Annotated in this window: 43 protein-coding genes and 1 tRNA gene (2 of these 44 only partly in view); 27 read left to right on the top strand and 17 right to left on the bottom strand. The window is 60.7% G+C overall.

Going from position 1 to position 57671, the window contains the following annotated elements; translation table 11 throughout:
* The 3 genes from WC811_RS00490 to WC811_RS00480 form a co-directional block, all read left to right on the top strand.
* Positions 1–224 carry the 3' portion of a hypothetical protein gene (locus WC811_RS00490; protein ID WP_372639773.1) on the top strand. Its footprint begins 121 nt before the window's first position, so 224 of the gene's 345 nt are visible here — the last part of the coding sequence; its start codon lies off the left edge, out of view; it ends in the stop codon at positions 222–224.
* A gap of 72 nt (positions 225–296) precedes the next feature.
* A tRNA-Leu gene (locus WC811_RS00485) sits at positions 297–381 on the top strand.
* A gap of 241 nt (positions 382–622) precedes the next feature.
* Positions 623–862: a hypothetical protein gene (locus WC811_RS00480; RefSeq protein WP_372639771.1), complete on the top strand. Its 240-nt coding sequence runs from the start codon at positions 623–625 to the stop codon at positions 860–862.
* 132 nt (positions 863–994) lie between these two features.
* Here the strand turns inward: WC811_RS00480 and WC811_RS00475 are convergent, their stop codons facing one another.
* Entirely contained in the window at positions 995–1864 is an 870-nt protein-coding gene (locus tag WC811_RS00475; protein WP_372639769.1) for a MurR/RpiR family transcriptional regulator, read from the bottom strand.
* Between the two features lie 307 nt (positions 1865–2171).
* On the opposite strand from WC811_RS00475, the gene WC811_RS00470 reads away from it, so the two are divergent.
* The 4 genes from WC811_RS00470 to WC811_RS00455 all read left to right on the top strand — a co-directional run bounded on the left by WC811_RS00470 (position 2172) and on the right by WC811_RS00455 (position 7004).
* Positions 2172–3764 (top strand): APC family permease, encoded by a 1593-nt coding sequence (locus WC811_RS00470; RefSeq protein WP_372639767.1) that lies wholly within the window; start codon positions 2172–2174, stop codon positions 3762–3764.
* An 87-nt stretch (positions 3765–3851) separates the two neighbouring features.
* Entirely contained in the window at positions 3852–5303 is a 1452-nt protein-coding gene (locus WC811_RS00465) for a glutamine synthetase family protein (protein WP_372639765.1), read from the top strand.
* Positions 5304–5348: 45 nt separating this feature from the next.
* Positions 5349–6287, top strand: coding sequence for a carbon-nitrogen hydrolase family protein (locus tag WC811_RS00460; RefSeq protein ID WP_372639763.1), 939 nt, complete (start codon positions 5349–5351; stop codon positions 6285–6287).
* 48 nt (positions 6288–6335) lie between these two features.
* Positions 6336–7004 (top strand): type 1 glutamine amidotransferase, encoded by a 669-nt coding sequence (locus tag WC811_RS00455; RefSeq protein WP_372639761.1) that lies wholly within the window; start codon positions 6336–6338, stop codon positions 7002–7004.
* 133 nt (positions 7005–7137) lie between these two features.
* Here WC811_RS00455 and WC811_RS00450 read toward each other — a convergent pair whose 3' ends face one another.
* From WC811_RS00450 to WC811_RS00410, 9 genes are all read right to left on the bottom strand, one after another.
* On the bottom strand, positions 7138–8664 hold the full coding sequence (locus WC811_RS00450; RefSeq protein WP_372639759.1) for a hypothetical protein: 1527 nt from the start codon (positions 8662–8664) through the stop codon (positions 7138–7140).
* Positions 8665–8896: 232 nt separating this feature from the next.
* A complete protein-coding gene (locus WC811_RS00445; RefSeq protein ID WP_372639757.1) occupies positions 8897–10201 on the bottom strand; it encodes an MFS transporter in 1305 nt (434 codons plus the stop codon).
* A 101-nt stretch (positions 10202–10302) separates the two neighbouring features.
* On the bottom strand, positions 10303–10647 hold the full coding sequence (locus tag WC811_RS00440) for a cupin domain-containing protein (RefSeq protein ID WP_372639754.1): 345 nt from the start codon (positions 10645–10647) through the stop codon (positions 10303–10305).
* Between the two features lie 28 nt (positions 10648–10675).
* A complete protein-coding gene (locus tag WC811_RS00435; RefSeq protein WP_372639752.1) occupies positions 10676–11974 on the bottom strand; it encodes a glycosyltransferase in 1299 nt (432 codons plus the stop codon).
* A gap of 101 nt (positions 11975–12075) precedes the next feature.
* A complete protein-coding gene (locus WC811_RS00430) occupies positions 12076–12864 on the bottom strand; it encodes a sulfite exporter TauE/SafE family protein (protein WP_372639750.1) in 789 nt (262 codons plus the stop codon).
* A complete protein-coding gene (locus tag WC811_RS00425; RefSeq protein WP_372639748.1) occupies positions 12864–14531 on the bottom strand; it encodes a TIGR01244 family sulfur transferase in 1668 nt (555 codons plus the stop codon). Before WC811_RS00425 ends, WC811_RS00430 begins: the two co-directional genes overlap by 1 nt.
* A gap of 37 nt (positions 14532–14568) precedes the next feature.
* Positions 14569–15462: an MBL fold metallo-hydrolase gene (locus WC811_RS00420; RefSeq protein WP_372639746.1), complete on the bottom strand. Its 894-nt coding sequence runs from the start codon at positions 15460–15462 to the stop codon at positions 14569–14571.
* Between the two features lie 36 nt (positions 15463–15498).
* Positions 15499–15711 carry a DUF2892 domain-containing protein gene (locus WC811_RS00415; RefSeq protein WP_372639744.1) on the bottom strand — a complete coding sequence of 71 codons (213 nt, stop codon included), beginning with the start codon at positions 15709–15711 and terminating at the stop codon, positions 15499–15501.
* A gap of 82 nt (positions 15712–15793) precedes the next feature.
* Positions 15794–16459 carry a Crp/Fnr family transcriptional regulator gene (locus tag WC811_RS00410; RefSeq protein WP_372639742.1) on the bottom strand — a complete coding sequence of 222 codons (666 nt, stop codon included), beginning with the start codon at positions 16457–16459 and terminating at the stop codon, positions 15794–15796.
* 284 nt (positions 16460–16743) lie between these two features.
* Here WC811_RS00410 and WC811_RS00405 point away from each other — a divergent pair, with 284 nt between their 5' ends.
* Positions 16744–17196 carry a hypothetical protein gene (locus tag WC811_RS00405; RefSeq protein ID WP_372639740.1) on the top strand — a complete coding sequence of 151 codons (453 nt, stop codon included), beginning with the start codon at positions 16744–16746 and terminating at the stop codon, positions 17194–17196.
* Positions 17197–17257: 61 nt separating this feature from the next.
* On the opposite strand, the gene WC811_RS00400 is transcribed toward WC811_RS00405, so the two are convergent.
* Both WC811_RS00400 and WC811_RS00395 read right to left on the bottom strand, forming a co-directional pair.
* Positions 17258–19582, bottom strand: a complete 2325-nt coding sequence (locus WC811_RS00400) for a TonB-dependent receptor (RefSeq protein ID WP_372639738.1) — start codon at positions 19580–19582, stop codon at positions 17258–17260.
* Positions 19583–19819: 237 nt separating this feature from the next.
* On the bottom strand, positions 19820–20578 hold the full coding sequence (locus WC811_RS00395) for a phosphatase PAP2 family protein (protein WP_372639736.1): 759 nt from the start codon (positions 20576–20578) through the stop codon (positions 19820–19822).
* Positions 20579–20873: 295 nt separating this feature from the next.
* Between WC811_RS00395 and WC811_RS00390 the strand changes: the two genes are divergently transcribed.
* From WC811_RS00390 to WC811_RS00380, 3 genes are read left to right on the top strand one after another with little or no spacing between them, the layout of a single operon-like run.
* Positions 20874–21947 (top strand): HlyD family secretion protein, encoded by a 1074-nt coding sequence (locus WC811_RS00390; protein ID WP_372639734.1) that lies wholly within the window; start codon positions 20874–20876, stop codon positions 21945–21947.
* The gene (locus tag WC811_RS00385; RefSeq protein WP_372639731.1) at positions 21944–24301 is read left to right on the top strand and encodes an ABC transporter permease; all 2358 of its coding nucleotides are present in this window, start codon (positions 21944–21946) and stop codon (positions 24299–24301) included. Before WC811_RS00390 ends, WC811_RS00385 begins: the two co-directional genes overlap by 4 nt.
* A complete protein-coding gene (locus tag WC811_RS00380) occupies positions 24301–25284 on the top strand; it encodes an HlyD family secretion protein (RefSeq protein ID WP_372639729.1) in 984 nt (327 codons plus the stop codon). The genes WC811_RS00385 and WC811_RS00380 overlap by 1 nt, the downstream gene beginning before the upstream one ends.
* 11 nt (positions 25285–25295) lie before the next feature.
* Here WC811_RS00380 and WC811_RS00375 read toward each other — a convergent pair whose 3' ends face one another.
* Positions 25296–25493: a hypothetical protein gene (locus tag WC811_RS00375; protein WP_372639727.1), complete on the bottom strand. Its 198-nt coding sequence runs from the start codon at positions 25491–25493 to the stop codon at positions 25296–25298.
* A gap of 244 nt (positions 25494–25737) precedes the next feature.
* Between WC811_RS00375 and WC811_RS00370 the strand changes: the two genes are divergently transcribed.
* Positions 25738–26580, top strand: coding sequence for a lytic transglycosylase domain-containing protein (locus tag WC811_RS00370; protein WP_372639725.1), 843 nt, complete (start codon positions 25738–25740; stop codon positions 26578–26580).
* 26 nt (positions 26581–26606) lie between these two features.
* On the opposite strand, the gene fabF is transcribed toward WC811_RS00370, so the two are convergent.
* A complete protein-coding gene (gene fabF / locus WC811_RS00365; protein WP_372641714.1) occupies positions 26607–27878 on the bottom strand; it encodes a beta-ketoacyl-ACP synthase II in 1272 nt (423 codons plus the stop codon).
* 400 nt (positions 27879–28278) lie between these two features.
* On the opposite strand from fabF, the gene WC811_RS00360 reads away from it, so the two are divergent.
* The 4 genes from WC811_RS00360 (at position 28279) to WC811_RS00345 (ending at position 31083) form a co-directional block, all read left to right on the top strand.
* Complete coding sequence (locus WC811_RS00360) at positions 28279–29208, top strand: hypothetical protein (protein ID WP_372639723.1); 930 nt, start codon at positions 28279–28281, stop codon at positions 29206–29208.
* A gap of 21 nt (positions 29209–29229) precedes the next feature.
* Positions 29230–29592 carry a lysozyme inhibitor LprI family protein gene (locus WC811_RS00355; RefSeq protein ID WP_372639721.1) on the top strand — a complete coding sequence of 121 codons (363 nt, stop codon included), beginning with the start codon at positions 29230–29232 and terminating at the stop codon, positions 29590–29592.
* A 112-nt stretch (positions 29593–29704) separates the two neighbouring features.
* Positions 29705–30013 (top strand): hypothetical protein, encoded by a 309-nt coding sequence (locus WC811_RS00350; RefSeq protein ID WP_372639718.1) that lies wholly within the window; start codon positions 29705–29707, stop codon positions 30011–30013.
* A gap of 194 nt (positions 30014–30207) precedes the next feature.
* Positions 30208–31083, top strand: a complete 876-nt coding sequence (locus tag WC811_RS00345) for an aldo/keto reductase (protein WP_372639716.1) — start codon at positions 30208–30210, stop codon at positions 31081–31083.
* Here the strand turns inward: WC811_RS00345 and WC811_RS00340 are convergent.
* Positions 31055–33064, bottom strand: a complete 2010-nt coding sequence (locus WC811_RS00340; protein ID WP_372639714.1) for a DHA2 family efflux MFS transporter permease subunit — start codon at positions 33062–33064, stop codon at positions 31055–31057. The two genes, WC811_RS00345 and WC811_RS00340, sit on opposite strands and share 29 nt — an antisense overlap.
* A gap of 338 nt (positions 33065–33402) precedes the next feature.
* Between WC811_RS00340 and WC811_RS00335 the strand changes: the two genes are divergently transcribed.
* The gene (locus tag WC811_RS00335; RefSeq protein ID WP_372639712.1) at positions 33403–34494 is read left to right on the top strand and encodes a D-alanyl-D-alanine carboxypeptidase family protein; all 1092 of its coding nucleotides are present in this window, start codon (positions 33403–33405) and stop codon (positions 34492–34494) included.
* A 45-nt stretch (positions 34495–34539) separates the two neighbouring features.
* On the opposite strand, the gene WC811_RS00330 is transcribed toward WC811_RS00335, so the two are convergent.
* Positions 34540–34884 (bottom strand): hypothetical protein, encoded by a 345-nt coding sequence (locus tag WC811_RS00330; protein WP_372639710.1) that lies wholly within the window; start codon positions 34882–34884, stop codon positions 34540–34542.
* Positions 34885–35050: 166 nt separating this feature from the next.
* On the opposite strand from WC811_RS00330, the gene WC811_RS00325 reads away from it, so the two are divergent.
* Positions 35051–35296, top strand: a complete 246-nt coding sequence (locus WC811_RS00325) for a hypothetical protein (RefSeq protein WP_372639708.1) — start codon at positions 35051–35053, stop codon at positions 35294–35296.
* A gap of 77 nt (positions 35297–35373) precedes the next feature.
* On the opposite strand, the gene WC811_RS00320 is transcribed toward WC811_RS00325, so the two are convergent.
* Positions 35374–36078: a CAP domain-containing protein gene (locus tag WC811_RS00320; protein ID WP_372639706.1), complete on the bottom strand. Its 705-nt coding sequence runs from the start codon at positions 36076–36078 to the stop codon at positions 35374–35376.
* Between the two features lie 318 nt (positions 36079–36396).
* Here WC811_RS00320 and WC811_RS00315 point away from each other — a divergent pair, with 318 nt between their 5' ends.
* The 9 genes from WC811_RS00315 to WC811_RS00275 form a co-directional block, all read left to right on the top strand.
* Positions 36397–37560 carry a hypothetical protein gene (locus WC811_RS00315; protein WP_372639703.1) on the top strand — a complete coding sequence of 388 codons (1164 nt, stop codon included), beginning with the start codon at positions 36397–36399 and terminating at the stop codon, positions 37558–37560.
* A 17-nt stretch (positions 37561–37577) separates the two neighbouring features.
* Entirely contained in the window at positions 37578–40946 is a 3369-nt protein-coding gene (locus tag WC811_RS00310) for an ATP-binding protein (RefSeq protein WP_372639701.1), read from the top strand.
* Between the two features lie 717 nt (positions 40947–41663).
* Positions 41664–44171 (top strand): transglycosylase domain-containing protein, encoded by a 2508-nt coding sequence (locus tag WC811_RS00305; protein WP_372639699.1) that lies wholly within the window; start codon positions 41664–41666, stop codon positions 44169–44171.
* 172 nt (positions 44172–44343) lie between these two features.
* On the top strand, positions 44344–46794 hold the full coding sequence (locus tag WC811_RS00300; RefSeq protein ID WP_372639697.1) for a hypothetical protein: 2451 nt from the start codon (positions 44344–44346) through the stop codon (positions 46792–46794).
* A 158-nt stretch (positions 46795–46952) separates the two neighbouring features.
* Positions 46953–47528, top strand: coding sequence for a hypothetical protein (locus WC811_RS00295; RefSeq protein WP_372639695.1), 576 nt, complete (start codon positions 46953–46955; stop codon positions 47526–47528).
* A gap of 406 nt (positions 47529–47934) precedes the next feature.
* The gene (locus tag WC811_RS00290; protein WP_372639693.1) at positions 47935–53286 is read left to right on the top strand and encodes an alpha-2-macroglobulin; all 5352 of its coding nucleotides are present in this window, start codon (positions 47935–47937) and stop codon (positions 53284–53286) included.
* A 24-nt stretch (positions 53287–53310) separates the two neighbouring features.
* Positions 53311–55584, top strand: a complete 2274-nt coding sequence (gene pbpC / locus WC811_RS00285) for a penicillin-binding protein 1C (RefSeq protein WP_372639691.1) — start codon at positions 53311–53313, stop codon at positions 55582–55584.
* A 253-nt stretch (positions 55585–55837) separates the two neighbouring features.
* Positions 55838–56941, top strand: coding sequence for a poly(3-hydroxybutyrate) depolymerase (locus tag WC811_RS00280; RefSeq protein ID WP_372639689.1), 1104 nt, complete (start codon positions 55838–55840; stop codon positions 56939–56941).
* Positions 56942–57026: 85 nt separating this feature from the next.
* Positions 57027–57671, top strand: the 5' portion of a protein-coding gene (locus WC811_RS00275; RefSeq protein WP_372639687.1) for a hypothetical protein. Its footprint extends 303 nt past the window's final position; only the first 645 of its 948 coding nucleotides appear in the window; its start codon is at positions 57027–57029; its stop codon lies beyond the right edge, outside the window.

Raw genomic sequence — 57671 nt, 5'->3', positions numbered from 1 at the left:
ACCTGAAGGTCGACAACAAAGACGTTGGCGGCACTGTGACCGATCTCGAACCGTTGGTATCCAAGCAGGATTCCGCCGACGGCGAGAACGTCATCGTCCGCCTGGCGGACGGTCAGCTTATCCGCGTGCTCGCCTATAAATCTCGCGGGCTCAAGATCGGCGACAAAATCGACGTCGTAGAGCACCACCACGCCACGGGCCGGGTGACGCATACCCTGCGATAACCTGCTTTGACCGCGTTGACGCGACGTCCACAGTCATTATAAGTCCCCGCTTCGCCCTTTTCAGGGTGGCTTGCCCCAGTGGCGGAACGGTAGACGCGGTAGACTCAAAATCTGCTATCCATCGGGTGTGGGGGTTCGAATCCCTCCTGGGGCACCATCAGTATTTTCCTAAATTAAATTAATGATTTAAATTATCACATTGGTGATGCGCATGCCTTGTCCGCCAGCCGGTGATGTGGCGGCCACGATCCTATTGATGTTGATCACCTTGGGCTGATCGCGAGCTTGCGCGAATTGCACGACTGACATGAAAAATCGATCCCAATGGCGAATTGAAAACCGATCTAACTGCCACTACCCTTGGGAACGTCGCGGACCGCGAGTGGATGAGGAAATTCGTGCAAGAGCCCCCCGATGATAAGAACGTAGCCGCCCCGGATGACACCCCAGATGATTTGAGTGTCATTTTAGGGTTTGCGGGGATGCTGTCCGGCGGCGGCAACGTGGATGAGGTGTCACGCCTCGCAACCGATCATGGCTGGCTCGACGCGAGTGGTCAGCTCACCGTGGCCGGAGAGCAGCTTGCGCGCGCGCTCCTGCAACAAAGCGGAACGCGATCCGCATTTCGGGCATGGTGAGTCCGGGCTGACCGTTGTTGTCCCGTACCTGACGTGCGCGGTTCGGCAGAAAAAATCCCAATTGCGGCCGTCTCCGGCAGAAACATCGGTCGAAATAGTTACACGTCCGCACAGGCCGCAGCGCAAATTATTCTATCGGGTGTCCAGTCTCCGCCGGATGGACTCCAGCTCTTCCATTCGGGTTTTAACTTCGGGCCAGCGTTGGGCGCTCAGACGCGCAATCATCGCTTCAATCAGAACGGAGATCGGGGCAAACGAGTCCCAGTTCGAATTGACGGCAATTCGCAACGCGAACACATGTTCCGCAACTGCAGACAGGGGCGACAACCATTCGTCCGTGACGAGGATTATTTTTGCCCCTCGCGCAGCAGCCTCCTGCCCCACGCGGATCACATCATCCTGGTAGCGGCGAATATCAAAAAGCAGATACGTGTTCGACGCTGTGACGCCGAGCAGGTGTTCCGCCCACGTTGCGGTCTGGCTATCGATGAGGGTCACATTCGAACGCAACTCTCGAAGATGCAGGAAGGCTTGCAGTGCAAGGCTCGACGTTAGCCGCCCGCCGAGGATCGTAACAGGCCGTCGGTCATCGGCGAGGAGAGCAATCGCGCCGTCGAATTCCGACGGCCGGATCAGATGCATCGACGCCGCCAGCGCGCTCGAGACGGATTCCCAATACTTCGCGAACGCGGGAATTTCGGCCGCGCCCTTTCCATCCTGCCCGAGGATGTCTTTTGTCAGAGGCGAGCGCAGGCGCGCTTCGAGCTCGTCGCGAAGCCGCTGCTGAAAATCGGCGTAGGCGCTGAAGCCCAGCTTCGAAATCAGCCGAAGAATGGTCGGATTGCTGACGTCCGCCTGCTTCGCAAACTGTGCCACGGTTTGAAGACCGGGAACGGGGTAGTTGCCGAGGAGAATAAGGGCGGCTTTCCGCTCCGTTGGCGTCAGTTGGTCGAGGCGCCGCCGGATCATCTCTGCGACCGTGGTGTGCGGCAAACCCGTCATCGATTTGAACCCTCCATCGCCGCCGTCGCCGGAGCGGATGGCGCGATCGGCTGTGCTAAATAGAACATCAAATGCCTCCCGCTCCGCTCATTTTTTATGCAAATTCTTGGATCCGCGCGCCAAAGCACGCGCAAATTATGTGCGGATAGGCGTTATCCGATCTGTTAAATTTAGTACAGCCGTCTGTTACTTATGAAACAGAAATGATGACAAATCAGATATTCTGTTCTATTTGGTACATAGCTTGCAAAGGTGATCCGCGGAAGGGGCCCATGAGGGACACCCCAAGCTGAGAAGGGGAAAGCATATGTATCCGTCTGTCAAAGGAGGCGAGGCTACCGGTGGGGCCGCCGACAATTCGTTCGACGTCACCCAACAAAAGGACGTCCAGCTTCTTAAGCCGAAAGCCGTGGGATTGGTCGGTGTTCTGTTTCTGACGCTGACCGGGGCAGCCCCCATGACGGCGAGCTTGCTCAATATTCCGATTGTCGTCGGCAACGGCAATGGGCTTGGCGCACCCGCCGCATTCCTCGTCGCGACTTTGATCCTCCTTCTGTTTTCGGTTGGCTACGCGGCGATGGCGTCGAAGGTCTCGGCCGTCGGAGGTTTCTATTCATTCATCAGTCACGGGCTCGGACGCGAACTCGGTATGGCGTTTGGATTCTGCGCCGTCGCCGCCTACGCCATCTTTGAACCGGCGCTTGCAGGCGGCCTCGCCTACTTCCTCAACCTGAAACTCACAGAGCTTTTCGGCATCAACGTGCCGTGGGCGCCGCTTGCCATTGGCATGGTCTTATTGATTTCCATACTGACTTATTTCGAAGTCCAGCTATCGGCCGCTCTGCTCGGCATTGCGTTGGTCGCCGAAGTTTTGATCCTTCTCTTCTTCGACATCGGAGTTTTTGCCCATGCCGGTCATGGTGTCACCGTGTCCATATCGGCTCTCAACCCGGTTGCCGCATTTAGCGGTTTCGAACCCGACGGCAAGCTGTTGGGCGGCGCGGCCGGCATCGGCCTGTTTTTCGCATTCTGGTCGTGGGTCGGATTCGAAATGGCCCCGAACTATGCTGAAGAATCGGTCAATCCGAAGAAAATCGTGCCGATATCGCTCTACGTTTCTGTCATCAGCCTGGGCGTGTTCTATACCATCACGACTTGGGCAGTGATTTCTTCCTACCCTGACTTCCATTCCCTGATCGACGCGGCGCAGAACAACTCTGCGACATTCTTCTTCGATCCGGCGACAAAACTGCTCGGACCGTGGGTGACGTCGGTAATGAGCTACCTGATTTTGACAAGCTCATTCGCGTGCGGAATGGCATTTCACAACACTGCCGCGCGCTATCTCTATGCGATGGGCCGTGAAGGCATCTTCCCCAAGGCCCTCGCTCGCACGCATCTCGTTCACAAAACGCCCTACATCGCCTCAATCGTGCAAACGGTTCTCGCGATACTGGTGATCGCAGCCTTCGCGATCTTCATCGGCGCCGACGATCCCAAGACGGATGCTTACGCCGGATTGTTCAGTCTCATGGCGTTGATGGGCACCATCCTCATCCTTTCTGCTCAGGCCATCGTGTCTCTCGCCGTTATTGCTTATTTCAAAAACAATCATCCAGCCGAAGCTGGCCGCTGGTCGACGTTCGTTGCGCCGTTATTGGCGTTCCTGTCTCAGGCTTTCGCGCTCTATCTTTGCGCGACGAACATGGAGTTTCTTGGTGGCGGATTCGCGTTTGCGGAATGGATCATCCCGCTCGATATCGCAATCTTTGCCGTAGGCCTCGTCGGCGCGTTCTTCATCAAGGCGACCAACCCAGCGAAATTCGAAAAGATCGGCAGGCTCATCTATCAGGGCGTCCCCGACGGAATGCTGGCGTCTGCCGAACACGCGGCGAAATAGGCCATGGGTCTACGCAATTGGTGGTTCCGGCGCTCCGCGCCGGCCACGCCATTCAACGATATTGAATTTCAATCAAAGGGTAAAACGATGTCGGGCAAGCAACCTCAATTCATAGAAGATCACGGCCTCTGGAGCGAAGAGCAAAAGCTTATGGCGGCCGAGCTGATCGCGCGGATCGAGCGGGAAAACATCAAATATGTTCGCATCGGCTGGGGCGATCAGCACGGTATCGTGCGCGGCAAGACAGTCACTGCAGCGGAATTCCGGTCGAGCCTCAAAGGCGGCAAGGATTTCCAGCTCGTTACCGCCATTTTCGACACGACCAACCATCCGATCGTCGCCCCGTTCGGTGATTCCAATAAGCTGAATGTTCCGGAAATGATCGGTCTTCCGGACGGCGTCCTCGTTCCCGATCCATCGACTTTCCACGTGCTGCCGTGGGCGCCGGACACCGGATGGATCCTGAGCGATGCGTATCTATCGAACGGTACGCCGTGCCCGCTCTCGACGCGTCAGATTCTGCGTGGACAGCTTGAGCGCCTCGAAGAGAAAGGCCTCGAGATGGTTGTCGGATTGGAGTTCGAGTTCTACGTCTTCAAGCTCGAAGACGCGTGCTTGCGGCCCGAAGAAAGTGGCTACCCGCCGGAGCCGCCGAAGGTCTCGATGATTTCGCACGGCTATCAGTATCTGACCGAAAATCGCGGCGACGAAATCGACCCGGTGCTTCGGCTTCTGCAATCGAATCTCGAAGCGTTGGGCTTGCCGCTCGCGACCGTCGAGGATGAATGGGGTCCGGGTCAGTGCGAAATTACCTTCAGCCCAATGACGGCGATGAAAGCCGCCGACAGCGCGCTGCTGTTCCGGTCGGCCGTCAAGCAAATCTGCCGCCGCCATGGCTATCACGCGACGTTCATGGCGCATCCGCAGGTCGCAAACGTCTTTCCGAGCGGATGGCACATGCACCAATCCATCCGGCGTATTTCGGACAAGACCAATATGTTCATGGCCGAAGACGGGACAGGCCCGCTTTCCGCATTTGGTATGAACTATGTCGGCGGCCTTCTTCAGCACGCGGCTGGAACCTCGTTGATGAGCACGCCGACCATCAACGGCTATAAACGCCAGCGGCCGGACGGTTTCGCGCCGTTCAAGGCCGGATGGGCACTTGAAAATCGCGGCGCTATGGTCCGCGTCATAGGCCGGCCGGGTGACGGCGCCTCGCGCGTCGAAAACAGGATCGGCGAACCGACCGCAAACCCTTATCTCTATATTGCTTCGCAGCTCATCGCCGGCCTCGACGGTGTCGAAACCCAGAAAGATCCCGGCTCTCCTGCTGCCGCCGCCTATCTGGCCGACGCGCCTCTCCTGCCTCGCAGCCTGATGGAAGCGATCGAAGGCTTCAGAAACGATGTCGTCATCAAAGACGCGCTTGGCGAAAAATTCTGGAACTACCTCATCATGCTGAAGGAGCATGAAGTCGGTCGTTTCCTTGCGGCGGTGACGGATTGGGAACAAAAGGAATATTTCGAAATGTACTGAGGCGCTCGCGCGTCAACACAACGAACATCCCTTCAGGAGAACGCATTGAAGATCGCCGCTGCTCAGATCCGGCCCGTATGGCTCAACAAACGGGCGACCGTCGCAAAGGTCATCGATACGATAAAACAGGCGGCCGCCGAGGAGATCGACCTTCTGGCGTTCCCGGAGGCGTTCGTGAGCGGATATCCATTCTGGCTCTGCCGGACGGATGCCGCATCGTTCGGCGATCCCAAGCAGGGCGACGCTTACGCGCGTCTCCTTGATGCTTCGATCGAGGCCGATTCCGACGAGGTGAAGCAGATTGCGGAAGCGGCGCGCGACTATCGCGTGTCCGTCTTTCTCGGCTTCAACGAGCGCGGCAGCGGCGTCGGACGCGGGACGCTCTACTGCGCACTTTTGAAAATCGACGCGGAGCAGGGCGTGCTTGGAGTTCATCGCAAGCTTATGCCGACACACGATGAGCGGCTGTGCTGGGCGCCGGGCGATGCACATGGACTCCGCACGCATCGCATCTCAGGTGTCCAGGTCGGCAGCCTCTGCTGCTGGGAAAACTGGATGCCGATGGCGCGATTTGCGCTCTATTGCGGCGGGGAGGAACTCCACATCAGTCTGTGGCCAGGAAATGCTGTCGTAGCGGAAGGCATCGTTTCCGCAACCGCTCGTGAGGGACGCGTCTGGTCTCTCAGCGTTCACGGCCTTCTCTCGATGAGCGACATTCCCGATGATTTTCCGTTCAAGTCGGAACTCGTCGCGGAAGGCTACGATGTTATTTTCGATGGTGGATCGTCCCTCGTCGCACCTGATGGAACGGTCGTCATTCCGCCGTCTCCTGGTGTCGAGGGATTAATCTCCTACACCATCGACGTGAAGACGGTTTACGAAAATCGCCAGTTATTCGATGTTACTGGCCACTACTACCGTCCCGACATCTTCGATCTTCGCATCCGCGGCGATCGCTTCGATGCCGCAAAACTCTGGCGCTGAAGCGACACGTCTGAGAACACAAACTCCAATGGGCCGCGCGGACGGAAGATGAAGATTACTGTCATTCAGAACAGCGCGTATGGTCGCGCTGGTCTTGTCGAGAAGTTTATCACCGCCAAAGGCTGGACGTGCCGGCGCACGATGTCGCCGAGAGAAATCATAACGACCGATCTTGCGAACATCATCGACGACGCGGTCGTCTTTCTCGGGTCGCGTCGCGGTGTCTACGAGACTCACGTCCAATGGATTGCCCGCGAGCGCGCCTTGATGAAGCTCCTCGTCGCGAACTCCGTGCCGGTTTTCGGCATCTGCTTTGGCGCGCAACTCCTGGCGACTGCCCTGGGTGGCACGGTCATGCCGATGGGCCATCGGTATCGCGGCTGGATGGAGAACGCGACCGCGTTAACGCCGGTTTGGCAGGGGCCTTGGTTGCGCTGGCACGGAGATTTCATAACTCTTCCTGGCAACGTGAAAATCCTCGCCGCCGACAACAACACAGTGCAGGCTTTCGAACATGGCTCTGCTGTCGGTGTTCAGTTCCACCCCGAAGTCTCAGCCGATGTCCTGCAAGACTGGGGAGGATACCGAAGCGCGATGCCCGCCGCCGATAGAAACGCTCTCGATGAAGCGTTGCGTTATGCAAACCAGCACGTCTCCGAAATCGAAAAGCGCGCTTTTGAGCTGTTTGATAAGGTCTTCAATAGGATCACGAGCTAAGGGCCCAGGCGGCCTGAGAGCGGCTTTTGCGCTTCTCCAAATGGACACCCGCCTCCCTCATGGGCGCACCGGCGCGCATAGACGGATCTAAAATCGGTGATCCTGTTTTCCGCGTCTCATACGAGACAATCAATTATTGCGGCTTCAGAGGCGCGCCGCCATCGCCGGGTGTCCCAAACACTTGGACTTGGTCGATCGCCTTCTTTTGTAATTTCGCCCAATCATCGAGCTCGCCGCAAAGCGACGGCCGGGGCGGACTTGCGTCTTTCGCGCATCGCAAGGAAACGAAGTTCTGAAGTCCCATCGCGAGTTGCAGCGAGTAGTCCGCTGAATAAAGCTGCGTGTCGCTGAAGACGGAACCGCCGAGCACGTTGCCGAAATAGGTCATGCGCACGCTCTGAGCGGTCTCCGGATGCGTCTCCGCATCGAGCTTCAATATGGCACTGTTCGGCGCGAACTCGGCGAGGATTGGCACCATCGGAAATCCCGCCGTCTGGTGGCAGCCCATGCACGAACTCTTCGGGTTATCGACCGGACCGGCCAGGCGGCCCCCAAATCCAAGATGATTGAAATTGAGCGGAGGCGTCGCAAGGTCTTTGACCGCTTGCAGGTTGATCCATTGCTCCGTCAGTTTTTCATAGTCGCACGGTCCGCTCGGACCCGAGCAGCTTTCCGCGAACGTGACTTTCGGATTGTTGCCCCATTGCAGGCCGAGCGGCACCATGCGCTGCCACGGCGTATCGCCCTTGGCGTTGCCATCGTATCCGTAGGTCCCGAGAAGCCATCCCGTCGGACTGCGCTCATCGCGGACTTGAAGATCGATCTGGATCAATCGCACTTTGCCGAGACGACGCTCGAACCGCGACAGCGGCCCCGCGTTACGATACCTCGGACTCTTATTGACGTAGATATCGGCATCCCATTCGAGCGCCCCCTTCACTGTCGGCAATTCGGCCTCGGTGACGGTGGAGAACAGCAGTTTGATGACGAACGAGCCATCGGGCATGCTGTTGAAGCCAGTCGGATCGGGATTCAAGGCGCCGGGCCTCGGATCGTCGGGATCGCAATACACTTGACCGAGGGCGAAGGCGTACCGGTCGTTCACGTAGGCCTGCGCCCAGGTATCGACGAACTCCGATTGCTTTTCCCCGAAGGTATTGCCGGCGGTATCGAACTCATGCGTCAGGCCATGCACATATTCGCGGCCGTCGGTCCCGGGCCAATCGGACGCGACCTCGGTGTTCCAATCCATCCAAGGCGCGCCGTACCATTTGCGGACTTTGTTATCCTCGACATAGAAACCCGCTTCGATATTGCCCTCGGTCCCGTAATCGAGCAGCGCCTGCAGGTAGGCCCTGGAATCGACCGGACCGCCGTCCTTGAACGGGATCTTCAGCCAGGGATAAGCTTCCTTTGGCGGCACCTGGATCGGATAGTCCTGACTGAGTTTGTAAACGCGGCCCTTATAGTCGGGCGACGGATCGCCGCCCTCTCCCTGAAGATAGTAGTCCTTGAATTTTCCGCGCGTACACTCTTTGCGCGCCAACTTATTCCGTATCGCATCGTCGGTCGCCGAGGCCCCGCCCGAGCCCGAAACGACACAAGCGCACGAGATGATTCCAAGCGCCGCGACATGGGCAATATGCACGACACTGAACATCCCTGAGAGCCTCTTGAGGAACCTGCAATAGCTAGGTCAATGCACTCTCAAAGCTTTCGAATTCGAGACGATCTTGCAAACAATGAACAAAATCCGGGCGGAACTCTTCAGGTCCCGCGGAACGAGGTTAGTGGATGGTGAAAATCGAACTGCGAACTGCGCGGAGTTATCGCGATGGCGCGCCAAAATACTTTATCTGTCCGCCGATCGAACTACCTTCGCGCCGAAGCCCTTAGGCTTCCACCTTGCCCGGATGCAAGGTTGTCTCCGCACCATCGCCAATCCGCCCGAGCCCCAGAATGGCCAGGAACGTCAGCATCGAAGCTCCGGTTAAATACAATCCGACAGCTTCGATTCCGAACTTCGTCGCCAATGTGGTCGCGATATAGGGTGCGAGCGACGCGCCGAAAATGCCCGCGAGGTTGAATGCCAAAGACACCCCCGTATAGCGAACGCCGACCGGGAACGGCTCCGACAGCGCCGTCCCCAACGGACCATATGTGAGCCCCATCAGCGCTAGCCCGATGATCATGAATGCGATCACGCCCACGGCTTGCCCGGAACCAAACAGCGGCGCAAACATCAACCCGAAAACGGCGATGAGCGCCGTGGCGGAAAGAAGAACCGTGCGACGGCCGAACCGATCCGCGAGCCATGCCGACAGCGGGATCGTCAGCCCGAAGAAGATCACTCCGATCATCTGGATGGGCAGGAATTGCTGCCGCGTATATCCGAGCGCGCTGATGCCCCAGCTCAGGGCAAAGACCGTCATGAGATAAAACAGAACGAATGTCGCAAGCGCGCCGAAGGTTCCGAGTATGAGCAGCCGCAAATGGCTCCGGAACACGGTCAGCAGCGGCACTTGCACACGTTCGTTTTTTTCGATCGCTTGCTTGAACGCCGGCGTCTCGGAAATGCGCAGACGCACATAGAGTCCCACCAAGACGAGCGCCGCGCTCGCGATGAAAGGAATACGCCAGCCAAACGATGCGAACTGCTGATCGGTCAGCGTTTCCGTGAGCAAAAGAAAGATGCCGGTCGAACAGAGAAAGCCGATCGGCGCGCCGAGCTGCGGGAACATGCCGAACCAAGCTTTCTTCGAACTCGGCGCATTCTCGGTTGCCAGCAGTACCGCACCTCCCCACTCGCCACCGAGCCCAAGGCCCTGAAAGAAACGGCACAGAGCGAGAAGGACCGGCGCCCAAATCCCCGCCGTCGCATACGTCGGTAAGAGCCCGACAGCGACCGTCGAGAGACCCATCGTCAACAGCGCTGCGACGAGCGTCGCCTTCCGGCCGATCCGATCCCCGAAATGTCCGAAAAGCACAGCGCCGATGGGCCTAGCAAAGAAGGCGATGGAGAACGTCGCGAACGATTGCAGCGTGGCGGTCGTCGGGTCTGAGTTGGGAAAGAACAGATGGGGAAAAACAAGGACTGCGGCGGTCGCGTAGATGTAGAAATCAAAGAACTCAATCGCGGTTCCCGCGAGACTTGCGAGCAGCACGCGGCGCGTGGAAACGGTCTTTGATCCGGTCAAAGGGCTCACCTGACGATGTTGACGAAAACGATTCGGCTGCCGGAATATTCCAGGCAGCGGCAGCCTCCGCAAGCCGAAGCTGCGCCCTGACTAATTTGAATTTAGCGGATCATATAGAGCTTCCGGACGGTCTCGTGGACCGTGCAGACCCCTTTCCAGTCCTGCGGAAAGAACGCCGCGGTGTCCGGCGTGATCTCGATAACCTCGCCGTCGTCGCGAACGTAGGTGCAGCGGCCGGAGATGAAATGACAGAACTCGTCGCGCGTAACATGGCACTCCCACTTCCCCGGCGTGCACACCCAGATGCCGCATTCCGACTCCCCATTCGCATTTTTATGCAAGAGGACACCCGACGTCTGCGACGTTCCCTCGATCATGATCGGGATGGCGCCCCAGTCGGCAAGATCGGTAACGTCGAGCGGATTGCGAATAATCGGTGTCGTCACGGGACGGTCCTTATTGCATGAAAGAAGATCAAGCGTCGTAGCGCCCGGTTTGAAGCAACGCGTCGATAATGTCAGCCGCTTTTTGCGTACCGTTTTGGGCGCGCATGTGAGCGCTGGTCGCGGCAAGCTTCGCTTGAATTGCGGGATCGTGCAGACACGCGTCGAGCTTGGCGGCTAGATCCTCGTCGCTCCAATCATAGCGCGGCATCTTGAAACCGTGTCCCGTTTCCTGCACGCGCGCCGCGTTGTCGTGTCCGTCCCAGACATACGGCATGATGATTGCGGGCTTCCCGAAATAGAGACACTCGGTAAATGAGTTGTTGCCGCCATGATGGATAACCGCATCAACCAGCGGGATGACCGACGGCTGCGGAAACCACTTATCGATGATCACATTCGGCGGCAGTTCCCCATACTGATCCATGTAATCGCCGACGTTGACGAGCGCGCGGTACGGCAGCGTCCCGATAGTCGCTATGATCCGCTTCAGAAGCTCGGTGTCGCCCGATCCGAGGCTGCCGAACGAAACGTAAATGAGCGGCTTGTCGTTGTTCGCGGCGAACGTCGGCACCTGGTAAGGTGCCTCTTTTCGCACGCAACCTTCGAGATATTGAAATTGCGATGGCGCCAGCGGCTCCTCCCGGTCGAACTTCACGGCCTCTGGGTAGAGCAGAAGGTTCATATACGGCGACGCTTCGAAGAACTGGCCGATCGGATAAGGCGCTTCATCGCAGCTTGCAAGAAACGCGTTGAAATCGTCGTGGATCGGCTGGATCACCACATTGAAGTGATCGCGGTACCGCTGATGACCTTCGAGATCATGCTCGGCGCATCCGGAGAGATGTGGAGGAATAGCCGGGTCCTCGATCTCATTCTCCGAGCACGAGATGATCCGCACCCACGGCTTGCCGAACTGCTTGATCGCGGGAAATAGAATGACGTTGTCGACCGCGATGAGGTCCGGTTTCAGTTCGCCCAGTACGCCCGGGAGATCCTTCTGCGCCCATTTCGCGCTATCGACGATCGCGGTCCAGCAATCTTTCACATAGTTGTCGACCTGATCGTAAGGCGACTTCCGGAAATTCGGGATGTGCCCATTGATGAAATCCACCCAGAACTTGGCCATCTGCTCCGGCGGCATCGGCTCGGAAAGATTAACGGGGTGCGCCTCGAAGCCGTAAGAACGGTAGACATCGACGAAACCCGGATCCGACAGAAAGACTGCCTTATGGCCGCGCGCTTCGACAGCCTGCGCGATGCCGACTGAATTGAGCGCCGGCCCATACGCCGCCTCCGGAAAGAACGCGACCGTCTTCTGCTCGCCCATTCGCCCCACCCTCGCCATCGGCAACGACAATGGCCGGCATCTTCAACCGGCAGACCGAACTTCGGCAAGAGGGAACCGCAAGCGATCCGAGGATGCCGCGCTTATCCGATGAGTGCGGGCAGCCCTCGCGCGACGACGTAAATCCCGACGACCGCCACGATTGTCGCGAAGATTTGCGACAAAAGCTGCTTCTTCTTCGCCAACGACGTACTCGCATAACGCCCGGCCAGACCGCCGACAACGCCGCCGCTGATGAAAAGCCCGACCAGCGGCCAGTCGACCAAGCCCGACAGCGCATAATTGCCCGCCGTCGTGAACCCGAACACGGCGACGCAGAACAGCGACGAACCGATCGCATAAATCATCGGCATGTCGGTCGCGGCCATCAGACCCGGAACGATCAGAAACCCACCCCCGATGCCGAAGAAGCCCGACACGGCGCCGACCGCGGCGCCATACGCCAAGAGATAAGGCAAGAGCTTTGGCGCGCTGGCAAAATTTAGCTCGACCTCCATGTCGCCGCCGCCGCTCTTTTTTAGGAACATCAGCGCCGCGATCGTGATCATCAGGACGCCGAACAGCAAAAGCAGCTTCTGTCCGTCGACCTGCTTGCCAAACTCCGAACCAAGCACAGCGCCGACTGTACCAGCGGCCGCGAACACCATCGCGCACCGCCATTTGACGTGATGATGTCTGGCATGGTCGACAAGGCTCGCAACCGCGCTCAGCGCCACGGCGACCGCACTCGTGCCGATCGCGACGTGCGGAGACTTCACGCCGACCAGATAAACCAGGAGAGGAACGGCGAGAATGGAGCCGCCTCCACCGATCAACCCAAGAACGAACCCGACAAGAGACCCCGAAAACACCGCAAGGAAATCGTGAGCCATCACGCCATGACTTTGGGCTTGGCCATCCACTCACGACCCTTCAGCATGGCCTGCCAGTAAATCGGCGGAAGAATACGTTCCTTGAGCATCCAAGCGGCCCGCGAAGGCTTCCGCCCATCGATGAATGCAAGCGGAAACGATGGCGCGAGCTTGCCGCCATACGTGAACTCGGCAAGGACAATCTTGCCTCGCTCAACCGTCAGTGGACACGATCCATACCCGTCGTAAACGCATATGCTCGGGCGAACACCCATATCGTGGAGCAGGTTCTCGGCAACGACCGGCGCCTGCTTCCGCGCCGCGGCCGCTGTCTTGGCGTTCGGCGTATTGGTGACGTCTCCAAGCCCGAAGATGTTCTTGTATGTCTTGTGGCGCAACGTCGCCGGATCGACATCCACCCATCCCGCCGCGTCGGCAAGCGAGCTTGCACGTATGAAATCCGGCGCGGTCTGCGGTGGGCAGACGTGCATCATGTCGAAGGGCTTTTCGATGGTTTCTCTCGTGCCGTCGGGCAAAGCCTTCGCAAATGTTGCGCGTTTCGCCGGACCGTCGACCGCAACGAGATTGCTGCCGAAGTTCAGATCCACATGGTAGCGCTCAATGTAGCTCATCAGCGCCGGCACGTAGTCCGCAACACCGAAGAGAACTGCGCCTGCATTGTCGAATTCGATCGCGATTCTGTCGAGGCATCCGGTGCGCAACCAATGATCGGCCGAAAGATACATCGCCTTTTGCGGCGCCCCCGCGCACTTGATCGGCATCGGCGGTTGCGTGAAAATTGCCCGCCCCGACTTGAGCGACTTGACCAGCTCCCACGTGTAGAGCGCGAGATCGTAGCGATAATTCGACGTCACGCCGTTCTTGCCGAGCGTCTCGGTCAATCCTTCGACGCCGCCCCAATTGAGCTTCAATCCCGGACAGACGACGAGGTGCTCGTAGCGAATGGTCCGGCAGCCTTCGATGACAACAGAGTTGTTGTCCGGATCGAAGCCCGCGACGGCCGCTTTGATCCAGGTCGTCCTGCGTGGTAACACGGACCCCATCGGCCGGGCCGTTTGCTCCGGCGTGAAAACGCCCCCGCCGACGAGCGTCCAGCCCGGCTGGTAGTAATGAACGTCAGCCGGTTCGATGATCGCAATATTGAGATTGCTCTTACGGGCGTACAGGCTTCCGGCAACCGCCGCTCCGGCCGCTCCGCCGCCGACGATGACGATATCGTATTTTTCGACCGGCGCGTTGGAGGCAACGCTGCCACCGGCAGCAATTCGGCTGGCGACGCCGGACATGTTGTAACCCGCTGTGCTCGCCTTCGAGAGGATATCGGCCATCGGCCGTCGTCCGGCTTCGGAGAGCGCCCAAAGCGTGGTGCTACGCGTGCCCGAGCGGCAGTAGGCGAGGACGGGCTTCGGCATCTCCGCAAACGCCGCGCCGAACGCCTCCGAATCGGCGTCGCTGACCTTGCCGGTTTCGACCGGAATATAACGGGCGGAGAGGCCGTTCGCCTCCGCTTCACGCTCGATCTCGGAAAATGAAGGTTGATCCGCGCCTTCCCCATCGGGCCGATTGGCGATGATCGACTTGAACCCGAGAGCCGCCAGCTGAGCAACGTCGCCGGGCAGGATTTGGGGCGAGACCGAGAGATCGTCGGAAAGCTTCTTAGGTGTCATCACGAAGTCCTATGCCGAAAGCCGAAAAGAGAAACCGTCAGAGTTCATTGATCGGCACCTTGAGCTGCCGCTTGCCGTTGGCATCGGGCTCCGGAAGATTGCCGCCACGTATATTCACCTGGATGGATGGAATGATCAGCTTCGGCAACGCCAGCGTTTCGTCGCGCGCCGTCCGCATCTCGACGAATTCGTCTTCGCTGACGCCGTCACGAACGTGAATGTTGTGCGCCCGTTCTTCGCGAACCGTCGTCTCCCACTTGATATCGCGGCCGTTCGGTCCGTAGTCGTGGCACATGAACAGGCGCATGTCCGGCGGCAGCTCCAAGACCCGCTTGATAGAGCGGTAAAGAACGCGCGCATCGCCGCCGGGAAAATCGGCCCGCGCGGTGCCACCGTCGGGCATGAAAAGCGTATCCCCGACGAACGCCGCATCGCCGACGACATGCGTCATGCAAGCGGGCGTATGTCCCGGCGTCAACATCGCGAACGCATTTATGCCGCCGATCGTATAGGCGTCGCCATCGTTGAATAGCCGGTCGAACTGACTGCCGTCACGCTGGAATTCCGTGCCTTCGTTGAAGATCTTGCCGAACACGTCCTGCACGATCTTGATATTGGCGCCGATGCCGAGCTTGCCGCCGACCTTGCCTTGAATATAGGGCGCCGCGGAAAGGTGATCGGCGTGCGCGTGCGTCTCGATGAGCCATTCGACCTTCAGATGATGATCCTGAACGAAGCGAATGATCTTGTCGGCCGATTGATAGCTGATGCGGCCGGCTGCGTAGTCGATATCCATGACGCTATCGAAAATCGCGCAAGCCTTCGATGCCGGGTCCTTCACGACGTAGCTAACAGTGTTGGTCGCCTCGTCAAAGAACGCAGTTACCTCGGGCTTGACCGAGAGATCGACGGAATGTGGGATCGGATCCATGCCTTCAACTCCTAAGCCGCATCTCGCGGTGAATTCCTAATCGCTCTTCGTCACCTGCTTGCCGCAGCTATTGCAGGTCCTGACGCCCGCGACCTCATACGCCGGACAGAAGCGCGCGAGGCCGGTCAAAAGCGGCAATAGCCCGACAAGTCCCCAAAGGGTTTTCGGGCCGACGAAGACAAGGCTCAAAAGGATCAGACCCACGACGACACGCAGGATCCTGTCTAACTCCCCGACGTTCAGACTCATATTAGCCTCTGGAATGAATTTCCAGAGAATTGCCTAAAGATAAAAAATTTAGGCGTATGTGATCAAGTCACATAGCATAAAACTAATACATAGCGGCGAGCTGCCGCAGGGCGTCGGGTTTTTCCAGTTCGATACTTCCGCGTGATGTCGTCAGCCAGCCGCGACGCTGGAATTCGTGCAACTGCCGCCCGATCACCTCCCGCGCGGACCCAAGTTCGGCCGCGAGCTGCTGATGCGTCAGCTCAATCCGCCCACGCGAATCCGCGAGCTGCAATAGGCGCTGCGCCAGCCTTACGTCGATCCGCGAAAACGCCACCTCTTCGATGATCTTAAAGAGCGTCGTCACGTTCACGCTGAACGCGGTGAAAACGAATTTGCGAAAAGCCGCCGAGCGCGAAATCGCTTCGTCGAACGTCGCCCTCGGAATAGCGACCGCTTTCACGTCAGTTTCGGCAACGCCTTCCGCTTGATAGTCTTCATACCCCATCAGACAGGCCGTCGTGAGCGCGCAACTCTGTCCTGCCGCAATCCGGTAGAGCACGATCTCCCGTCCGCCCTCCGACACCTGCTGCACGCGCACAGTCCCATCGAGCAGCAGGATATAGCTCTCCGGCGATTGCCCGGGACCGAAGATCCGCGTCCCCGCTGGCAGATCGACGACTTTGCTCGTTGTGAAAAGCAGATGCGTAATTTCGGGCTCGAGATCTCTGAGCCCCGGGAAGTTTGCTGTCCACTGCTGATCTATCATGAAGAACTCTTTGGGTATCACCGCGAGGAGCTAAGCGCCGCCAGTGGGGCGCAGGCAGGCGTCGCGTTAGCACAGAATGTGGCGATTGACCCGCGTTCATGCTGAGCCGCAGATATTGTGCAATGCCGCGAGATAGCCAGCAAAATTCCGAAAAAAGCAGAAATAACAAGAGAGCCGCTCAAATTACAAACGTCTGCGTGCAGCCTTACGGATTTCTCGCGCTGCACACCGGAACCAGAACGCTTGCGGCTTCGTTCTTCCGAGACGTATTCGGAGGAAAAAACATGACATACGAAGATCCGCAATCCGGTCGCGAGCGCAATCTCGGGCAAGACGCCGTCGGTAATTCCAGCGGTTCGGCAATCATCGGCATCGTCTTCCTGGCCGCGGTAGTGTTCGGCGGCTGGTACTTTTACAATCACACGCAGAAGGTCGCCGATACGAGCGCAACTCAACCGGCAACGTCTTCGACGGCCGATAACAACAGCACGACGATGTCGCCGCAAAGTTCTGGACCCGGCGTTCAGGGCGAGGCAGGCGGGAAGAATGGTCCCTCGGCGCAGCCTGAGAGCAGCAATTCTTCGACCGGCGCATCATCCGGCAACACCGGCGTCGGCGGCGATAACGCGAACATCGATAAGTCGACCGTCCCTACACAGGACTCGACGGGCGTAAAGGGCGCCGAGGGCAACAAGAACGGCCCCGCCGCTACGACGCCAAGCAAGACCAACCCTTAATCGGACCATAGAAGCCGAACAAAAAAAGAGCTCGCCTGATAAAGGCGGGCTCTTCGACGTTCTAAAACTTCTGGGAAACGCCGACGAAATATCCGCGCCGCGGTCCGTACTGCGGCGCGAAAACGCCGATGCCTTCGCCGTCGCGGATCGTGTAAACTTCGTCGAAGAGATTGACGATATCAAACCGCACAGTCGTCGGCCGCACGAACCACTTGTCGAACTCGTGCGAAATCCCGAGATTGACCTGCGTATAAGCAGGAACGCTCGCGCCGTTCGGAACCTCGTCCGTATCGGTCCTAAGTCCGCTGCCGTAAATCAGATCGGCGCTGAAGCGCGTGCCCTCATAAAGATAAGATAGCCCCGCGGACACCGTTATCGTCTGCGAGTGATCGGTAAAGATGTAGTGATCCTTGATGAACTCGAGGTCGTCGGGGTCAATCAGGAACTGGTTCGAGATGATGTTTTTGCCTTTTTGCTGTCCGATCGCGACGTTGCCATAGGCGTTGAAATTGCCCCAAGTGTAGTTGGCCTTGACCTCGATGCCCTTATTGACCGCCTTCTCGTAGTTGAACGCGTCAAGCACGAGCGCTGCACCGAACTGCCCATCGTCGAGGAGATCGCGGGCGAGCTTGTAGTAGGCGTCGACACCGACTTCGAGCCCCGGAAAAATCGTCTGCGTGATGCCCGCGTCGAAGTAGTGTGAGCGCTCGGGTTGCACGAGCCCACACCCGCCGGTGGGGCAACTACTCGCCGCCACCGTTCCATCCAACAGCGCGATATTGGTCGGACCCGATGCGACCTGAGGCGGCGGCGTAAAGTACCGCGCGTATCCGGCATGCAACGTCGTTCCTTCGAATGGTCGATACTCCAGACTGACGCGCGGGCTCCATTGATTGGCATCGACGTATTCGTACATCTGGTCGAAGCGTAGGCCAGCATTCAACGTCAGCTTATCCGTCAAGCGGATTTCGTCTTGCGCATAGACGCCGATCAGCCAGCCGAGCTTTGATGTCTCATCGTTTGTATTCGAGATGTTTGCGTCGCCGGGATCGTCAGGCAAAGCCGACGAATTATTGATCGCTTTTGTCTGCTCGCCGCTGACCGTGAAACCAGCCCTCAGCGTATTGTAGGCATTCAACCGGTAAGAACCGTCGGCCTGAATGCCGTTGAGAAAGCTACGACGCTGAACATCGGATGCAATGCCGTTGAAGAACAAGTCACCCGTATCGTCCGGTCGGAAATGCAAATCGCTGTAACGCGAGAAATAGGCGATCTGATAATCTCCGTTCTCGATCTTCCTCTGGAGCGCGATCACATCATAATAATTCTGTTCGAACTGGTTTTCATTGAGAAGCGAGGAATTGAAGTAGCTAGGAAGCCCGTTGTTTCCCGCAAAGGGCGTATTGGTTGATAGTCCCGGCGTGTTTGGAATCTGGAAATTCTGCACCGATACGCCGGATATCCAACTCAGCCGCGTCGACTCATCGAGTATCGCGGAAACATAGCCGAACCCCTTCTCCTGATCGGTATGATCGTGAATGGCATCCCAGCGTGACGTCGGGTTCTCGATGCCCTCGTCGTTCATGAGATAGCGGCCGGTGAAGAAATAATCGACCGCGCCCGTGCTGCCGCCGTATTCGATGCTCGGCGTCAAGGTGCCTCGGCTCCCGCCATAGGTGCTGATTGTGCCCCCGGGCTCCTGCGCCCCCGTGCGCGTCGTGATGTCGACGAGGCCGGACGTGTGCAGCCCGTATTCCGCAGGCAACGCGCCGGTCACCAGCGATAGCTTATCGACGAAGCCCGTTTCGAGCACATCGCTGAATCCCGAAACGCCGTCAGGAAGCAGAATGCCGTTGATGCGGTATTGCAAGTTGGCGTGCTCGTTCCTCACATGAAGCTGGCCGCTCGCAGCCGAATCCTGGCTGACACCGGGCGCTTGCAACAGCGCCTTGCTAATGGGCGTTTGCGTCCCTTGCGGCAACGACTGGAGCGCGTCCTCACCAAACGAATACGAATTCGCGCCGATCTGCGTGAAGATATCGTTCCGCGCCGCGTTGAACGCGTTGCTCTGAAAAGCCAGAGAATTGTCTTTGCCATCAGACGCAGCGTCGGATTGCTCTTTGCCGGCCGGCGACGGCGTGCTTGCCACCGATGACTTCGGCTTTACTCGCGCCGACGCCCTCGACGTCTTTGCGATAGACTTCACGCGCGGTTCCGTCACGACGACCGGCGGCAGTTGTTGGGTCGTCGCTGCTGCGGGAGCGCCCGACGGCGATGACGGCGGCGTCGGAGTCTCCGTCCCCTGCGCGAATACAACGGAACCTTGCGCGATACTCGCGCTCGAACACAGCGCAAGGGCAAGCCCGCGCACTTTTGATACAGCCATGATCGGCACTTCCATTTGGATGTTATAATATCCGATATTGTTCGGAACGAGGTTCAACATTCAAGCGGATGCGCGGTCACAGACTTAGATTCGATGGATAGCTGTTGTTGCGGGGCAACAAAGTAGGCGACGCCCGCGATATGTCCAGAAACATACAAAAGTGCCGCGCGCCAAGTCAGTGGCGCGCGGCACTCTTTGCGAACAAAAGCCCGTCAAACGTCGACGCGGCGAAATTGACTACGGCTTGGCAGCAGGCGCCGCTTCGACCGACGCTTGGGGTGCCAACGAGAGGCCCAACGCGCCGCGAACGCACGTTGTGGCTTCCGGAAACATCGTCCGGAATTGCGTGTCGCTCGCGAACGCCTCGGTCGCGACTTCCATGCCGAGTACCTTTCCGGCCTCGACGTCGCTGCGATAATGCACGCCAGCGACCATCCGGCTATGGCCGTAGTCCGCCGACCGCGCGTAAAACTCTGCGCGCTTCTCCGGCACCATCTGAGCGAGGACGGCCCCAAGCGCTGTGCCATATGTCGTGTGCCCGGACGGATACGACGGACTGTACTTGCCGGTCTTCAGCGGCTTCAAACCATTATCCGGCAGGCTGTACGGCCGTGTTCTGCAGAACGCCGACTTCGCGTGTTCGGCGGCTTCCTTCGTTTTTTCGCTGAGCCTGTCGAAAATCGGCTGACACTTGGCGAAAGCGGCGGCGTCGAACTTGATGTCGGCGCCCTCAAGAAAGCGCGTCGTCGAAATCTCGTAGTCCGCCAACGCGTGCTTCGCGGCGGCATCGCTGCGATTATGCTCGATGGTCTGAAGCTCTTCGATCTCCCCTTTCGTTTCCGCGCAACGATCGCACGGCGGCGGCGACAGAAGCTTGACCAGCGGATCGTCCGGCGGAGTTGGGCAGCTGAGTTCTTCTGCCGACAGCGCAATGGGTGCCACAAGGCACGCGACAAGAAGAACGCCGAAACTCATCGTTTTCCGAAACATCGTCATGGGACCCTTTTTCACTTCGCGCATCGCGCATTGGAAGCGAATCCAATGAACCGTCACCCTTTCAGATCTGTGACACTCGCTGCGCGCTCCGATCACCCGTTCACATTTCGCAGCCCTCCACATTCGGCGCTTCGTCGGCCGAGATAATGTGTCTCAGTCGGTTCTCCGCAATGACGAAGCAAAATTCCACCAATTGGCACTCCGCGCGTAATATTCTAGGTTCGAGCCTCGGCGGAAGAACGCTCCGCTTCGAGTTTAAGACAACCATGCCGCGTAGCCGGGGGAATTGACGACGATGACGGACGCCGACCCGACGAAGGACCCGAGTACGCCGGACGCCATCGAGCAAAAAGAAAGCCCTCCTCCTTCGGGATCCGGATCGGTCGCACGCGCGCCCGCGATTATCGTCAGTGTCATTATCGCGGCTATCGTGGGCCTCTCTCTTTGGTATCTCGCGCAGCCTCAGCCGATCCTGGTACAGGGCGAAGCCGACGCCACACGCATCGACATCGCCGCTCGCGTAGAAGGCAAAGTCGGTAAGCGACCGGTCGAACGCGGAGACAACGTGACGGCCGGCGCCGTACTCTTCGAGATCGACAATCCCGAGCTCGTTACCAAACTGCAGCAATCGCAGGCGTCGCTTGGTGTGGCCAAAGCCAACCTCGCCAACATCCAAGCCGGCACCCGTCCCGAAGAAATTGCGCAGAAGAAGGCTGCGACCAGTGTCGCCGCCGCCAATCTGGTGCTCGCCCAGAACAGCTACGCTCGCATCAAGGAGTTGACCGGCAACGGCAACGCCTCGGTCCAGCGCCTGGATGAAGTTACCAACGATCTCCAAGTCGCCCAGAGTAGCGATGAACAGGCCAAGATCGCTTACCAGGAAGCGGTGAACGGCTACACGCCCGAGCAACGAGCAATCGCGCGTGCCGACGTCATTCAGGCCCAAGCCGCCATCGACACGACCCAGGCCCAGGTCGACGAATTGACGGTGAAGGCGCCGATCGCTTCGCAGGTCTATCAGATCGGCGCCGAACTCGGAGAATACGTGTCGCCCGGCGTACCGCTCTTGTCTCTCGTCGACCTGAACGACGTCTGGGTCCGCTTCGATCTTCGCGAAGATCTGGTCAAAGGCCTGAAGGTCGGCGACGAATTCAAGTTGCGCGTGCCGGCGCTTGGCAATCGCGAGATCACGGCCGCCATTCGCGTCATCGCGCCGAAGGGCGAATATTCCGGCTGGCGCGCAACCCGTGCGACCGGCGATTTCGATCTCCGGACGTTCGAAGTCCGCGCTTATCCGGCTCCGCCCATTCCCGAATTGCGTCCCGGCATGAGCGTTTACGCTATCGCACCGACGCCGAGCGGCAAATGAAGAACGCTCCGAGCCCAGGGATACTGCTCGTTGCAACGCGCGAGTTGCGGTGGATGCGGCGCGACGGCGTCGCTCTGTTTCTTGTCCTTGGCGTCCCGCTGATCGCCTTCTCGCTGCTCGCATACACCTTCAGCAGCGCAGTCATCCGCAATCTTCACGTCACCATCGTCGACAGCGATCGCACCCCGACGTCGATGAATTACATCCAGGCCATCGCCTCCTCGCCGGGCGTGCGCGTGGCAAGCCGGGCGACTGGCCTGAACGAAGCCATGCAAGAAATTCGCACGGGTGACGCGCTCGCCGCCGTTTATATCCCTGAACATTTCGAGCGCGATCTGATGGGACGGAAACGTCCACAAATCGTCGTGTTCTACAATCGCCAGTACTTTACGCCCGGCAATAACGCCAACAGCGCGCTGTCCTCCGCGATCGCCACGGCGACCGCGAAACTTCCCTCTCCCGTGGTTGGCCGGGAAACGTCGTTTCAACCGGGCTCGCTGGTCCTCGAACAATACGTTCTGACCAATCCGGCATTGAACTACGCGCAGTTCCTGTTGCGCGCGATCCTCCCGACCGTGCTCCACGTCATCACGGCGATAGCGGCCGGATACGCCGTCGGCTCGGAATTCTCTTCGCGCAGCATGGCGGAATGGATGCGCGTTGCGGGCGGCAGCCCACTGACGGCGCTCATCGGAAAACTATTGCCGCTGTTCGGAATATTCATTCTGATGATGGTCGTCGTGGCCGCCATCATTCATGGCTTCTTTCATATCCCATTCCGTGGTGACCCGCTGCTCATGGGCGCAGCCGCCTGCCTCCTGATCATCGGCTATCTCGCGATTGGCTCGCTCTTCGCGCTTCTGACGCGGAACCTTGCGCTTGGCCTCAGCGTTACGGCCATCTTCTGCTCTCCGGCTTTCGGCTTCGCCGGCGTCGGCTTCCCCGCGCTCGCGATGAACGGCTTCGCGAAGGCGTGGGGCTCCTTGCTGCCACTCAAGTGGTATATCGAAATTCTGTTCGATCAGGCGGTGCGCGGACTGCCGCCGGCGGAATCGGTAAAGCCATTTGCGATTCTCGGTTGCATCGCCGTTACCGTCCTGATGCTCGGCTGGTGGCGATTGTCGGCAATACGGAATGCCAAGGTGCCGCGAGAGGAAGCCGTCGCCCCGAATGCCAACGCCGCCATGGTGCCGGGCATCGGCGGCGCGATGTTCGATGAAATCCGCCGCGTCCTGAATGACAAGGGCGTTCTCGGCTTAATCGTCCTCGCGCCGGTGATCTACGGCGTGCTCTACCCTCAACCCTATCTCGGACAATTGTTGCGCGGACTGCCGATCGCCGTCGTCGACCAGGACCAAACCGAAATCAGCCGTAGATATATTCAAGCGTTGAACGCCGACGAGGCGACAAAAGTTGCCGTCGCGGCAGACACCATAGCCGACGCCCGCATGGCGCTTGCGAGACGGCAGGTCTACGGCATCGTCACGATCCCAAGGGACACCGAAAAGGAAGTTCTAAAAGGCAATCCGGCGCGCATCGGCGCTTACGTCGACGCCGCCTACTTCCTCGTCTACAGCCGCATCGTCCAGGGCATCACCGAAGCGACAGGTGTCGTCAATCAGAACATCGCCACGCGCGGCGCCCGCCTCGACGGCAGCCTCGCGCACGCCGGTATCATCAAGGTATCGCCGGTCGAATCCTTGAGCGAGCCGCTCTTCAATCCGACCGGAGGTTATGCGAGCTACGTCGTACCCGCAGCCTTCCTACTCATTATACAGCAGACGTTACTGATGGGCTCGGCGACACTGGGCGGCGTCGCCAACGAGCAAGGCGGCGTCTCGGGCCGCCGTCGCCGCGATGACATTCGCGCCGTGATCGGGCAATCGCTCGCCCATCTCTGTTTGGCGCTCCCAGCCCTGGCGCTCTATCTGATCGTTCTGCCACGCGTCTACGGATTTTCCAGTTCGAACCGCATCCTGGACCTGCTCATGCTCGCGATCCCATTCATATTGTCGGTGAGCCTGCTCGGTCAGTTTGCGGGCTCTTGGTTCAAGCGCCGCGAAACGGCGGTTTTGCTGTTCATCGCGACGAGCTTGCCGCTCTTCTTCCTGGTCGGCGTCGCGTGGCCGGTCGAAGCCATCCCGTCGACGTTGCGCTCCTTGAGCTTCATCTTCCCGAGCACGTCTGCGATCGACGGTCTCGTTCGCATCAACCAGATGGGCGCCACGCTACACGAGGTATCTCGCGACTGGATCAATCTGTGGGTACTTGTCGCGATTTACGCGGCGCTGACGATACTCTCGGGACGACTTCTCGGCCGTCGAACGACTGAACTTTCCAAGGGGGTACAGTGATGCGTCGCCGCCTTCTACTGCTCGGTTTGATTACGCTTTGCGCCGCTGGAGGCATCTATTATCTCCACCGCGAAGCAGCAATCGAAAGCCCGCTGCCCATCGGCATTGCACGGGAAACCGAAATCCACGTCTCGACCGAGGTCCTTGCACGTCTCGACGCGATCCTGGTGAAGCCCGGCCAAGCCGTCCGCAAGGGCGACGTGCTGGTGCGGCTCGATAGCCCGGAACTCACCGCGTCCGTCGAACAGTCGAAGGCCGCCGAGAAACAGGCCCTCGCCGATCGCAATAATGTCTATGCCGGAGTCCGCGAGGAACAGATCGCCATCACGGCGCATAATGTCGAAATCGCAAAATCGAATGTTGTGCTCGCGCGCCAGCAATACGATCGCTCGGTGACCCTTGCAGCACAGAATTTCACGAGCAAGCAGAAGCTCGACGAGGCCGAGAGCACGCTCAAGAAGTCCGAGGGCAGTCTCGCGGAGCTTGAAGCGCAGTTATCGCAAAGCAAGGCCGGCCCGACCATCGAAGAACGCGCTGTCGCCGACGCCAAGGTCATCCTTGCCTCGGCCGCAACCGCCGATGTCGAAGCCCAGCTTGCCAAGATCCAGATCGCAGCGCCGATTGACGGCACCATCGGCATACGGGTCGCGGAGCCGGGCGAAGTCGTCGCGCCAGGCGAGACGATCCTGACGCTCAACGCCCCTCACGAGCGCTGGTTCTCGTTCACGATCCGCGAGGATCGGCTCGGCGAAATAGCCATAGGCTCACCGGTCACGCTTCTCACGCCGAAGGGGCTCCGGGTTCCCGGCCGCGTCACGGAGCTTCTACCCCTCGGCGAATTCGCGGTCTGGCGCGCCGCCCGTGCCGTGAACGATCACGACCTCAACAGCTTCCTGATCCGCATCGACCCGACCGGCCCGACGGACGGCATCGAACCGGGAATGACAGTCTGGATCGAGAAAGCCGCAGCCGCCGCGAAGTGATGCACACCAACTCAGCGTCGCTTCCGCGTGGTCGGCAGGTCGTCCGCCTTATTCTGCTTATGGCGCAGAAACTTGGAAAGGCCGGACTGATCGTCCGCACTCATTGAAACACCAAAAATAAGTGCGCCAACGACGACCAATCCGATGAGGGTTCCAACAAGGTCGCCGAATGAAAAAAAATCTGTCGTCATCACAAAGAAATCCGCCATCGCAGTAAGGGTTGGCACGGTGCCATACCTGCTCGATTGCGGCTGTTCCCGGCGGAACAGCCATCCTGACGGCCATTCCACGGCGAAAGACGAGAGACCACCGCAGCGCATTTCCCGGGCAAACGACTTTCTCGCGCATGGAGATCGCATTTGGCGGCACAGGCAAACTGTGACAGTAAGGGTCGATGCCCCCCGGCATTCCTGACTAAACCCCCATCTGCTCTCGATTTTTCGGAAAAGCCCCATGCCGTCCGTACCCGCCGCACCTTTCAAAGCCAAGCTCCGAGCCTCGATCCTGGCATGCCTCCTTTTTGCGGGCGCCGATGGAAGCGCCCTCGCCCAATGCGGCAACGGACCAGGAGGATTTAATGCCTGGCTCCAGCGGTTCCGACTCCAGGCGGCGGCTCAAGGCATCCGGTCCGGCACAGTCTTGTCGGCTCTGTCCAGCGTCTCTTACGACCCGACCATCATCCGACTGGATCGCTCGCAACGTTCGTTCAAGCTGAGCTTCGAGCAATTCTACGCCCGTCGCGTCAACGGCACGATGATCAGGCGCGGCCGCGCATTGATGCAGCGCCATAGCGCGCTTCTCAATCGCATCGAGCAACGCTTCGGTGTGCCCGGCGCCGTCATTGTCGCGATCTGGGGCCTGGAAACGAACTACGGCGCCAACTTGGGCGCTCGCTATTCGGTCATCCGCTCTCTCGCGACCCTTGCCTACGACTGCCGCCGCACAGAGTTCTTCACTGGCCAATTGCTGGACGCACTGAGAATTGTCGAAGAAGGCGATATGACCGCCGCCCAATTGCGGGGCGGATGGGCCGGTGAAATCGGACAGACGCAATTCCTGCCGACGCCCTACATTCGCTTCGCGGTCGACTTCGACGGCGACGGCCGCAAGGACCTGATCCAAAGCGTCCCGGACGTTCTGGCTTCAACGGCCAGCTTCCTCGCCGGTCACGGATGGAAGCGCGGCGACGGCTGGCAACCGGGATCGGCCAATTACGGCGTCATTGCCGAATGGAACAAGGCCGACGTCTACGACCGCACGATCGCCGCTATGGCCGACCAGCTCGCGGGCCACTGAAGCACGCCGCGCAAATTTGGGCAGACTCAGGCCGCCCAGCGCCGGAAGATGACAGAGGCGTTGACGCCGCCGAAGCCGAAGCCGTTTGAAAGCACATATTCGACCTCGCTTGTGCGCGCCTCCGGACCGATCAAATCCAGACCTTCCGCCTCCGGGTCCGGATTCGTCAGGTTGAGCGTCGGCGGCAACACGCCTTCCCGCAGCGCCAGGACGGAGAAGACAGCCTCAAGGCCGCCGGCCGCACCGAGAAGATGGCCAGTCGCGGACTTCGTCGAGGAAATCGCAGCGCTTCGGCCGTTCCCGAAGAACGTCCGCATGGCCGCCAGCTCGCCGCCATCGCCCACCTGCGTCGATGTCGCGTGTGCGTTGAGATAGCCGATCGCATCCGGCGTAATGTCGGCCATCGAAAGAGCCGTCCGCATGGCACGAAGCGCTCCGTTTCCATCCGGCGGGCCTGACGTCAAATGATACGCGTCGGCGCTCGTTCCATAGCCCACAAGTTCGGCGAGCGGCGTCGCCCCGCGCGCCAGCGCATGCTCTTCCGTTTCGATCACGAGCATGCCCGCGCCTTCGCCCATCACGAAGCCGTCGCGCGCCGCATCGAACGGGCGCGACGCTTTCGTCGGTTCGTCGTTGAAGCCAGTCGAAAGCGCCCGCGCCGCCGCGAAAGCGCCGAGAGCCACCCTGTTGATACACGCTTCCGCGCCGCCGCACAGCGCGATGTCCGCTTCGCCGCTGCGGATCATGCGCATGCCGTCGCCGATCGCCTGCACACCTGCGGCGCATGCGGTCACCGGCGCGCCCAACGGCCCCTTGAGCCCGAACATGATGGAGACGTTTCCAGCGGCAAGATTGACGAGAAACGCCGGAACCGTGAACGGCGACAGCTTCTTCGCGCCCCGAGCATCGACGGTGTGGACCGCATCTGTAATGGTCAAGAAACCGCCGATTCCAGATCCGATCACCGTTGCCGTCCGCTCGCGCGATCGTTCATCCTGAGGCGCCCATCCGGCCTGCGCCAAGGCTTCGCGCGACGCTTCCATCGCGAATTGAATGAAGCGATCCATCTTTCGGCGGTCTTTGACCGGCACGGCTTTCCCGACATCGAAGCCTTCAGGGTCTTCGGAGATATCGGGAACAACACCAGCAATCTTGCAATCGACGTCGGGTACAATCGCGTCATCGAGGCGGCGGATGCCGGATTGCCCGGCGATAAGACGCTTCCACGTCGCATCAACTGTCGCGCCGAGCGGCGAAACGACTCCCAATCCAGTCACGACAATGCGCGGGCTTACCATGCGATCTGCCACGAAGGGCCCCTTCCACGATTGATGATCAAAACGCCCGTCATCCCGCCCTTCGCGAGTTCCGGACGAACACGCAGACAGATGATATATGTAATCTAAAATGACAAGCGCGCGATTGTGTGTTGCCCCACGCCATCGGTCTCCAAATGGGGCATGCACGGACGAGCCACCAGGATTTGCCGCAGTCAAGCCCCTGTTGCACGCTTGCAGCGCCTCCTGCCGTGGGATGCTGAACGGCCAAATTTTACGCCGCCGCGGGCACCGGGGCACTAGGCGGCGTGGCCGCCGAGGCCTATTAAATCTCCGCAATCGCTCGCAACTGACCTTTTTGCTCGGTTGCGGTTTAAGTTCACTGTCGCGGCGTTTGTCTTGTAATCAGAGTATTGTACCTGTGGGTAGCGTTCGGACAATCCTGGCGAGCCTTTTCACGGCTCTCGGAGGCTTCTTCCTCCTCGCGATGACGGCGGGGGTGGGCTTTGCCCTTTACCTCGCGACCGCACCTGACAGCGTGTCCGCTCCGGCCGAAGCCGACGCAGTTTCAATCCGGCCCGTGATGAGGGCCCAATCCACGGCATCATCGGCTTCGAACGTCATACGCGTTGCCTTGACATCGCAGACCGCGCCGCTCGAAGTTTCTGCATCCGCGCCCGCTCGCGGTTCGCGCATCCGCCAGCTTCAGAAAGCTCTGGCCCGCGCCGAATGCTATAATGGCCCGATCAACGGCATCTGGAGCGACGCATCGAAAGACGCCATGCGCGGCTTCGTCAAAAGCGTGAACGCCGAACTGCCGGTCAATGCCCCTGACGAAGCGCTGGTGGCATTGGTCGAATCCAACGACATGGCGAAATGCACGCTCGGGCGCATCATCGAGACCGGCGCATTGGAACAGTCTGCGCCCGTGGCGCCTCAACAGGACAACTCCGCGCCGACGTTGCTCGGCCGCGCCTGGGCGCCTGCTGGGATGCTGGTGCCAGCGAAAGACGCCGCATCCGCTGATCGGATGGCTGAGCCCGAAGCAGCAGCGCAGCCGAAGTCCGCCGAGATAACGGCGAGCAACGATATCTCCCCGGCAGCCTCTGAGCCAGCTTCGCAGACTTCGCCCGCCATTCACTTCGAGGGTGGCAAACCGCTTCCCGCCGCTCAGCAGGCGGATCCCACGCCGATCGCATCACCGCGTGACGCCGAACCGAGTCCGGCAGCAGCGGAAAAGCCGAAAAAGACAAAGACAGCAAAGCGGCGGCCTGCCAAATATGATGACATCGAGACCAGCGTGAGCAAAAGCTTCGATACTTTGCAGCGCTCGATCTCGTCGATGTTCTAGCTGATCCCAAGGGAGAAGAAGATGCCAAGGGTCGCCACAATCTTGATGGTGACGGCGATAGCTCTTGCGTTCGCCTCGGGTGCGGCAGAAGCCGGCGACTACGCGCCCCTAAACTGCAACAAGGCAAGCTCTCCCACCGAACAGGCCATCTGCGGTTCTTATGCGCTCGGTCAGAGCGAAGCCCGCGTAGCGACGCTGTTTTCAGTCGCAACATCCCTGGTCGCGATGGGTCAGCGCGGCGACATCCAGGACGCACAACGCAAATGGCTCGCCACGCGTGACGCCTGTGGCAAGAACGTCGGCTGCCTGACGGAGGCCTACGATCAGCGCATTCGCGCGCTCAATGCCGTGGTCGCCGGCATCGCGTCTCGCGGACCGTATTGAGCATTTCGCATTAGATCCCCATATCGGTTCTGGGACGTGACCGGCGGCACCGCGTTCCCGCTTTTCCCCCTGCGGCGTGCCCGCATGCACGTGCGCAAATTGGAGAACCTTCATGTCGAAGTCCAATGTCGCACAGCTTTGTTTTTTGACCGGCTCGTTCTTGATAGCTGCCGCGTCCAGCGCCAGTGCCATCGAGTGCCAGGAAGACTACCAGATCGTTCAAGGCCAACCGATCTCGACGCCCTATTGCCGCGATAACTATCTTGCCCAGGTGGCCCGACAGTACGGTTTCAAGGCGACAGACCGGGAGATCCGCAATAACCCCTCCCGCAAGGAAGAGGTCTGCCGCTTTATCGGTGACGACATTCGCGTCCAGACAGCGTGTTCTGAAGTGCTTCCAGGCCCGAGGGATACACGCTGAGTGTTATGACGATCGTCGCGGTGATCGGCTCATTCCGATGCCGACAATATCTCCGATTATCGCGACCTTTCGTTCACGCATTGGCGTAATGACTTATCGTTCGTATATCAAAGCCCGTCGCTCACGTCGCCGGTCCCCCCCGGCGCATAGTTCTGTTTCCAGCACCCCCGAGTAAAATCAAAAGGCAGGCTGCCATGACAACGACCACCGCTGTAAAAAATCATTCCGGCGTCTTCAAAATTGGCGGCGACATGCCGGTCAATCGCCTCGGCTTCGGCGCGATGCGCATCACGGGCTCCGGCATTTGGGGCGAACCCGCCGACAAAGAAGAATCGCTGCGCACGCTCCGCAAGCTTCCCGAACTCGACATCAACTTCATCGATACCGCCGACAGCTACGGCCCCGAGGTCAGCGAGCGCCTGATCCACGAAGCGCTCCATCCCTACAAAGGCATGACCATCGCGACGAAGGCAGGCCTCGCCCGCACCGGCCCGAACGTCTGGATCCCGCTCGGCCGGCCCGAATACCTGCGCCAGGAAGTGCTTATGAGCATCCGTCGTCTCGGCGTCGAACGCCTCGACCTCTGGCAGCTCCACCGCATCGATCCGAAGGTTCCGCAAAACGAGCAGTTCGATGCGATCAAGTCCATGCAGTCCGACGGCTTGATCCGCCACATCGGACTAAGTCAGGTGAGCGTGAATGAAATCGAAGCCGCTCAGAAATACTTCAAAGTCGCGTCCGTCCAGAACCTCTATAACCTCGCCGACCGTTCGAGCGAGGACGTCCTCGACTTCTGCGACAAGCACGGTATCGGCTTCATTCCGTGGTTCCCTCTGGCAGCCGGCGACCTTGCCAAGCCTGGCTCGCGTCTTGAGACAATTGCGAAAAGTCACGAGGCTGTCCCGAGTCAGATCGCGCTTGCCTGGCTTTTGAAGCGCAGCCCAGTCATTCTGCCGATCCCCGGCACCTCGAAGGTCAAGCATCTCGAAGAGAACGTCGCCGGTTCAAACATTAAGCTGAGCGACAAGGAATTCGCGGAACTCAGTGATCTGTCAAAGCCGAAGGCGTAACGGCCGGTTTGACTGGCGGAGAGCTGGCGAACGATTGCGCCAGCTCTTTCATCAAAGCTCTGACGTCCGGATGCTCGTTGCGGTCCCAGTCGGCGAGCATGTGCGCGAGGTTCTCTTCGCGTTGGCGAAGCAGGCGCGCATAAAGCGCTTGCCCGCTCTCGGTGAGTTCCGCGAAGCCGCCCGGCAGCTCCCGAACCATGCCTGCGGCTTCGAGCCGTCCAAAGGGCCTCGGCTGGCGCGTTTCTTTCGGCCCAAGTCTCTGGCGCAGCTCATCCTTGCTCGCCCGTCCGCCGATCTCGCCGATGCGCGCGAGTAGCCAGAACTCGTCCGGCTGAAGATCGACCCCGAGCCGCTTCGCCGCTTGTTCGTAAACGCGCCAGCGATTTTCTTTCGCCGTGATCCGCGACACGATCACCTCCAGCTCCGCAAGGGACGTCGCATCGCGCGGCATCTGCAGCGGATCGTTTGACGGCTCGGTTGTCAGCGTCGTCCTGAGCGGCACTTCCTTGATCAAGAAGGACAGCAGAAACGCGACGAACGCCGCCGCTGCCGCCGTTCGAAAAACGGGCCGCAGGGACGACATGAAAAGATCGTTGTAGGTCGACTTCAATGCGCCCGAGAGCGCAGAAATTGCGGCCGGATCGCTCATGGTATCGCCGAGTTCCGGCGCCGTCGCCCTGATCTTTTCGCTCAGCGTATATGCGAAAATCGCGCCGAACAGCGCCGCGCCGATCGAACCGCCGATCGACCGGAACAACGTCGTGCCCGATGTCGCGACGCCGAGTTGCTCATAGGCGACTGCGTTCTGCACCGCCATCACCAGGATCTGCATGACCATGCCGAGGCCGAGCCCGAGCAGCACCATGTAAATCGAAGCCGTCGACGCCGGCGTATCCACCGTGATCGACGAGAGCAGGATCAGCGCGACCGTCATCAAGCCGGTTCCGATGACGGGAAACATCTTGTAGCGCCCGATCCGGCTGATGATCTGCCCGCTCGCGATCGAGCTAACGAAGACGCCGAGCATCATCGGCGTCAAATGCAGGCCTGCACTCGTCGGATCGAGGCCTTTCACGATTTGCAGATAGAGCGGCAGCAGCGTGATCGATCCGAAAAGCGCGAGACCGACGATGAAACCGATCGCGGCCGCAATGATGAATGCGCGGTTTGTGAAAAGCGTCAGCGGCAGCAGCGGATCCGCGACCCTGGTCTCGATATAAATAAACGACGCCAACGACACGACACCGAGCAGCGCGAAGGCGAAAAGGCTGACCGGCGCTTCCGACACGAGTGTCGCGCCGAGGCTCGTTATGATCACGATCGACGTCAGCGTCAGAGCCAGCAGGATGGCGCCCGGATAATCGATCTGAATATTCGAGCGGTGCCGGATTGGCCGGAATGTCCTGTTGATGACGGCCAGCGCCAGAATTCCGAACGGAAGGTTGATCAGGAAGATCCAGCGCCACGACGCATTGCCGACGATGAAGCCGCCGATCAACGGACCGAGCACAGTCGAAAGCCCGAACACGCCGCCGAAAAACCCTTGGTATCGTCCACGTTCGCGCGGCGGCACGACATCACCGATGACCGCCATCGCCGTGACGATCAAGCCGCCGCCACCGAGGCCCTGCAAAATGCGAAATGCAATAAGCTCGGGAAGATTCTGCGCCATCCCACACAGCGCCGAACCAACGAGAAAGATAATCACCGCCACCTGCAGCACGATGCGCCGCCCGAAGAGATCGCCGAGCTTGCCGTAAAGGGGCACGACGACCGTCGTTGCGAGCAGATACGCGGTGACGATCCACGAGAGATGCGACAGACCGCCAATATCGCGCACGATCGTCGGAAGCGCGGTCGAAACGATCGTCTGGTCGAGAGAGGCGAGCAGGAGCACCAGTGCAAGGGCCGAAAAAATCGCGATGCGCTCGCGCGAACTGGTTTCCGGTTGAGACTTTTGTTCGAGACTAGAATTTGCCATGCTGCGGAAACGCCGACCTCGCATTTTTCTGTGCGTCTTTCGATAACGCACAGAGATCGTTGGGAACCCGGCGTGTCAACACGCCTCACGGTCAACTGAAAATCGCGATGGTCTCGGCCGCCGAGATGCGCAACCAGCCGACATCGCGCTGGTATCTGGGCGAGACGCAGAATAGAAAGCCGCTATGTCGATTGCTGAATCTCGATCATCCGGCAAGCTTTTCGTAAAGTAGCGCCGCATAAGCAACACAACTTGCCATATGGTCTGCGCCAGCCGGCGTCCGGTTGGCCCATCGTCGCGAATATGGTAGCCGAACTCTGAGAAATATTGAGGACCGAATGCGCTCACTGACGACGGGCATCGTTGCAGCAGTGCTGATGTGGCTGGCGGCTTCACCTGCCGTGGCTGGCCCAACGCTGCTGTTCGAGCCTGCAACGGGGAAAGTCCTTTACGCCGAAGACATCGACGATATTTGGCATCCTGCGTCGCTGACGAAACTGATGACGGCCTACGTCGCGTTCGAAGCGATCAAAAAGGGTGAGATCCACCTCGACGATAAAATTCCCTGCTCGCTGGTCGCGACGCTTCAGCCGCCGAGTAAGGTGGGTCTGAAGGTCGGACAGACCTTGACTGTGCAGCAGGCGCTGCAGGCCGTCATCATCAAATCTGCCAACGATGTCACCGTGATGCTGGCCGAAGCGATTTCGGGAAGTGAGGCGGCTTTCATCACCCGCATGAACGAGACGGCGAAGCGCCTCGGCATGACCCACACCAGTTTCGTCAACACCAACGGCTTGCCCGACCCCGAACAGCTGACGAGTGCACGCGACATCGCCAAGATCGCGCGTGCCGTTACCACTGAATATCCTCAATACGCGAGCTACTGGGCGATGCCCGCCATGCACATCGGCAAACGCAGGCTCGGCAGCCATAACGCGCTGCTGAAAACCTTTCCGGGCGCCGACGGCTTGAAGACTGGCTTCACCTGCGATTCGGGATACAACGTCGTTGCCGCCGCCACGCGCGACGATCACCGGCTGATGGCCGTCATCCTCGGCGAATCCTCCGGCAACGAGCGCGCCATTCGCGCCGCGAGCCTGTTGGAGTACGGCTTCCAGAACTATGACTGGAAACAGATCTTCAACACGACGACGATCGACAACCAGCCGATGGATCCCAATTTCAAGACGGTGTTGTCTGTCCGCGATACCGTCGCAGCATGGGGTTGCGGCGGCCATCGCCGTCATATGGCCGGCGGCAAGCACAGGTCCAAACACAAGATCGCTGCGTCGAAGCAAAAGAGCGCCAAGAAAGATGCGAGCGCACCTGACGACGCGAGCGCCGCGCTAAAGGGGCCCGAAACCGACGGCGGCGTGCCGGATGATGCCGCAGCTCCACCGAAAGCGGCGTCGCAGGCAACGGCTGATTAGCGAACTCTCACGGCATCACGATCGGCATCGGCTCGGCCATCGCCCTTAGACGAGCAGTTCCAGCGGTCCGTCTTGAAAAATGCATCCCGGCGGTTGCGCCGTATCGGGCGGCGATGCCTGATCGGAATTCGCCCCATCATCGTTACCGGCGCCATCGTCGCCCGGCGCTTGCGCGTTGTCGTCGGCCGACCCATCGTCAGGCGTGGCATCGGAGGGCGGTGCTCCTGAATTCGCGTCGGGAGCGCTATCGTCCGGCGCCGCACTTTGCGCGAGTTCCATTCCGGCACAACCGAGTAAAACAGGACACTCTTGTGCCGCCGCTTGACCGGCCAACGCGAAAACTGCAACCGCCGCCGCGACCAGCGCCGACGCTTGGGCAACCCTGTTCATTCCGTTTCCGCCCTAGCTTTTCGCCATGCACTGGCCGAAGCCAACCGAAAGTCGTTCAATTTAACCAAACTTTACGACCTTCGGGAAGCGTCCGGGCGCATCTTGGCTCCAAACTTGCTTTTGCAAAGGTCGTCAACTGCAATTGAGCCTTGAGTAGGACTTCACGATGGCTTGGCCGTCCCGCGCGCCTTTGGACACCGAATTGGACTTCACGCCACCGCCCCAGGATTTGGGCGCCATGGCCGAGGTTCTCGAAAGCAAACACGGAATTCATGCAGCGGGGATCGCCGAATTCTTCGCGCTCTATCATGGCCAGAAAGGCGATGCTGGACGGTCTTGGGCATGGACCGGCGTTGCCGAACTCGTCCGTACCCGCGAACGCGAGCGCATCGATGACGCCAACTCGCATTAAGGAGCCGCACCCGGCACAAGCCCGCGCTCGCCGCCAGCTCCCCGCAGGGGAGTCGTGGGCGCAAACGCAAGACTCACCTACATCGGCGCAGCGAGAACGAGCGTCCAGAATGATTTGAATTCGGTGTGCGGGTCTTGAACCAGCGCGATGCCCATGCTCGTGGCGTCCGGCGTCAACAGGTTCTTGTTGTGACCGGGGCTTTCTTCCCACCCCTTCATCACTTCGTTGAAATTGATCTGCCCCGTGCCGACGTTCTCCGCCGCGAGACGCGCCTTATAGCCCGTGCGCTTCACCCGATCCCACGGGTTCGATCCGTCCGAACCGTAGTGCGAAATACGATCCCACTTCGCGAGATCGCGCGAATGCGACTTTGCGGCTTCTGTAAGCTCCACATTGAGCTTTAACGACTTCAAGCCGAACTTCTTCCGGTAGGCATTGATAACGTCGCGCGCCATCTCGGCATTGAGCGACGTTCCCGAATAATCCCGATTGTCGAGTACGCCCGGTTCGGCTTTCTCATACGTCCCCGACGGCGCCTTATCGAGCATCGCCACCTGTGTCCCGCGCGAAGCAGACGGCTCGCCACCAAGACCGACGCTCTTCTGCGTCGACAAATACGAAGCTGGCGACACCGACGAGGTCGTCTCGGGTTCCGTAAAACCCGACGAGATAGAGGTCGAACCCAGGCTGCAACCGGCTAAAGCGGTGACAAGCCCGACGGTGAGGGCAACGCGATACATTTTGGCAACTCCCGGCACGAGACGTGCGGCTGACATCAGCATTGCCGGAAATCCGTTAACTGGGCGTTAACGCTAACGAAAAGCGACTCACGACTCATGGCGTGCCGACGCGACCTCTGAGAGCCACTCATGACGCTGAAACCCTCGCGAACCCTGACCCCGCCCCGCCCAAATGATCGCGCCAACAAGGTGTCGCGATTTTGACCGCCACGCGGCGAAAGGCTGGCGCGAAGTCCGTCCGGAAACATTTGGGCCTGCTCCGCACGCTGTGGGTCAATGTCCGGCGGCACTTGGAAGTGCCGGATCAATCATCAAAGTTGTCGCGACAGCGCAAATGATTCGCGCCAGGAGACACTTTCGATGAGTGCAGCCATCGAACATTCCGAGTTGAAGACCGAGGGCCAGGCATCGCCGTTCCTCACGGTCCGCGACCTCTTGCTTCTGCGTACCGCAGTCGGCGGCGCGACGCGCGCCGATTTGCAACGGGACGTTGCGCCCCTGCTGGCGTCGCGGATCTCCGGGTTGGAGTTCCGCCGCTCGGCCGAGTTGGCCTTGAGCACGCTGGCAGGCGCATTGCTTACGACCGAATCGAAAGGCCGGTTGACCATCACCGACAAGGGCCGCCAAGTTGCAGAGACGAGCTTTGCAGCGTCGCGAGTGTTCCCAACCACATGGAGCGACGCAAAGATCTCGCTTCTCCTCTCGGCTCTTGCCGCCAGCGACACGCCATCGATCCGAAAGGCCATCGGACGGCCGGAAGGCCTAGCGGCCCTCGTGGTACAGCATCATTTCGGCAAGATGACCGCGCGCGTTCTATCACCCGCCGACCTGCGGTCCGATCTCGCGATCATCGCCCTCGAACGCGCCTTCGGAAATAAGATCAAGACCGGCTTAGGCAAAGGCTCGGGACTGCCCGCAAAAGCGGGTCGACTCCTGGCCGGTCAGCTTTTCAGGTCGCCGCGGGAAATCGCGAGCGACGGCAAGCTTATCATCCAGCTCGCATGTGAAGTCACCGGCGCCCGCGAAGGCACCGCCCCCGCACTCGAACTTGCGATCCTGCGCGGCCTTTTGGTTCCGAAGGATGAAAGCGCGCGCACGCAGCCGTCGCGTCCGCAACGCGCCGCTCCCCCGAAACGCGTGCCTCGCGCGCCGACGCCGAAACCGGCCAACGACCGTCTGCCGCTGGACGAAACCCAGCCACGCACTCTCCCACAAGTTGTCTCTCCTCCAGACATGCCGGAATTCTGTCAGGCTGTTGTTGAAGCGGCACGACCTGTCGCGGAGGGCTGGCCAGGCAACCAGAAGGCGTTTATCTCTTTGGTATGGAAGGCGATTCGCAACGCGCGGCCAGACTGGGGTTTATCCGAGATTGCGTTCAAGGGAATGCTCGCGGAAGCCCATCGTTCTGGGCGGCTGGAATTAGCGACCGCTGATCTCAAGGACGGTCGCGATCTGAAGTCGCTCGAGGATTCCAAGATCCTCTATAAAAATACTGTCTGGCACTTTGTGCGCGTCCAAGATTGAAGGCGTTTCGGTTCGAAATGGGTGTTGAAGGTTCGTCCCTCAAACAGTCGACGTTTGCTCACGCCCTCGCGCCCGACAAGCTGAGCGAGGCGTTCGAGCATTCGATCACCTGGGAAGATGATCTGTGGCGCGCCGACCCCGTCGACGTGCCGGAAATCCACGCCAAGGCGCGCCAAAAATTCAACGATCTTCTGACCACGGTAACCGCCGGCCGCGGCTATCACGTTCAGGATCGCATCCTGCTGTTCCACGGCCAGTCTGGCGCCGGCAAAACCCATCTTCTACGCGCGCTGCGAACCGACTCCCATCGTAGCGGCCAAAGCTATTTCGGCTACGCGCAGATGACGCCGGACGTGCAGAACTATGCCGACTTCTATTTGCGCCGCCTCGTCCACTCGCTGGAAAAGCCCTATGATCCGGATCGCTTCGGCGAGTCCGCACTGTCGCGACTGACCAACCGGATGGTGCTCGATTCCGAGGTGATTTCCTCCGAAGACCTCGACAAGCTCCGCGACGCGACGCTCGACGATAAGCAGTTGGCGCGTCTCATCCTGCGTCTCGCCGACCAGATCGTCGCCTGCGACAAGTTCCAAACGCAGGAACTCGACATCAACATCGTGCGCGCGCTTCTCTATTTGCAGCGCCGCGATCCACGCATCGATCAGCGCGTCCGCCAGTATCTCAACGGCCGCAATTTAACGCCGATCGCGCACGAGGCCGTCAGCGCACTTGATCCCAACGATGGCGAAGATCGCGCCTTCGAAATCATCGCGGCCATCGGCGCGCTCGTCTGGACTGTCGAACGCGCCGCGCTCGTGTTTTGTATCGACCAAGTCGAGGATCTTCGCTTCTTCGACAACGCCGAGGATCGCTTTCAGCGTGCCGTTCGCGATCTCATCCAGATCGCCAATCGGCTGACGAACGCGATCATCATCATCTCGTGCCTCGAAGACTTTTATGGTCAGGTGCGCAGCCTCGTCGCGCAGTCGTATATCGACCGCATCGAAAAATCCGGCCCCGTTCTGCTTCGCGAAAGCCGGACGCCGGAAGAAGCCCGCCTCATCATTTCAAAACGCATCGCCTATCAGTCCGAAATCAATGGCGACGGCATGAGCTTCCCGGACGCGTCGCAATTCTTCGGCCCGCAATTCTTCGAAGAGTTCGGCGGCCTCTCGACGCGCCGCCTCTTGGAGCACGCGCAGTCGCGCCTTCGCGAAGCAACCTCGACCGAAGGCGACGAGCGCGAGCCGGAACCCGAGCGCCCGTCCTTCATCTCGACGCTCGCGCAAGCTCTCGGCCAAGCCATCGGCTTCGGCGGCGGCGATGACGAAGCGCCGGGCTCGCTATCTGCCGTCCAGTTCCGCGAGATGTGGGAACGCTTCGCCAACGAGAGCGAAGCCGAAATGCCTGCCGATGATCAGGAACTGGTCGACGTTCTCTCGGCGGCGCTTCTGCTCGCCCGCGACGAGTGGGGCAAGGCGATCGAAGTGACGGTGAAGCGCCTCGAACTTGGCGACGATCTCCCCGCTTTCGACCTGACGGTTCGCCACCGCACCGGCTTCGCCAATGACGTGCGCGTCTTTCTCTGCAACCGCCCGACCCAGGGTGGCGGCCTGAAGCGCCAGCTCGACAAGGTGTTGACGGCGATGCAGGGCAAACCCTGCTTCATGTTGCGCGCCAGCGACTTTCCGCCGAACAAGAAGAACCAGACCGCGCAGGCCTTCCGCAAATTCCGCGACGGCGGCGGCCGCCAGTTGCTCGTGCCGATCCCCGAGTGGGAACGCATGATGACGGTACGCGAATTCACCGCCCATCACCGCGGCGACGCCGGCATGACGCAATGGCTCGGAGGCGCCAAGCCGCTGTCGAGCCTCATCTCGATCACGCACCTGCTGCGCCTCGATCTGCTCGGGCGTCCCGTGCCGCGTCTCGTCGCGAAAGAAATGGACGATCCGCAATCGTCGCTCGACGGCTTCGGCATGCTTTCCGCAGAACAGGCAAACGCCGGCAATCCCGACGCCGACGAGTCCGGCCTGCCAGCCAACGACGACGACTTGCCGATGTCCGTCATTCTCGACGAGAACGGCAGTTACGGCGCAAGCATTCTTGCAGGCCGCGAAAATGGCATGCGTGGCCGCCCCGTGACGCTCAACAAGAGCGTCCTGAAACGCCACGCCGCGTTCCTCGGTGGCTCGGGCTCCGGTAAAACGACCCTCGCTCTGTCGCTCATCGAGCAGTTGCTTCTGCGCGGCGTTCCCGCCGTCCTGATCGACCGCAAGGGCGACCTCGCAAGCTATGCCAACCCCGAAGTCTGGCGCTCGAACGACAACGAAACGGCCGAGCGCCGCGCCGAGCGCGAAAAGCTCGCCGACGCCATCGACGTCGCAGTTTATACGCCGGGCCGCGCGTCTGGCCGCCCGATCTCGATCACGCTGCTTCCGAACGGCATTAACGAGCTGCCCGATCACGAGCAGCAGTTGCTCGCCAACTTGTCCGCCGCCGCGCTCGGCGAAATGCTGCATCTCAAGAATTCGGCGACCCACCAGAAGCAGTCGGGCGTGCTCGCCGTTGCGCTGCGCATTCTGGGTTCGCTCTCGACCAACGAAGTGACGCTCGCCGATCTGATCCATCTTCTGGAAGACGAACATCCCGAACTGACCGATCAAACCCAGCGCATGGACCCCTCGGGCAAGCTACGCCGCGATCTCGTCGCCCAGCTCGACTCGCTCCGCCTGCGCAACGCCGCGCTTTTCGAAGGTGGCGGCGAAAGCTTACGCATGGAAAGCCTGCTTGGATTGGGCCGCTATCAGCGCCCGAACCGCACGCGCCTGTCTGTCATCTACACCGGCTTCCTCGGCGACAACGAAAACATCCTGTTCTGGGTCTCGCAGTTCCTCTCGGAAGCGTTGCGCTTCTGCCAGCGCAACCCGAACGACGAGCTCCAGGCCGTCGTCATGTTCGACGAAGCCGACCTTTATATTCCGGCAAACTCGAAGCCCGCGACCGCCGAGCCGCTTCAGAGCTTGTTGAAACGCGCCCGTTCCGCCGGTCTCGGCATGATGCTCGCCACCCAGTCGCCGGGCGATCTCGACTATAAGAGCCGCGATCAGATCACGAGCTGGTTCATCGGCCGCGTTCGCGAAGACACGGCACTGCGCAAACTGAAAGCCGCGTTCCAGTCGGAATCGGGCCTCGACCCGGCGACGGCGCTGCCTGGACAGACGGTCGGCGAGTTCCACCTTGTCCAGGAAGGCCTTGTCAGGCCGATGAAGGCACAGCGTTCGCTGATTGGCGCCGAGCAGGTTCCGTTCGATCGGATCGAGCAACTGGCGGCCGAAACGAGGGGCACCGACGAGCGGCAGCTGCGCCTCTTCGATCTGCGCTGATCTTCAATTCGCGTTTCAAAACTTGACATACTCTGTGATGTTGCGAGGCCGAAGCTTGCCGGCGCCAGTGCGAGCGCGACCGCACGGTGACAAGATAAAGTAATGAAATAACTGCGGAAATTCGAACCAAGGCCGGTCACAAGAGGCTTCGCTGACCTATAGGTTAAGCATCCGGATGGATGTGACCCCGTTTCGACGTCGACGCCTGCAAAAGTCGGATAGCCCCTGTCAAGTTTTTTTGCATAGTTGTATTCTAACGATGCTGAGAAGTAGGGGTTTATGCTCAGCGGCGCTGATTGGAGGCGGCTCCTTTCAGCGAAAAGGAGATGTAGCGATCGAGGGGGCAAACCGGTCGATACATCGTTTAGGGCCGCGCGTAACAGTGGAGTGAACTTACGAGTTCAGTGCGGGGTAAGTGTTATGGTGGCGAAACCATTCGTCATGATGGTCGTTGCGGCCCTCATCGGTCCGGCCGTCGGCGTGGGCCTTTTCATTCTAATGAATAATTTCTGACCCGGCGGACCGTAAGGCTTGCCGATCAGCAGAGTTGTGTCATCGCATGCAGCCATTAGCTGCCGGCGAGGGCCATATATTTGCCGCCTCGGGGCGCGGAGTTCGCCCAGAGTCCGCTGAGTTGACGCCGCAAAGGTCAACTATCGTCCCGCGTTAAGCTGCCGTCCGTTCCGGCGTCGGCATTAGCGCGGCATTGCGACACCGATGTTACGTCTTCTGCGGCATCTGACCGCTCTAGCGGACTTCTGCCTCTGGGCGCCGCGCTGGATCACGCGCTGGCTGATGATGGCCGTCGCGTTCAATCCGAAACTGGGACCGCTCCGCCACGTCTTTGCGGCCGCGATCCTCTACGTGCTCTTTGCACTTGTCCTAGTCTACATCGCGGCCCCCCTCCGCGGCTACCTCGGCGATCTCTCTATGCACGACAAACTCGGCTACGACGCCGAGCGTTGGCTTGCGACGGCCATCTACGATCCGAAGGGCAACTTCGTCGGCACCTTCGATCCCCGCCTCGATAGCCTGCGCGACGTAAATTATACCGACACCGCCATCGCCCTCGGAGATTACGTCGCCAACCCCGACCACAAATCGATCCCCGTTCGCGAGGTGCCGGAGCAATATTGGCGCTGTCTCTCCTATCACGAGGACCGCTATCTTGGCGGGCCGCTCAATCCGTTCGGCATCGATCTCGTCGGCGTTCTGAAAATTCCGCTCTCGACGATCACGCGGTCGATCGCGGCGCGCAGGCCGTCACTCGGCGTCGGCGGCTCGACCCTGCCGATGCAGTTCGCACGCGTCATCTACAAAACCCCGCCCAGCGCCGATGAAAGCGGTATCGACAAGCTCAAGCGCAAACTCAGCGAATGGTGGCTCGCCCCCGTCATCTACCGCGACCTGACCAGAGGCGGCGACGACACGCTTCTGAAGCAATGGGCAGCGAACCACATCTGGCTCGCCCAGCGCACTGGAGGTCAACCGCTGCACGGTGTTGAGGTGACGAGCCAAGTCGTCTTCGGCAAGGAAGCGAAAGACCTGTCGACCGCCGAGCAATTCGTGCTGGCGTCCGCGGTCAACAAACCGATCATCCTGCTTGAAGGCAACGACCGCTTGAATGCCGTCCGCCTCGACCGCTGGCGCTACATCACCGAGGTCCGTGCTCGCACCTGCGCCGAAAAACTCATCACCGACGAAGCCGAGCAGAAGAAGGTCGTCTTCGAATTGATCGCGCTCGGCGGCGGCCCACCCGACCCCAAGCTCAAGCCGAAACTCGAAGCCGCGCTCGAACGCTTCGCTCCGACCCAGGTAAAACGCGCGGAAGCGAACCCGATGATCCGCGCCAACCTGCTTCTACCCGCCGCGCGCTTCGGCATTCGCGAGGAGATGAAGCAGAGCTACGGTTTCGCCTGGCGCGATTACGTGCGCGGCGTAACGACCACCTTTGACATCGGCGAAAATCTCGGCTTCCGCGAAAAGATCGACGGCGAGCTTGCCGTGCTCGATACGAAGTGGTCCTCCCGGATTGATCCGGCCTTTACGCTGGATCCGAAAAAGGTGACGGCCGACAAAGCGCTGCCGAACGTCATCGTCGTCGCGGCCGACGGCAACGGCAACATCGTTCGCTATTACGAGGCAGGCGAGACGGCCGCCTATTTCGGCTCGCTTCCCGCGCGCCGCCCCGACACCGGGCTTTACGATCCAGCGCTTGAAAACCGCCAAGTCGCTTCGACCGGCAAAATGATCCTCGCCGTCGCGCTCGCCAACCAGGGCCGCGATAGCCCCGAAAGCCTCTATCCCGATCCGCAAGCGCCCGTGAGCGGGCTCGATACGTGCGCCAAGGGCGGCAGCTCCGGCAATCGTAAGGCTGTGGTCGCGTTCGCCTGCTCGCTCAATGCGCCTCTCATCGCGCGCGGCGCGCAACTCGGGCAAGCCCCGATCAAACGGCTGATCGATGGCTTCGGCTTCACGATGCCCCCGGCCGCCACGCTCGGAGGCACGCCGCCCTCGACGGCCGTCGTCCTCGGACAAATCGCGGGTGCACCACGACGAGTCCACTTCCTGTCGAGCGTGATCCTTGCGTCGCTTATCGGTCGGGGCACGAAATCGATCCGACCGCCGTCGCTGATTGCGTCCTACGATTATACGCAAAAGGGCCAGGGCGGAGCCGGCATCACCGCTGAAGCACGCCCGGCGATCATCCCCAAATCCTTGATCCGCCCGAGCGCGGCGGGACTGATCCGTTCGCTCCTCGAAGCGCCGCTCTGCTATCAGACGGGCGGACAATCCTACGGCACGCTGAAAAGCCTCAGCCAGTGGTGCGCCCGCCGTCGCGGCGACTTGCGTCTTCACTTCGCGAAAACCGGCACCTCCGTAACGCTCGACCCGAACGCCACCGTCGATACGTGGGCGTCCGGCGGTCTGCAATTCGCCAACGGCGCCGCTTATTCCTATGTCGTCCTCGTCGGCAGCGGAAACGCGTCGCGTCCATGGGCGCGCGATCTTCACGCCGCCCAGATCGCCGCGCCGTTGCTCGACGTGCTGCTTCGCGATCTCTCGGACCACGCCAAGTCGAATCCGCGCCGCGATTTCCTTCCGAGGCGATCTTCAGGTTCGGTTGCCGCCATTTCGGTGCGTCCGAAAGACATCGCCGACGCAACAGCAAACCGCGAACGCTCCCCCGCAGACGAACAATTACGCGCCCTCACCGCGAACTGACGTCATCCCCGACCGTCATTCGCTTCGCTCATTCGGTCGAGGATGATGCACCGCATTCATCCTCGCGCTAAAAATCCGCCAGCACTCCGACATTGCTCAGCCGCAGTTCAACCATCAAAAACGCCGACTGCGCGCGGATCTTACGCTCCTCTCTTGGGTAGGGTTGGCGGCAATGAACCGGGAAGGTGACAACCTCGGGCGGGGGTCAGGCTCGCTTCGCCTCTATGCAGACGTGCGCGACAACGGCGACGCGGCGCCGAAGTCGTCGCGCGACTGGAAGCGCGCGATCCTGATCGTTGGCCTCGGCACGCTGTCGTGGGTCGCGACCTATGTCGGCATGCTCGAATTGATCGAAGCCAACATGGGCGATTTGCCGATCGCGCATCGCATCATCGTCGGCTTTTCGGTCGCGATGCTGATGACGATGATCATCTGGCTGCTCGACCAATTGTTCCGCCCGCATCCGTTCCTGACGAAACTCTCCTACGCCGGCGGTTACGTCTTCCTGTCGTTGATCTCGATCGGTTTCGGCTTCGGCTTCTACTGGAAGGTGCTCGAAAGCCGCGGTGAAGCCTCGCGCTCGGCGGAGAGCGCCGTTTCGGACGTGCAGAACGCCCTGCATGGCGCCGAAACGCGCCTCGAGCAGCTTCGGGCGACGCTCACGCAACTCACCCAGGTCTCGACCGATAAAGCTCAACTCGAACAAACAAAGGGAACATCATGCCCCAACTCGAAACCGGGCGACGGTCCGCGCCGGAAAATGCGCGAAGACGATGCGCAGCGTTTCTCGTTCGCGTCCGACTTCGTGAAGGGCCGGATCGGCGCCGTGAAAACGGACATGGAGGGGTTGAACGGCGACCTGGCGAAGATCGTCTCGGCCGACGCCTCGACGTTCGACCCGAAGACGGGAACGCGCAATGAGTTCATGCGCGCCCTCGGCCGCAAGCTCGAACTAACCGCAACGGGCTTCAATGCATTTCGCACCGATCCGCAGCTTCGCCAGATCCGCTCCGATCTTGCCGACCGCGCCGAACGCTCGACGTTCGGCGATGGCAAAAGCGGCACTGTCTCCTGCCCCGACCCGCAGTTGCAGATGGCGTTGCGCGGCGTCGTCAAGGCGATCGACCAATTGCCCGAGTTGCAGAAGCCCGAGATCGCGACCGTCGAAGGCCCGGAAGCCACCATCGAAGCCTTCCGCCGCCTGACCACGACCTTCTACGGCTTGCTTGCGTTCAAGATGCCGCCGTCATCGGAAGATCTGCGCGAATTGCAGAAGAAGGCAATCCAATCGGTCGAGAACCCGGTGGAAGCTCGAAACACGGGTGATGCCTTGGCTTCCGGCCTCTCCAAACGCGACTACGTCCCGCTTGCGGTTGCCCTGTTCGTCGATCTCTGCCTTTTCCTCGTCTCGATGGGTCAACGCCCCGGCGGCCGTCTCGACGGTCTCGTGCCGAAGATGAAAGCCGCCGAGCGCGGACCGGTCATCGAAATCCTGTCGCGCTTCAACGACATTCACCGCGACAAGCAGATCCGCGAGAACTTTGAGCTGTTTCGCCATGTCGTCTTCGACATGAACGGCGACTACTACGTCGCGGTGCCACTCGACGCGCCGCCGCGCATGAACCCGGCCGAGCGCGAAAACCTTCGCGTCGAAGCCCAGCTTCTCGCCAATCTATTCGCGAGCTTTGAGCGCGAAAAGATTTTCAAGCGCACGCTGTTGCCGACAACCGGCAGCATCCAGAAGCGCCTTGCCCGCCAGGGCTCGAAGTTCGCAGGATCAGAATCGTTCCGCGTCTATAAGTTCTTGAATGGCGCTTGGTCCGACATCATCCTCGGCGCCGTCATGGGCGCGGCTAGGCGTGCCGAGAGAAACGAATTCGGCGGCGCGCGTGCGAGCGATCAAGACGCCGTTCCCATGGCACCGCCTCCGCAAGCGCCGGTGTCGAGCGTGGCCGACGGACCGGTTCAACCTCGTCGCGTCGACATGGAAATCGACGAACGCACCGCACCCGCGTCATCTCCGAAGTTCGAGCCGGACATGCAATCGGACCCGCGGCCAGCGCGCGCCACTATCGGGATCGACCCCGATCACGAAGCCCGCTTCGGTCCCTACGCGAACGCTTATCGTCCCGAACCCACCTTGAACCCGCCGCAAGCGCCTCGTATCCGGCGCGCGCCGCCGAAGCCCGATCCGGAAGCCGACGTCACGGTCAAGGCCGCCAACAGCAACACCATGGATGCGGCCGCCGTCATCATGCCGCCGCCACTGCCTGAACTCCGCCCGGCGACCGTCGTTACGGTTCCCCGCAGCGTGCTGCACCGCATCGAGCCCGCCCAGGCCGATGCGCCCGCGCCGCATACGGAAGCCCGCGCCAGCGTCATCCTTCAGCGCGAGACCGCGACATTCTCCGTTCCGGTGAGCGAGGCCGTTATGCCGGATTCGCTAAAAGCCGCGATGCAGAGCTTCGGTGGGCGCTGGACAACCCCGCGCATCGTCGACGCCGAGGTCGTACCGGTCAATCCCGGCCCGATCTCGCGCGGTCAGGCGCTCCACGCGGAAGATCCACTGTCGGACGACGACCGCGCCTTTATCCGCCGCATCGCTCCGCCTGCTGCCGAATAAAAAAGCTTGGACAGAAAAAGGGATAACTGCGTTTGCCTTAAATAGAACCGGGCGGCAACGCTTGTTTAACATTCTTCTTGGCTTAATGGGGACGCCGGATGCCCAGCGGGGGGCAGTTCGAATTCCGGACATGATCGGCTCGAAATGGGAAATTTTAAATGCGCATCGCTTCACCTTCGCGGCCAATGATATTGTCTCGAACGGACAAGGAAGCACGGCTCAAGGACTTTATTGGCGAGGCGTTTGCCGCCAACGGCGAAGCTTCGGCACGTGAAGTTTGCCTGACGCTCTTCGTCCGCAATCCCGACAGTCCGGCCGCGCGCGGGCTTTATGCAGCATGGTCTGAAGGCCTGATCGAAAGCGCTCGTATCCTGATCGTGGTTGGCGAAACGAGTGTCGAAGATCCGTCGGCTCCGTCAATTCTTGACATCGCCAGCGCCGAGTGCCGCGTCATTGCGGACGCGCGTTTCGGCCCCGCGCACGAACAGCTCACTGTCGGACATTCACGGGTCTGGATCGGCGATTGCCTCCGCCGCGATCCGACCAAACGCGATGCCTTCGAGCTTTACCACGGCAACGATACCACGACGAGCGTGTTTGCAATCGCGTCGTTCGAGAAGCTCTGGTCGCGCGCGGCACAACGGAAGCTTCCGCCTGCTGCAGGCCTGTCGCCCGAGATCATCGCCGCCCAGTCGGACGATCCGAACGCGCTGCCCCGCAACCCGCGCCACTAAGCCGGTCCATATTCGAGTCGGTGTCATCCTCGGCTTTATGCCGAGGATCCATCGGGCGACATTATTCAAAAACCGTCATTCCGGCCTTCGCCGGGATGACGTTACGTCGGTCAGCGACCCTCCGTCCGCACCTCGACGAACGGCATTCAATCTTCACCAATCCGAAACTTATCCCCGCGCTTTCGCCGCGTGATAAATTGCGCCTCGCTTTGTTTTTGGAAAAAGGCCGCAAGAACGCGCAAGCATCGGAATTTCCCAATTTATCGCCGCGCTTCGGCCCTTGGGCCCTGTTGGTCTTTTGCGTGAAGCACGACTTGGCGATACTCCGCGCCGACTAAAGCTTGACGGCGCGACTCTGCGCCGCTCGTGCGCTCTCGTTTTCAGGCACTCACACAGGATGCCATCCATGATTTTCCTCGCGCGCCTTGCGGCGGTCATCACTCTCATGCTGGCGACGTTCGCGAACGCCGGCGCGACCGAGAAGCCCTTCCTGCATCAGGGCGTCGCCGCCGACGCCAAACGCTACGAAGCCTACCTCAAGGCCAACTGGAAGCCGGGCGGCAAAACGCCGGCGGCTCTCAAGACCGACGCCGAAAAAGTCTTCGCCAGCGACCCTCGCGCCGCCTCGCGTGCCCTCGCCAATGCCGTCTCCGCGAACGATCAGGATTCCGCTGCCTGGACGCGCCTCGCCGAAGCCCTGCTCGCGATTCCAGCCGATCCGAACAATTCGAGCGAACGCTACGACCTGCCGATCTACGCCTCCGGCGCCGCCTATCGCGGCTATCAACTCGCAACCGCTAACGCCGATAAGGGCCACGCGCTCTATGTTCTCGGTCGTACGCTCGAAGCCCGCTCCTACTGGCGTCCCGCTCTCGACGCGTTGAGCTTGAGCCTCGCGCTCGCCGACGACCAAACGACGCGTGAAATGTATGATCGCCTGCGCGGCCAGTACGGCTTCCGCATGACCGACTACAAGACCGACAACGACGCAACGCCGCCGCGCCTCTGCCTGCAATTCTCGGAAGATCTCTCGCGCACGCAAACCGACGTCGCGAAATTCGTTTCCGTCGGCGGCAAGGACCCGCAGAACCTCGTGCAGGACGGCAAGCAGCTCTGCCTCGAAGGCCTCAAATACGGCGACCGCTATGAAGTTCAGATCCGTGCCGGTTTGCCGTCCGACATCGGCGAAAAGTTGCTCAAGACGTCCGACATCGCCGTCTATATCCCCGACCGCACAGCATTTGTCCGCTTCGGCGGCAAGGCCTACGTGCTGCCCTCGCGCGGCCAGCAGGGCATTCCGGTCACGACGACCAACACCAACAAGATCGACGTCGAAGTCTACCGCATCGGGGATCGCAACCTCGCGACGACGCTTCAGTCCGGCGACATGCAACGCCAGTTGTCGAGCTACGACGTCGACAACATCCGCGACCGGTCCGGCATCAAGGTCTACCAAGGCCAGATGGACATCGCGTCCAAGCTCAACGAGGAAGTGACGACCGCTGTCCCGGTGACGGACGCCGCCGGCAAGCTCGAACCGGGCGTCTATGTCATCGTCGCGAAGCCCTCAGAAAAGCAGAAAGAAGAAAACTACGAGCGCGCCACGCAATGGTTCATCGTCTCTGACCTCGGCCTCACCGCGTTCTCCGGTAACGACGGCATCCACGCTCTCGTCCGCTCACTGAGCGCGGCGACCGCCGTCGCCGGGACATCCGTCAAGCTCGTCGCCCGCAACAATGAAGTTCTGGCGACCGCCACGACCGACGACCACGGCTATGCCAAATTCGATGCTGCGATCACCAAGGGCGAAGGCGGCGCCGCACCCGCCATTCTCGTCGCGCAGAAAGGTGAAGGCGAATACGCCTTCCTCGACCTGACGCTCAACGCCTTCGATCTCTCGGATCGCGGCGTACAGGGCCGCGATCCCTCGGGCCCCGTTGATGCCTTCATCTACACCGAACGCGGCGTCTACCGCGCTGGCGAAGACGTGAACGTCACCGGACTCGTGCGCGATCAGTTCGGTAAGGCTTCGTCCGTGCCCGCAACACTGATGCTCTTCCGTCCCGATGGCGTCGAGCAGACCCGCGCACTGATGAACGACCAAGGCCTCGGCGGCCGCGCCCGTGCGCTGCATCTCGCGAAAACGGCCGCGACCGGCACCTGGCGCGTGAAGCTCTATACCGACCCAAAGGCCGAGCCGATCGCCGAAAGAAGCTTCCTCGTCGAAGACTTCGTGCCGGAACGGCTCGACATGACCCTGTCGGCGAACATCAAGTCGCTCTCGCCCGACGAGAACCAGACGATCGAGGCCGATGGCCGCTATCTCTACGGGCCGCCTGCATCGGGCCTCGGCCTCGAAGGCGAAGTCGTCGTCAAAGCCTCCGGCAAGGACGTTCCCGGTTTCGCCGGTTACGTCTTCGGACAGGCCGACGAATTCGTGACGCCCGCGCGCCAGCCTCTGCAAGCAAACCTCGCGATGGACAAAGATGGCAAGGCTGCCGTGCCAATCGCGCTGCCGCAAATGCCCAAGACCCCCAAGCCGCTCGAAGCCGCGATCACCGTCAAGCTGCGCGAAGACGGCGGCCGCACCATCGAACGCAACCTGACGCTTCCGGTCGATCTGAAGCTCGAGCGCATCGGCATCAAGCCGCTGTTCGAAGACTTTACAGCGCCGGAAGGCCAGAACGCAGACTTCAACGTCGTGCTGCTTGGCACCGACGGCAAAGCCGAAGCCAACAGCAACCTCACCTGGACGCTGACGCGCCTCGACACGAACTGGCAGTGGTATCGCCGCGACAACGCGTGGACCTACGAAGCCGTAACGGTAAAGCGCAAGATCGGCAGCGGCACGCTCGCCGTCACAGCCGACGCCGCCGCGAAAATCTCGCAACCGATCGACTGGGGCCGCTATCGCCTCGACGTCACATCGAACGACGCCGACGGACCGGCTTCGAGCGTTATCTTCAACTCCGGCTGGTACACGACGGGCGAGAACATCGACAGCCCCGAGCAGCTCGACGTCGCTCTCGACAAGGACAGCTACAAATCCGGCGACACCGCGAAACTGCGCATTGCCTCGAAGCTTGGCGGCAAAGCCCTCATCGCCGTGCTTGGCGCAGGCCTCGACCTGATGAAGGAAGTCGATATCGCCAAAGGCGGCGGCGAGGTCGAAATTCCGGTCTCCGGCGAATGGGGTCCTGGCGCCTACGCCACCGCGATCCTCTATCGCCCGATGGACGAAGCGCAGAAGCGCATGCCGAGCCGCGCCATCGGCATTCGCTGGCTGCCGATCGATCAAAGCAGCAGACAGCTGAAAGTCGCCGTGACGCTTCCCGACAAAGTGAAATCCGGCGCGCATATCGATGTTCCGCTAAAGGTCGAGGGGCTGAAACCCGGAGAAGACGCACGCATCGTCGTCGCGGCCGTCGATCTCGGCATCCTGAACCTTACGCGCTTCGAAACGCCCGCCCCTGAGAACTGGTTCTCGCAGCAGCAGAAGCTGTCGTTCGAAATCCGCGACTTCTACGGCAAGCTGATCGACGGCATGCGTGCCGACCGTGGCAAGCTCCGTTCAGGCGGCGATGCTGGCGCAGCTCTGCAGGGCAACCCGACGGTCGAAACGGTCGTATCGCTCTATTCCGGCATCGTGCAAGTGAAGGATGACGGCACCGCGAGCGTCTCGTTCGATCTGCCGGACTTCAACGGCACCGTTCGCTTCATGGCGGTGGCCTGGAGCAACGACAAAGTCGGCCACGGCTCGGGCGATCTCATTGTCCGCGATGCGGTCGCGCTCACGGTCGCCGTCCCGCGCTTCATGACCTTAGGCGATGAAGTCGATCTCGGCTTCGGCGTCCACAACGTTGACGGCCCGGCTGCGGCCTACAAGCTCATGCTTGCGCAAAAGCAAGGCGACGATCGCAACGAAACGCTGACTCCGATCGCCGACAAGACAGCCGATCTCAAGCAGGGCGAGCGCACGATGCAACGCATCGTCTTCAAGCCGTCTGAGCTTGGTGAAATCACGCTGAAAGCCGTTGTCACCGGCCCGAACGACATCGCCGTCAAACGCGAAATGACGTTCAACGTCTTCCCGCCCGCTGGCGACATAAAGCGCACGACGATCTCGTCGCTGAAGCCCGGCGGCAAACTGAGTGTCAGTTCGGATATCGCCTACGATCTGATCCCGTCACGCACGAAGATCAACATGTCGGTCGGACCAGCTGCTCGCCTCGACGTGCCGACGCTCCTCGCCCAGCTCGATCGCTACCCCTACGGCTGCGCCGAGCAGACGGTGTCGCGCGCGATGCCGCTCGTCGTCGCCAATGCGGTCGCGGCGCAGATCGGTCTCGCTCAGGACAAGGAACTGAAGGACCGCGTCCAGAAAGCCATCAGCCGCGTCTTCGAGATGCAGGATTCCACCGGCGCCTTCGGCGTCTGGGGTCCCTATAGCACCGATCTCTGGCTGACCGCCTACGTCACCGACTTCCTGACGCGTGCCAAGGAAGCGAACTACGACGTGCCGCGCGAGAACTTCAATCGCGCTCTCGATCGGCTACAGAACTTCATCGCTTACGCGTCCGACTTCGAAAAGGGCGGCGAAGATCGCGCCTACGCGCTCTACGTCCTGGCCCGCAACGGCCGCGCCCCCATCGGCGACCTCCGTTACTACGCCGACGAACGCATAGGCCGCTTCTCGACACCGCTGGCAAAGGCGCAAATCGGCGCCGCGCTGGCGATGATGGGCGACAAGGAACGGGCCGAACGAACCTTCGCCGCCGCCCTCGCCGCGATGCCGGATACGCCCGATAGCGGCTATCGCAGCGACTACGGCTCGACGCTGCGGGACGGTGCCGCTCTCGTGACGCTCGCCGCCGAAACCGGCATCGCACGGGAAGAGCAGCCAAAGCTCGCGATCGTCATCGCCAAGGCCTACGAGACGCGCACATATACGTCCACGCAAGAACAGGCCTGGATGCTGCTCGCCGCCAAGGCCATGAACGACGAGGTAAAGGCGACGACGCTTTCGGTCGATGGCAAGCCCGTCAGCGGCCCACTGCTCAAGGGTCTGACCCCGGCCGAACTAAAGAACGGCGCTCTGACGATCACCAACAACGGCGACACCGCCGTCGACGCCGTGATCTCCGTCATCGGTGCCGCGTTGACGCCCGAGCCTCCCGTCTCGAAAGGCTTCAAGATCGAGCGTCAGGCCTACACGGTCGATGGCAAAAAAATCGATCTTGCGAGCCTCACCGGCGGCAAGTCTCAGGTGAAGCAGAACGATCGCTTCGTCATCACCGTCAAGGTGACGTCGGACGATCCCGCCGGACGCGTCATGGTCGTCGACCGTCTGCCCGCGGGATTCGAGATCGAAAACCCTCACCTCGTCGACAGCGGTTCGATTTCCGGTCTCGCGTGGCTGAAGTCGACGGCGGAACCAGAGCACACCGAGTTCCGTGATGATCGCTTCGTCGCCGCGTTCAACTTCGCCAACGTGCAGACGTCGTCCGACACCGAAAACAATTCGTCCCTTCAGGGCGCGCTCCAGGACTCGATCGAAATGTCGAACAGCACCGTCGTGCTCCCCGACGGCACGACGCAGCTGAAAGCCCCAGCCGTGACGGCGACGCTCGCCTACATTGTCCGCGCCGTCACGCCCGGCACGTTCGTCCATCCGGCGGCGACGGTCGAAGATATGTATCGGCCGGAGCGCTATGCCCGCTCCGCTACCGGCACCCTCACCGTATCGTCGAAGGAGTAACGCGACGTGGGGCTGGGGCTTCTGATGAAACGTTTGCAAGCGATCGCGTTCCAAACCCCTTCCCCGAAGGGGAAGGGCCGGAGAGAGAGTGACGAACCGTCGGTGCCCCCAGCGTCAGCCACCCTCCTCCGGCGCTTCTCGCTCTTCTTCAAAAGAATCGGTGCGGTTCCCCTCCCCCTCCGCGGGGAGGGGAGAAGCGGCCTTCGCCGCTTTGCTGTGGCCTCCACCATCGCCCTGCTCGTCTCTTTAGGCGGCGCCTACGGACTCTACGTCAAAGCCTTCGCCGACGCCGGGCCGCTGCCGCTCGAAAATGCCAAGGCCGTCTCGACGACGGTCGTCGATCGCGACGACCGCCTGCTCCGCGCCTTCACGACGACGGACGGCATGTGGCGTCTTCCGGTTGACCCGCAAAACGTCGATCCGCACTACCTCAAGATGCTCTTTGCCTTCGAGGACAAACGCTTCTACAGCCACCACGGCGTCGACAACAAAGCTATCGTGCGCGCGGTCCTGCAGATGCTCCGTCACGGCCGTCTCGTCTCCGGCGGCTCGACGTTGACGATGCAGGTTGCGCGCCTTCTCGACGGCCGCCACGAACGCACCGCGAGCGGTAAACTTCGGCAAATGGCCCGCGCCGTCGAACTCGAACGCGTTTTGTCGAAGACCGAAATCCTGAAGCTTTATCTCCGCCTCGCGCCGTTCGGCGGCAATCTCGAAGGCGTCCGGGCCGCGTCTCTCGCTTACTTCGGCAAGGAACCGCGCCGCTTATCGCTCGGTGAATGCGCGCTACTCGTCGCGCTTCCGCAATCGCCGGAAGTCCGCCGTCTCGATCGCAATCCGCAAGCCGCACTGCGCGCCCGCAACCGCGTTCTGACGCGCGCCGTAGCCGCCAACGTCATCACCGCTGCCGAAGCCGAACGCGCGAAAACCGAACCCATTCCGGCCGTGCGTTACACGTTTCCCCTGCTCGCGCCGCATCTGTCGGAAAGCGAAGTCGCGGCGCATCCGGCGGAAAGCGTCATCAAGCTGACGCTCGATCGCAATCTGCAAGCGAGCCTCGAAAAGCTCGCGCAGGATCACGCTCGCATGATTGGCGGCGACGTCTCCACCGCCATCATCGTCGCCAACCATCAGACCGGCGAGATCCTCGCCGAAGTCGGTTCCGCCGATTACATGGACAAGGCCCGCCAGGGCGCCGTCGACATGGCAACCGCTGTCCGTTCGCCCGGCTCGACATTAAAACCCTTCATCTACGGCCTCGCCTTCGAAGCCGGTCTCGCACATCCCGAAACACTCATCGACGACCGGCCAGTGCGTTTCGGCACTTACGCGCCGAAGAATTTCGACGAAGGCTATCACGGCACCGTCTCGATCCGCGAAGCGCTCGAGCAATCGTTCAACATCCCGGCCGTTCGCGTTCTGGCGCGCGTCGGACCCGGAAAGCTCGTCGGCCGCTTCCGCCGTGCGGGCGTCGAAGCGCGCTTTCCCGATAAATCCGAACCGACGCTGGCGATGGCGCTCGGCGGCACCGGCCTGACGCTCGAAGACATGACCCAGCTTTACGCATCGCTCGCGCGCGGCGGCGACAGCATCATGCTGACCCACCGCTGGAGCGAGCGCGGCAAGGTCTGGGCGACGACGCACGTCAAACCGCTCGTCAATGCCCACCGCCTGATGTCGCCGCTCGCCGCTTGGTACGTGACGGATATCCTGAAAGACGCACCGCCGCCGCTCAACGCCAAGGGCGGCCGCTTCGCCTATAAGACGGGAACGTCTTACGGCTACCGCGATGCCTGGGCCATCGGCTACGACGGCAAGTATGTCGTCGCCGCCTGGGTCGGCCGCCCGGACAATTCGAGCATCCCCGGCCTCGTCGGCCGCAGCGCCGCCGCCCCGATGCTGTTCGATGCCTTCGAACGCGTTCCGGGTCCACGCACGCCGCTGCAGGGCGCGCCGGCAAATGTCATCCGCGCAACCAACGCCGAGCTTCCCGCGCCGCTGAAACGCTGGCGCGATCCGGGCGACGATCCGGCCGCCGGAAAATTTCTCGAACCGCCCGTCTTGATTTCGTTCCCGCCCGATCAATCGGAAATCGCCGAATCCGATCTCGACGGGGAGCCGCTGGTCTTGAAGGCTGACGGCGGCGCACTGCCGCTCACCTGGCTCATCGACGGCAAACCCATTCCCTCTGATGCGCACGCCCGCGAAGTGACGTGGCAACCAACCACCGGCTTTGCCAAGCTGACGGTCATTGACGCCAACGGCCGCACCGACCGGTCTGCGATCCGGGTCAGATAATCAGTCATGTCATCCTGGGGCCCGTCCCCGCCCCGTCCGTTTCCCCCGAGGAACCTGCGCATCACCCCTCGGAATCAGATATCGCGGCTGCGAACGAACCGCGTGAAGGATACGACAAAGTCTCATTTGGAACCGGTCCATCGATGGTGCAGAGTGAGCGCGTGTACAGTCTTCATAGCCCGCAGACGCCGGGCTTGGTACTCGCCCGCATTCTTCTTTCGCAACTTCTCGTCATTCGGAATACCAACACCTCATGAGCAACCGTCGTCCTTCGATCTGGAGCCTTGCGCTCACCGCCACGACGCTCGCCATGGTATTGGCCATCAGCGGTTGCAACGACGCTGAGCAAAAAACGTCGTCATCGCGCGTACTGCCCGCCCTCGGCGCCAAAGCCGATGAGACGTCCGTCTCGGGCATCTCCTCCGGCGCTTACATGGCAGGCCAATTCCAGATGACGCACGCCAAGCGTGTCGTTGGCGCCGCGATCATCGCGGGCGGCCCCTATGGCTGCTCCGAAAGCATCTTCGCGAATACGATGCCGGGCACCGGTACAGCGATCCTGAATCTCAGCAAGGCCGTCAACGGTTGCATGCTCGACCTCCTTGGCATCTGGGGTGTCTCCGACCCGGAAGACCTCGCAAGGAAAGCCGAGGAGCGCGCCGAGAAAGGCGAAATCGATCCGATCGCCGACGTCGTGCGGGACCGCGTCTATCTTTTCACCGGAACCGCCGATCACACCGTCGCGCCGTCGATCGTCAGGCACGCGGCGGAGTTCTATCGGAAGCTCGGCGTTCCTGAAGGCAACATCAAGCTCGTCTCCGATCTTCCCGCCGGCCACGCGTTCGTGACGGATGATGAAGGCAGTTCGTGCGGCGTCTCGGGCGATCCCTACGTCGTCAATTGCAATTACGATCAGGCCGGCGCGCTTCTGAAACAGATCTACGGCGATCTCCAGCCGCGAGCGACCACGCTTTCCGGCAATTTCATTGATTTCAATCAACGCCCATTCGTCAGCAACGACGACAACGCCGAACTCGCCGAAACCGGCGTCGTGTACGTGCCCAAATCCTGCACCGAAACGCCGGGCTGCCGCGTCCACATCGCTTTTCACGGCTGCGCCCAAAACCGCGAGGCCATCGGCGATACGTTCATCAAGGAATCCGGCTTCGCCCGTTGGGCCGATACCAACCGCATAATCGTACTTTTTCCACAGGTCGCGAATTCCCCGATCAATCCGCAAGGCTGTTGGGATTGGTGGGGTTATACTGGCCCTCAGTATTTAACGCGTGACGCGCCGCAGATTGCCGCAGTCAACAAAATGCTCGACGCCTTGCAAGCGTCGCCTGGAGGCGCATAAAGCCTACCGGCAACCAAGCGCCGGACGGGGGCGCGCCAATAACAAGACGGCCGCCTCTTCAGCGCGGTGAACGGGGGGAATTCCAATGCTCGCACGCGAACGCCTTTATGCACCCCTGTGGTCGTTGCCCCGGCTTCCATGGCCATCGTCGGCAGTCGGCCGCGCAATCGAGATCACGGCGACAGTCGCCGCCATGGGTTGCCTCGTGATGGCCGCATCGCTTCCCGATGAATCCGATAAGCGCGCCGCATCCGCGAACCTTCCGGTCTCGACCGCGCTGCATCCCGGCCGCGAGAGCGATTTCGGCGCTTACCTCGGCGCGCCCTACCACTATCCGAGCGATTTTCATCTCGTGAAACCCGGTGCCACCGATTTGACGATCAAGAAAATCGATTGGTTCACGCTGCCGTTCGAAAACCCTCTTTACTATGGCGTCCGCATTCAACGCTGGTTCGAAGGCGGACGCTTCGGCACCATGCTCGATTTCACGCACTCGAAGGTTCATGCCCCCTTCGGCGACCAGCAGTTCGATATGGAAGGAACCGTTGACGGCAAGCCGGTTCCACCGAAGGGCAAAGTCGGCGATTACTTCAAGAAACTCGAATGGACGCACGGCCACAACATGCTGACGCTCAACGGTCTGATGCGTCTGCCGTCGATCGGCATCGTCTCGCCCTACTTCGGCGCGGGCGCAGGCCTGTCGTTCCCGCACTCGGAAATTTTCAAAAAG

The organism is Hyphomicrobium sp. (assembly GCF_041659645.1).
GTDB lineage: Bacteria > Pseudomonadota > Alphaproteobacteria > Rhizobiales > Hyphomicrobiaceae > Hyphomicrobium_B.
This window is presented reverse-complemented; position numbering and strand designations above follow the sequence as displayed.

Bases quoted from the DNA above. Each gene is read 5' to 3' on its own strand.
- WC811_RS00465 (WP_372639765.1), top strand. From the start codon at position 3,852: ATGTCGGGCAAGCAACCTCAATTCATAGAAGATCACGGCCTCTGGAGC.
- WC811_RS00290 (WP_372639693.1), top strand. From the start codon at position 47,935: ATGATTTTCCTCGCGCGCCTTGCGGCGGTCATCACTCTCATGCTGGCG.
- WC811_RS00450 (WP_372639759.1), bottom strand. From the start codon at position 8,664: ATGTTCAGTGTCGTGCATATTGCCCATGTCGCGGCGCTTGGAATCATC.
- WC811_RS00385 (WP_372639731.1), top strand. From the start codon at position 21,944: ATGAAGAACGCTCCGAGCCCAGGGATACTGCTCGTTGCAACGCGCGAG.
- WC811_RS00315 (WP_372639703.1), top strand. From the start codon at position 36,397: ATGAGTGCAGCCATCGAACATTCCGAGTTGAAGACCGAGGGCCAGGCA.
- WC811_RS00370 (WP_372639725.1), top strand. From the start codon at position 25,738: ATGCCGTCCGTACCCGCCGCACCTTTCAAAGCCAAGCTCCGAGCCTCG.
- WC811_RS00350 (WP_372639718.1), top strand. From the start codon at position 29,705: ATGTCGAAGTCCAATGTCGCACAGCTTTGTTTTTTGACCGGCTCGTTC.
- WC811_RS00415 (WP_372639744.1), bottom strand. From the start codon at position 15,711: ATGAGTCTGAACGTCGGGGAGTTAGACAGGATCCTGCGTGTCGTCGTG.
- WC811_RS00300 (WP_372639697.1), top strand. From the start codon at position 44,344: ATGAACCGGGAAGGTGACAACCTCGGGCGGGGGTCAGGCTCGCTTCGC.
- WC811_RS00395 (WP_372639736.1), bottom strand. From the start codon at position 20,578: ATGACGATGTTTCGGAAAACGATGAGTTTCGGCGTTCTTCTTGTCGCG.
- WC811_RS00455 (WP_372639761.1), top strand. From the start codon at position 6,336: ATGAAGATTACTGTCATTCAGAACAGCGCGTATGGTCGCGCTGGTCTT.
- WC811_RS00390 (WP_372639734.1), top strand. From the start codon at position 20,874: ATGACGGACGCCGACCCGACGAAGGACCCGAGTACGCCGGACGCCATC.
- WC811_RS00435 (WP_372639752.1), bottom strand. From the start codon at position 11,974: ATGGGCGAGCAGAAGACGGTCGCGTTCTTTCCGGAGGCGGCGTATGGG.
- WC811_RS00295 (WP_372639695.1), top strand. From the start codon at position 46,953: ATGCGCATCGCTTCACCTTCGCGGCCAATGATATTGTCTCGAACGGAC.
- WC811_RS00425 (WP_372639748.1), bottom strand. From the start codon at position 14,531: ATGACACCTAAGAAGCTTTCCGACGATCTCTCGGTCTCGCCCCAAATC.
- WC811_RS00330 (WP_372639710.1), bottom strand. From the start codon at position 34,884: ATGAACAGGGTTGCCCAAGCGTCGGCGCTGGTCGCGGCGGCGGTTGCA.
- WC811_RS00335 (WP_372639712.1), top strand. From the start codon at position 33,403: ATGCGCTCACTGACGACGGGCATCGTTGCAGCAGTGCTGATGTGGCTG.
- WC811_RS00405 (WP_372639740.1), top strand. From the start codon at position 16,744: ATGACATACGAAGATCCGCAATCCGGTCGCGAGCGCAATCTCGGGCAA.
- WC811_RS00310 (WP_372639701.1), top strand. From the start codon at position 37,578: ATGGGTGTTGAAGGTTCGTCCCTCAAACAGTCGACGTTTGCTCACGCC.
- WC811_RS00320 (WP_372639706.1), bottom strand. From the start codon at position 36,078: ATGCTGATGTCAGCCGCACGTCTCGTGCCGGGAGTTGCCAAAATGTAT.
- WC811_RS00345 (WP_372639716.1), top strand. From the start codon at position 30,208: ATGACAACGACCACCGCTGTAAAAAATCATTCCGGCGTCTTCAAAATT.
- WC811_RS00305 (WP_372639699.1), top strand. From the start codon at position 41,664: ATGTTACGTCTTCTGCGGCATCTGACCGCTCTAGCGGACTTCTGCCTC.
- fabF (WP_372641714.1), bottom strand. From the start codon at position 27,878: ATGGTAAGCCCGCGCATTGTCGTGACTGGATTGGGAGTCGTTTCGCCG.
- WC811_RS00325 (WP_372639708.1), top strand. From the start codon at position 35,051: ATGGCTTGGCCGTCCCGCGCGCCTTTGGACACCGAATTGGACTTCACG.
- WC811_RS00375 (WP_372639727.1), bottom strand. From the start codon at position 25,493: ATGGCGGATTTCTTTGTGATGACGACAGATTTTTTTTCATTCGGCGAC.
- WC811_RS00280 (WP_372639689.1), top strand. From the start codon at position 55,838: ATGAGCAACCGTCGTCCTTCGATCTGGAGCCTTGCGCTCACCGCCACG.
- WC811_RS00400 (WP_372639738.1), bottom strand. From the start codon at position 19,582: ATGGCTGTATCAAAAGTGCGCGGGCTTGCCCTTGCGCTGTGTTCGAGC.
- pbpC (WP_372639691.1), top strand. From the start codon at position 53,311: ATGAAACGTTTGCAAGCGATCGCGTTCCAAACCCCTTCCCCGAAGGGG.
- WC811_RS00380 (WP_372639729.1), top strand. From the start codon at position 24,301: ATGCGTCGCCGCCTTCTACTGCTCGGTTTGATTACGCTTTGCGCCGCT.
- WC811_RS00355 (WP_372639721.1), top strand. From the start codon at position 29,230: ATGCCAAGGGTCGCCACAATCTTGATGGTGACGGCGATAGCTCTTGCG.
- WC811_RS00430 (WP_372639750.1), bottom strand. From the start codon at position 12,864: ATGGCTCACGATTTCCTTGCGGTGTTTTCGGGGTCTCTTGTCGGGTTC.
- WC811_RS00410 (WP_372639742.1), bottom strand. From the start codon at position 16,459: ATGATAGATCAGCAGTGGACAGCAAACTTCCCGGGGCTCAGAGATCTC.
- WC811_RS00420 (WP_372639746.1), bottom strand. From the start codon at position 15,462: ATGGATCCGATCCCACATTCCGTCGATCTCTCGGTCAAGCCCGAGGTA.
- WC811_RS00470 (WP_372639767.1), top strand. From the start codon at position 2,172: ATGTATCCGTCTGTCAAAGGAGGCGAGGCTACCGGTGGGGCCGCCGAC.
- WC811_RS00475 (WP_372639769.1), bottom strand. From the start codon at position 1,864: ATGACGGGTTTGCCGCACACCACGGTCGCAGAGATGATCCGGCGGCGC.
- WC811_RS00340 (WP_372639714.1), bottom strand. From the start codon at position 33,064: ATGGCAAATTCTAGTCTCGAACAAAAGTCTCAACCGGAAACCAGTTCG.